Here is a 57,671-nt window from a genome sequence, read left to right as displayed (position 1 = left end):
TGGTGCTCATCTCCGCCCAGCCACGGGTGAGGAATTCGGCGCCCGGGCGCAGGATGGCGAGCGGATTCTGGATGCGCCAGAAGCTTCGGAAGATCTCCTCGTCCAGCTGCGCGTGCGAATCCGGGCCGTAGGCAACCGCCCTCAGCCCGGCCGACTCAACGAACCCGATCAGGTTGGGCGGCACGGCCATTCGGACGTCGTGCCCCCGCCGCTGCAGCTCCGCGGCAACCGCGGCGCAGGGCTCGACGTCGCCGCGGGTGCCGTGGACCGCCAGGACAGCTTTCATGGCCGGCATTCAGCTGGTCACTTTCCGTGCGTTCGATACGTCAGTCCGGCGAAGTTCACCGCGCTACGCGAACCGGAACCCCCGCCATGCTGCCCGCGACCACCCGCGCGAACACCGACTTCATCTGTGCGGTGAAGCGCATCACCGACTCCCGCGCGATCGGGTTGTTCGGGTAGGACACCATGATCGAAACCTCGTCGAACAGACGGAAAACCGTCGAGTACATGTACGCCGGGCTGCGGCCGTCGGTGAAGGCGGTGGCGTTCACGCCGTCGATCGCGGTCGCGACGATGGCCGACAGGGGAGGAAGCCCCGCGTCCATGTAGCTCATCATGGTGAACTGCGGGCCGTGCTGCTTCAGCCACGGGGCCAGCTCGAGCACGCGGTCGTAGGGCACGTTCGCGCAGTGCATGTTGGCGTCGAAGGATGCCTGCGCGGCGCGGGCGGTCTCCTCGAACGAATTCGGGTCGACGGGAACCGTGAAGGGCACGACGCCGGTGAACCAGCCGACCGTCATGAAGTCCGCCGGGCTCTTGCGCTTGTCGGTGGGGGTCAGCCCGTAATAGGTTTCCGCGCCGCACAATTCGTAGTTGGCCAGTGCGGCGCAGGCGAACAGCCCACCGCTGAACCGGGCGCCGGCCCGCTGGCACAGGGCTTCGAACTGTGCCGTCTGGTCGGGGCCGAGCAACTGCTCCACATGGACGTCGCCGCCGCACGGGATGGACTGGTCACCGAGCGGCAACGGGAAGTCCGGCAGCGTCCCGCCGTTGGCCTCGGCGAACTCCACCCACGTGCGCACCTCCGGTGAATCCAGCGTCATGGACGACACCGTTTCGTGCTCGCGCAAGCAGAAGTCGTCGTAGCTGGCGGCCGGCGGCAGCGCCACGGGCGCCTTGCCCTCGAGGATCGCGGTGTAGTTCATCACGATCTCGACGTAGAGGCCGGCGATCAGGACCGGGTCGCAGTGCAGGTGGTCGACGACCGCGTACAGCGCGAAGCGGTCCTCGTATTGGATGATGCCGAAGCGGAAGCAGTCCCACTGCAACGGATCTGGCGTCGCAGAGACGTGGTCGTGCCATTCCTGCTGGGTCATCTCGCCGTACGGCTTTGCGACGAACTGGATGTCGCGCGGGTTCTTCATCGTGTGCCGGATGATGTTGTTCTCATCCTTGTACTCGAACCAGCTGTGGTAGGTCGCGTGACGGCGAAGGTGAGCGTTGATCACGTACGTCATCGCCCGGACGTCGCACTTACCCGGGACATCCCAGGAGCCCATGACGGCCCGGGAGTAGTCGAGACCCTTCTCGCGGAACTCGACGAAACCGCGGAGGTGGCCGGCCTGCATGGAGCTGGGCGGGACGGGGCTGACCGGCGCCTGCCGCGCCTTGGCGACACATCCGGGGGTCGGTTGCCACGTCACGACGGTGCCCGATCCCGGGTCCCAGTCGTAAGAGTTCCCAACTCGCAGGCTGTCGTGCTCAGAGCCTCCTCCGATGAACACGTTTCCCTCCTCTGTTCCAACCCCTGCCGTACAGGTCATTTCGCCCTCTTCGCCCTCGTCGTTACGCCGGCGCGCCCTCTTTGGGCGCCAGCTTGTCGAAGAGGTGATCGGCCAGCCCCCGAACAGTCGTGATGTCGGCGGAGGTGATGCGCACCCCTGTTTGCGATTCGATGTGCGTCCGCAGTTCCAGGTTACCTAGAGAGTCGAGTCCGTACTCCGATAATGGATGATCTGGATCGATATTCCGTCGAAGAATCAGTCCGATCTGCTCGGCGAGCAGCCGCCGCAGCCGGCTGGGCCATTCGTCGAGGGGCAGTTCGGCCAGTTCGGCGCGCAACTTGCTTGACCCCGAACGCTTTTCTCCCGCGGACTTGAACATCTCCAGGAACTTGCTGCGTTCCGCGAAGGACGCGATCCACGGGGTCCCGATCAGCGGGGTGTAGCCCGTGTACGCGCGGTCGTGGCGCAGCAGCGACTCGAAGGCGTAGGCCCCCTCGTCGGGAGTGATCGCCGCGCCGCTGCCCTCGGCAAAGCCTGCGCCGCGGCCGATCTCACCCCAGGCGCCCCAGGCGATCGAGGTGGCCGGCAGGCCCTGCGCGCGGCGCCAGTAGGTGAAGGCGTCCAGCCAGCTGTTGGCCGCGGCGTAGGCCCCCTGCCCCGGCGAGCCCAGCAGGGCGGCCGCCGAGGAGAAGGAGCAGAACCAGTCCAGATCCGCAGATGCGGTGGCCTGGTGCAGGTTCCACGCGCCGTACACCTTGGGTGCCCAGTCGCGGTCGACCAACTCGTCGGTGATGTTGGTCAGCGTCGCGTCCTCGACCACCGCGGCGGCGTGCAGCACACCGCGCAGCGGCAGCCCCGTCGCGGTCGCCGTCGCGACCAGTCGCTCCGCGGTGTCGCCGTGGGCGATGTCGCCGCACTCAACCACCACGTCGGAGCCGATCGAACGGACGAGTTCGATTGTCTCCAAAGCCTTCAGCGTCGGCTGGGAACGGGAGCTGAGCACGATCCGGCCGGCGCCGGCCGCGGCCATCTTCTCGGCCAGGAACAGGCCCAGACCGCCGAGACCGCCGGTGATGATGTACGAGCCGTCGCGGCGGAACACCGGTGCCTGCTCGGGCGGCAACACCACGCTGCTGCGGCCGGCCTGCGGGATGTCGAGGATGAGCTTGCCGGTGTGCTCGGCCGCGCTCATCACCCGGATCGCCGTGGCCGCCTCGGCCAGCGGGTAGTGCGTGCTCTCCGGCATCGGCAGCTTGCCCTCAGCGGTCAGCCGGTAGACCGTGCCGAGGATTTCGCTGACCTCCTGGGGGTGGCTGACCGACATCAGGCCCAGGTCGACACCCCAGAACGCGAGGTTGCGACGGAACGGGAAGAGGCCAAGCTTGGTGTCCCCGTAGATGTCCCGCTTGCCGATCTCGACGAACCGGCCACCGAGCGCCAGCAGCTTGAGCCCGGCCAGTTGCGCGGCCCCGGTCACCGAGTTGAGCACGATGTCGACGCCGTAGCCGTCGGTGTCGTGGCGGATCTGGTCGGCGAAGTCAACGCTGCGCGAGTCGTACACATGTGTAATGCCCATGTCGCGCAACATCTGTCGGCGCTTCTCGCTGCCCGCGGTGGCGAAGATCTCGGCACCCGCAGCGCGAGCGATGGCGATCGCGGCCTGGCCGACGCCCCCGGTTCCGGAGTGGATCAGCACCTTGTCGCCGGCCTTGATGCGGGCCAGGTCATTCAGCCCGTACCAGGCGGTGGCGTGCGCGGTGGTCACCGCGGCGGCCTGGGCGTCGGTCAGCCCCTCCGGCAGCTTGGTGGCCAGGCGCGCGTCGCAGGTGACGAACGTCGCCCAGCAGCCCGCCGGTGACATGCCGCCGACGTGGTCGCCGACCTTGTGGTTGGTGACGTCGGGCCCGACGGCCGACACCACGCCGGCGAAGTCGGTCCCCAGCTTCGGCAGGATCCCGTCGAGGCTCTGGTAGCGGCCGAACGCGTTGAGGACGTCGGCGAAGTTGATGCTCGACGCCGTCACCGCGACCTCGATCTGCCCGGGTCCCGGCGGAACCCGGTCGAACGCCGCGAACTCCATCGTCTGCAGGTCACCCGGCGTGCGGATCTGCATACGGATTCCGTCGCTCTCGTGGGCCGCGACGGTGGTCAACCGCTCCTCGGGCCGCAGGGGAGAGGGGCACAGGCGCGCGGTGTACCACTCGTCGTTGCGCCAGGCCGTCTCGTCCTCGTCCGTGCCGGCCAGCAGCAGCTGGCGAACCACCTGCTCGGGGCCGGTCTGCTCGTCGACGTCGATGTGCGTGGTGTGCAGGTGCGGGTGCTCCGCACCGATCACCCGCAGCAGGCCGCGCAGGCCGCCCTGCTCGAGGTTGGGAACGTCCTCGGGCAGCACCGTCTGCGCGCTCCGGGTGACGACGTAGAGGCGGGGCGCCTCGCCCTGGATCTCGGGCAGCTCGCGCGCGATGCGCACCAGGTGCCGCACATAGTCGCCGCCCCGGCTCGGCGACTCCTCGTCGGGAGTGCCGTTCTTCGCGGAGGTGAGGATCACCACCCCGGTGAATCCGCCGCGCGCGATCTGGTCGTGCAGCCGCGTGGCGATGACCGAGTGCTCGGCGTGCTGCGGCCAGGACAGTGTCACGCAGTCGGCGTCATGCAGCTTGAGCGCGTCGGTGTAGGCCGCCGCGACCAGGTCCGCGGCGTCCGACGTGCTGACCAGCAGCCACGAACCGGCCTCGGTGGTCGCCACCTCGGGCAGTTGCCGCTGCTGCCATTCGACCGTGAGCAGCCGCTCGTTCATGACGCGGGCCCGCTCACCACTGGGTGAGATGCCGGTGCCCATCTGCAGCCCGCGCACGGCCAGCAGCACCGCGCCGTGCTTGTCCAGGACGTCGAGGTCGGCCTCGACGGAGCCGCCGCTCGCCGCGGTCACCCGCGAGTAGCAGTAGCGGGCGCCGTGGACCGGGCCGTAGGTCCGCAGCTCGCGGACGCCCAGTGGCAGGAGCAGCCCGCCCAGGCTCGCGTTCGCGACGCTCGGGTGGGCGGCCACCGACTGGAAGCACGCGTCCAGCAGCGCGGGGTGCACGCCGTAGTTGGTCTGCTGCGTGCGGATCACGCTGGGCAGGCCGATTTCGGCGAGCACCGACGTGCCGGTTTCCTCGGCGGTGTGCGCCGCGCCCAGGCCCGTGAAGGCCGGGCCGTACTGAATCCCGCACATGTCCATGGCGTCGCGCAGGTCGGAGCCTTCGATCCGGCTCGGGTGCGCGGCCAGCAGGGCCTCGATGTCGAGAGCGGCCGGGACCGCTTCGGTTTCCGCGTCCTCCACGCCCTCCGAGCCCTCCGAGCCCTCCACGCCCTCGAGCACCGCCGACGCGCGGCGTGCCTGGACGCCGTCCTCATTGGTCTCCACGACGAACGTGAGGGTGCCGGGCACCTCGGCGGTGGCGGTGAGGCTGATCTGGGTCTCGTCGTCCAGCAGGAGCATCTGCTCGAACCGGACGTCGCGGACGGTGGAGGCGTCACCGAAGACGGTGCGGGCCGCGGCCAGCGCCATCTCGCAGTAGGCCGCTCCCGGCAGCGTCGCGGTGCCGTGCACCTGGTGGTCGCCCAGCCAGGGCAGCGTCGCGGTGCCGATATCGGCCTGCCACACGTGGCGTTCGGGCTCCTCGGGCAGGCGCACGTGCTGACCCATCAGCGGGTGCACGGCAACGCTGGAGCGCAGCGCGCCCGAGCTGTGGCCCTCGCGGCTCAGCAGCAAGGTCCGGTGCGTCCACGCCGGCAGAGGAGCGTCGACAAGGTGCCCGTGCGGGTAGAGCACGGAGAAGTCGACCGTGGCACCGGTGGAGAACAGGTCGCCGAGCAGGCCGCGCATCCCGTTGGGCAGCGGCTGCTCGCGCCGCATGGCGGCCAGCGCAGCCACCGTCATGTCCAGGCTCCGGGCCGTCTGGTCGACGGCGTGGGTCAGCAGCGGGTGGGGTGCCAGCTCGCCGAACACCCGGTACCCGTCCTCCAGGGCCGCCTGCACGGCCGCCGAGAAGCGAACCGTGTGGCGCAGGTTGTCGACCCAGTAGTTGGCGTCGCAGTACGGCTCTTCGCGCGGGTCGAAGGAGGTGGCCGAGTAGTACGGGATCTCCGGGGTCAGCGGCTCGATCTCGGCAAGGACGTCATACAGCTCGTCGAGGATCGGGTCGACCTGGGGCGAGTGCGACGCCACGTCGACGGCCACCTCCCGGGCCATGATCTCGCGCTGCTCCCACGCCGCGACCAGCTCGCGGACCGTCTCGGTGGCGCCGCCGATCACGGTGGACTGCGGGGAGGCCACCACCGCCACCACCGCGTCATCGACGCCGCGCGCCATCAGCTCCGAAAGCACCTGCTGGGCAGGCAGTTCCACCGAGGCCATCGCCCCGGACCCGGAGATCTTGGTCATCAGCTTCGAGCGCCGGCAGATGACACGCACCCCGTCTTCGAGCGAAAGCGCCCCCGCGACCACCGCGGCCGCGGACTCGCCCATCGAGTGGCCGATCACGGCGCCGGGCTCGACGCCGTAGGACTTCATCGTGGCGGCGAGCGCCACCTGCATGGCGAAGATGGTCGGCTGCACCCGGTCGATGCCGCTCACCTTCTCGGGAGCGGTCAGCGCCTCGGTCACCGAGAAACCGGATTCGCTTGCGATCAGCGGCTCCAACTCGGCGATGGTCGCCGCGAACGCCGGCTCGTTGGCCAGCAGGTCCGCGCCCATACCGGCCCACTGCGATCCCTGGCCGGAGAACACCCAGACCGGGCCCCGTTCCTCCTGACCGACGACTTCGGAGTAGATGGCGTCGCCGTTGGCGACCTCCCGCAGCGCCGCTATCAGTTCGGCGTTGTTGCCGGCCAGTACGGCCGTCCGCACTGAGCGGTGTCCGCGCCGGCGCGCCAGCGTGTAGGCCAGGTCCGGCGCAGCCAGCTTCGATCCCCGGGCCTCGACCCAGTCGGCAAGCCGCTCGGCGGTCGCCTGCAGGCCTTCGGCCGACGACGACGACAGCGGGAACAGCATGGTGTCGCCGTGGCTGGACAGGATGGCGGCGCCGTTGCGGGACAGGGGTTCTGGGGCCTGCTCCACGATGGCGTGCACGTTGGTTCCGGAGATGCCGTAGGCCGACACGGCCGCGCGGCGGGGCTGTCCGCCGGCCAGCGGCCAACGCGTGGTCTCCTCCGGAACGAAGAGCCCGCTCTCGATGCGGGCCATTTCCTCGGGCAGGGCCTCGAAGTGCAGGTTCTTGGGCACGACACCGTGCTGGACCGACAGCACCGCTTTCATCATCCCCAGCGCACCCGCGGCCGCCTGGAGGTGTCCGAAGTTCGTCTTCGAAGCCCCGAGCACGCACGGGTTACCGATGCCGTATACCTCGGCGAGGCTTGAGAATTCGATCGGGTCACCGACCGGGGTTCCCGTGCCGTGCGCCTCGACCATGCCGACCGTCGCGGCGTCGACGCCGGCCTCGGCCAGCGCCGCACGGTAGACCGCCGCCTGCGCCTCGCCCGAGGGCATCGCGATGTTCATGGTGTGGCCGTCCTGGTTGGCGGCCGTGGCACGGATCACACCCAGGATCCGGTCGCCGTCGCGCTGCGCGTCCGGCAGGCGCTTGAGCAGCAGCACCACGCAACCCTCGCCGGAGACGAAGCCGTCGGCCTTGATGTCGAACGCGTGGCAGTGCCCCGTGCCCGACAGCATGCCGCCCGCCGACGCGGACGCCGACCTGCGCGGCTCCATCATCACGTTCACGCCGCCGGCGAACGCGAGCTCGCTCTCGCCGTCGTTGAGGCTGAGGCAGGCCTGGTGGATGGCGTACAGGCCCGAAGAGCAGGCGGTGTCGACGGTGGAGGCGGGGCCGTGCAGCCCGAGCGCGTAGGCGATCCGTCCGGACGCCATGCAGGAGATCGTGCCGGGGTTGCCGTAGGGCCCGTCGAAGGCGTCGGTGGCAATGTGCACGAATTGGTAGTCGCCGTAATTCAATCCGACGAAGACGCCGGTCTGCTTGGCGATGGTGTCCTTGGTGAGACCGGCGTGTTCCATGGCCTCCCAGGCGGTTTCCATCAGCAGCCGGTGCTGGGGGTCCATCGCGGTGGCTTCTTTTTCGGTGATACCGAAGAACTCTGGATCGAAGTCGCCGACGTCGTTCAGGAACGAGCCCCACTTGCACACGGACCGCCCGGGCACGCCAGGCTCGGGGTCGTAGTAGTAGTCGACGTCCCAGCGGTCGCCGGGGATCTCCTTGACAAAGTCGTCCCCCCGCAGCAACGCTTCCCAAAAGAGGTCAGGGGAGTTGATGCCCCCCGGCAGCCGGCATGCCATCCCGATGACAGCAACCGGAGTCTTGCCTGCCCTATCCACGTTCCTTCACCTCTCCTTGCCTATCCCCAAGTTCCTATCACTGCTGCACGCTCTTATCAGGGCTTCGAGAAATATCGCTGAGTTTTTCTGTGCGAACTGCGAAGTGCGTCACCCCGCGCGAAAAACCCACCGACCCCCATGTCGAACGAACTGTAAGAAGCTGACGCGATCTGGAGCGTAGCGGCTTAGCTCGGCGTCCGTGGAAAAATCGGGCGTTCGTACAAAAAATTAACACGGCCCAAAGGCGCCCCCTGCGTGATCGAGGTCACACTCGGGTGCCCACCCTGCGGGTGTTGCCGATCCGTCAATCAAGAGAGTTCGGACCGTGATTGGCCCGTTACGCTGCCGTTATGGCCACAGCCGGAGGTGTTGTGCGCCAAAGGTGTCCGCGACTTTCGAATCCCGCGGAGCTTTTCGTCACCGGGGTGCCGGTAAAGAGGGACCCCATCCAGCGGCCGTCGGCACGCGCCGCGGTGACGCATGTAACAGGAGCCCCCGCCGCCGCAGCACACCGTTGCTCGCGAACGTCGGGAAGCTTGGCGCAACAAAGGCGCAACAAATAACCCTAAGCCCGTAAAGGCCAGGCTATGTCCAATTACCCGCGCCAAATCGTTGCATCGTCGATGCCCGATCGCGCCTATGTTAGAGGCCATTACCTGACCGCGTGTGAAAACGAATAATTTCTTACGATCGGGATCTGCCGACCCCGCCCGATCGGCCCCGGAGGCTCATGGGTGCGCGGCGCCGGCACCGCGGAGCGGGCGGGGAACCGCGCCGGCCAGGGTGGCGACCGCGTCGAACTGGGACGTCTGGGATCGAACGCCGCCGAAGCGTCGCTGGCTACCATTACCGGTGCACGCGCAGGTGTCCCGCCAGCAGACGGAGTGTTCGCGATGTCCCGGCCGAAGTCCACGCCCCGCATACCGCTCCTGCCGGTCGACGAGGCCAAGGCTGCCGCCGACGAGGCCGCGGTTCCCGACTACATGGCCGAACTCAGCATCTTCCAGGTCCTCTTGCACCATCCGGCGCTCGCGCGGGCCATCAACGATCTGCTCGCCACCATGCTCTGGCACGGCGCGCTGGACCCGAGGCTGCGGGAACTGGTGATCATGCGGATCGGGTGGCTGACCGCCAGCGAGTACGAGTGGACCCAGCACTGGCGGGTGGCATCGGGGCTGGGCGTAACGCCCGACGATCTGCTCGGCGTGCGGGACTGGCAGTCGCACGAGGGGTTCGGGCCCGCCGAGCGCGCCGTCCTGGCGGCCACCGACGACGTGGTGCGTGACGGCGCGATCAGCCGGGCGAGCTGGGTCGCCTGCGAACGCGAATTGCGCGGCGACGCAACGGTTCTGGTTGAACTGGTCGCAGCCATCGGCGCGTGGCGGATGGTCGCCTCGATGCTGCGGAGCCTCGAGGTCCCCCTGGAGGAAGGGGTGTCGAGCTGGCCGCCGGACGGTAGCGCGCCGGAGGCTCCGCCCACCTTGTAGCCGTCCAGTTGATTGACTTATCAATCAGTAACTCCTAGCGTCGTCGCAATGCGTACCCGTATCGCCGAGATGCTTGGTGTCGAGTTCCCCATCTGCGCGTTCAGCCACTGCCGCGACGTGGTCGCGGCGGTGACCAACGCGGGTGGATTCGGAGTCCTGGGCGCCGTCGCGCACAGCCCGAAGCGGCTGGAGAGTGAACTGACCTGGATCGAGGAGCAGACCGGCGGCAAGCCGTTCGGGGTCGACCTGCTGTTGCCGCCCAAGTACGTCGGCGCCGAGCAGGGCGGGATCGACAACAAGCAGGCCCGCGAGCTGCTGCCCGAGGAGCACCGCGCGTTCGTCGAGGACCTGCTGGCCCGCTATGGCATCACCGCGCCCGCGGAGCCGCCGCGCGGGTCGTCGGGCGGGCTCAACATCTCGCCCAAGGGCTACGAACCATTGCTGGAAGTGGCCTTCGCGCACGACATTCGGTTGATAGCGAGCGCCCTGGGCCCGCCACCGGCCGACCTTGTCGATCGCGCGCACGACCACGGCGTACTGGTGGCCGCCCTGGCCGGCAGCACGCGCCACGCGCAGCGCCATGCGGCCGCCGGCGTCGACCTGATCGTCGCGCAGGGCACCGAGGCCGGCGGCCACACCGGCGATGTGGCGACCATGGTGCTGGTCCCCGAGGTGGTCGACGCCGTCGCGCCGGTCCCGGTGCTGGCCGCCGGTGGGATCGCCCGCGGTCGCCAGATCGCCGCCGCCCTGGCCCTGGGCGCCGAGGGCGTGTGGTGCGGGTCGGTGTGGCTGACCACCGAAGAAGCCGAAACGGTGCCCGCGGTAAAGGAAAAGTTCCTGGCCGCCAGCTCGTCGGACACCGTACGGTCGCGATCGATGACCGGTAAGCCGGCCCGGATGCTGCGCACCGCCTGGACCGACGAATGGGAGCGGCCGGACAGCCCCGATCCCCTGGGTATGCCGCTGCAGAGCGCTCTGGTCGGCGAGCCGCAGGTGCGGATCAACCAGGCCGCCGCGCAGCAGGGAGGCAAGGCGCGCGAGCTGGCCACCTACTTCGTCGGGCAGGTCGTCGGCTCGCTCAACCGGGTGCGTCCCACGCGCGCCGTGGTCCTCGACATGGTCGAGGAGTTCATCGACACGATCGCGAAGCTCGACGGCCTGGTCGAGAGGTGAGCACCGGCACGCGCAGACGCCGCGCGGTCAGTGCGCAGGACAAGACGCAGCGGCGCGACCAGATCATGGCCGCGGCGAAAAGAGTGTTTGCGCGCAAGGGTTTTCACGACACGACGATCGCCGACATCGCCAAGCAGGCCGGCCTGTCCTATGGCTCGGTCTATTGGTACTTCGAGTCCAAGGACGAGCTCTTCGACGCGTTGATGGCGGTCGAGGAGGCCGCCCTGCGAAGCCACATCGGCGCCGCGGTGTCGGGGCCGGACGGGGCCGGACCCCACCGGGCGCTTCGCGGCCTGCTGCGCGCAGCGGTGCGGGCGACGCTGGAGTTCTTCGAGGCCGACAAGGCCACCGTCAAGCTGCTGCTGCGCGACCCGTCTGCGCTGGGCGAGCGATTCGAAAGGCACCTGGGCGGCATCTACGAGCGGTTCGTCGACGACATCGAAACCTTCGTCGTCGCAGCCCAAGAGCGCGGCGAGGTGGTGGCCGCCCCGCCCCGGATGGTGGGGTACACGCTGGCCGCGCTGGTGGGTCAGCTGGCGCATCGGCGGCTGGACACCGACGACGACGTCACCGCCGCCCAGGTTGCCGACTTCGTGGTCGCCTTGGTCCTCGACGGGCTGCGCCCCAGAGTCGCCGACTGATTTCCTGAACGAATTCGTAAAGATTGCCAAACACCGGCCCGGGAATTTGACCGTCCCAGGTGCGTCCTGCATGATCGGTCCGGTAGCACCTCGTTAGGTGAGGCGTCCACACGAATACAGGCCACTGACCCCGAACGTCGAAAGACGCCCCGGGTCAGGACAGCTCCTCCCGGCTTAAGGGTTGAGCCCAGGTGGCTTCCGGAACAGCGGACACGTCGTGTGGTGTCAAAGCTCTGACGAGAGGGGTGCGGATGTCCGGCATTCGTCGGGTTTCTGCTTCTCCGCTGCGCGTAGACGCGTGCACACCGCATGCGTCGTGGCCGTGAGGAGGTGAGGGACACGTGAGTTCCAGCGATAGTCCGGATCGAAGTCCGAACTACGTTTCGTCCCGATCCGTTCCCCGGCGCGACGCACTGTAAGTCGTCCAAACGGCAAGAATCGTCGAAACGCCTCGTCGCCCGGCGGCGAAGCGTTCCGGAGGATCGGAACCTCCCCGGGACGGGACACGTCAGTTGCTGATAGTCCTCGTTCGAAACCCGCCCAGGAGGCGATCATGACCGCAGCTTTCTACGACGACGTAACACCCGTCGCGCCCGTCCGCCCGCTGAGGGTGGTCCGCGACACCGACCGGGTTCAGGCACCCGAGAAGGCCGGCCGCCCGGCCATCAAGCAGCCCATTTTCGCCGGTGACCCGCTGGTGGAGGGCGCCACCCGCCTGCTGAGCGTCCCGCTGCGCCACGTGTACGCGGCGCTGTGGCGGGTCGGCGTGCTCGAAGTGCAGGCCTGAAACCGTTCGGTCGATGAACGGCGAGCGAGCGCTGCTCCAAGGGGCTACCCGGCCACAGGCGTGACCTGAGGCCAGGTGGCCCCTTGGAGCGGCCTGTCCTGGGCCCCGAGCGGGTGACGCCGGATTTGCGGCATTCCGTAGAATCGACCCATCGGCGTCGATCCGGCCATCACCGGGGAGCTTTCGGAAGAACGGCCGCAACGGCCCAGTAGAACCGAACGGGTAGGCCCGTCACAGCCGCAATCGAGCGGCCACGCGTGAGCGCGGCAAGCGGGGTGGTACCGCGGCGCTCGCGCAGCCAGCGCGTCGTCGTCCCTGGCAATGGCATTTCGGGCAGTTGGGGACATTTTGGCCGCTAGGAGACGACGCACACCGTGACCGACTCGATCACCGGTTACCCGAAGCTGGCCGGCGGCGCGCCGAACTTCCCGAGCCTCGAGCTCGAGGTGCTCGACTACTGGGCCCGCGACGACACGTTCCGGGCCAGCGTGGCGCGCCGCGACGGCGCCGAAGAATACGTCTTCTATGACGGACCGCCGTTCGCCAACGGGCTGCCGCACTACGGGCACCTGCTCACCGGCTACGTCAAGGACATCGTCCCGCGGTACCGGACCATGCGCGGTTACCAGGTGGAGCGCCGTTTCGGCTGGGACACCCACGGTCTGCCCGCGGAACTGGAAGTCGAACGGCAACTGGGCATCACGGACAAATCCCAGATCGACGACATGGGGATCGCCGCGTTCAACGACGCCTGTCGCGCCTCGGTGCTGCGCTATACCGACGAATGGCAGGCGTATGTGACCCGCCAGGCGCGCTGGGTCGATTTCGACAACGACTACAAGACCCTGGATCTGCCGTACATGGAGTCGGTGATCTGGGCGTTCAGCCAACTGTGGGAGAAGGGTCTGGCGTACGAGGGCTACCGGGTGCTGCCCTACTGCTGGCGCGACGAAACCCCCCTGTCCAACCACGAATTGCGGATGGACGACGACGTCTACCAGAGCCGCCAGGACCCGGCGCTGACGGTGGGCTTCAAGGTCACCGGCGGCGACCTCGACGGGGCCTACCTGCTGGTGTGGACGACAACGCCGTGGACCCTGCCGTCGAACCTCGCCGTCGCGGTCAACCCGGACGTGACCTATGTGCAGGTACGGGCCGGTGAGCACCGGTTTCTGATTGCCGAGGCCCGCGTGCCCGGCTACGCGCGCGAATTGGGTGAGAACCCCGAGATCCTGGCCACCCATCGCGGGGCGGACCTGCTGGGCATCCGATACCTGCCGCCGTTCCCGTATTTCATGGATACCGCCAACGCATTTCAGGTGTTGCCGGGCGACTTCGTGACCACCGACGACGGCACCGGGATCGTGCACATGGCGCCGGCCTACGGCGAGGACGACATGGCGACGACCGACAAGGTCGGCATCGTCCCGGTCACACCCGTCGACGCCAAGGGCCGGTTCGACGCGACCGTCCCGGATTACCAGGGCCAGCGCGTGTTCGACGCCAACCCGCACATCATCCGCGACCTGAAGAACGGCACCGGCCCGGCAGCGGCCAACGGCGCGGTGTTGCTGCGTCAAGAGACCTACGACCACCCGTACCCGCACTGCTGGCGGTGCCGCAACCCGCTGATCTACCGGGCGGTGTCATCGTGGTTTGTGCGGGTCACCGAATTCCGCGACCGCATGGTCGAACTCAACCAGCAGATCACCTGGTATCCCGAACACGTCAAAGACGGCCAGTTCGGCAAGTGGCTGCAGGGCGCCCGCGACTGGTCGATATCCCGAAACCGCTACTGGGGCACGCCGATTCCGGTATGGAAGTCCGACGATCCGGCCTACCCGCGCATCGACGTCTACGGCAGCCTCGACGAGCTGGAGCGCGACTTCGGGGTGCGGCCGACCAACCTGCACCGGCCCTACATCGACGAGCTCACCCGGCCCAACCCCGATGACCCGACCGGGCGCGCCACGATGCGCCGCATCCCCGACGTGCTCGACGTGTGGTTCGACTCCGGTTCGATGCCATATGCCCAGGTGCACTATCCGTTCGAGAACGCGGAGTGGTTCGCGGGCGGGCCCGGAGGGGAGGATGCGCACTACCCGGGCGACTTCATCGTCGAGTACATCGGCCAGACCCGCGGCTGGTTCTACACCCTGCACGTGCTGGCGACCGCGCTGTTCGATCGCCCCGCCTTCAAAACCTGTGTGGCACACGGGATCGTGCTGGGCTCCGACGGGCAGAAGATGAGCAAGTCGCTGCGCAACTACCCCGACGTGTCGGAGGTGTTCGACCGCGACGGTTCCGATGCCATGCGCTGGTTCCTGATGGCGTCGCCGATCCTGCGCGGCGGCAACCTCATCGTGACCGAGCAGGGCATCCGCGAGGGCGTTCGGCAGGTCCAGCTGCCGCTGTGGAACGCCTACAGCTTCCTCGCGCTCTACGCGCCGAAAGTCGGCACCTGGCGCACCGATTCGGCGCACGTGCTGGATCGCTACATCCTGGCCAAGCTCGCCGTGCTGCGCGACGACCTGACCGCCGAGATGGAGGCCTGCGACATCTCCCGGGCCTGCGAGCACCTGCGCCAGTTCACCGAGGCCCTGACGAATTGGTATGTGCGGCGGTCCCGCTCGCGGTTCTGGGAAGAGGATGCCGACGCGATCGACACCCTGCACACCGTGTTGGAGGTGACCGCGCGGCTCGCCGCTCCGCTGCTGCCCTCGGTCACCGAGATCATCTGGCGCGGGCTCACGGCCGGGCGCTCGGTGCACCTGACCGACTGGCCGGAGGAGAGCGTCGTGCCCGCGGACCCCGAGCTGGTCGCGGCGATGGATCAGGTTCGCGAGGTGTGCTCGGCAGCGTCGTCGCTGCGCAAGGCCAAGAAACTGCGAGTGCGCCTGCCGCTGCCGAAACTGACCGTGGCGGTGAGCAATCCACGCATGCTGGAACCGTTCGTCGATCTGATCGCCGATGAGCTCAACGTCAAGAGCGTCGAGCTGACCGACGCGATCGACGCCTACGGCCGGTTCGAGCTCACCGTCAACGCCCGCGTGGCCGGTCCGCGGCTCGGCAAGGACGTGCAGGCCGCCATCAAGGCGGTCAAGGCCGGCGAGGGCGTCGTCAACCCCGACGGCACCCTGACCGCGGGCCCCGCGGTCCTGCAGCCCGACGAGTACAGCTCCCGGCTCGTCGCCGCCGACCCGGAATACACGGCCGCGCTGGCCGACGGCGCCGGTCTGGTGGTGCTGGACGGCACCGTCACGCCGGAGCTGGAGGCCGAGGGGTGGGCCAAGGACCGCATCCGCGAACTGCAGGAGCTACGCAAGTCGACCGGTCTGGAGGTCTCCGACCGCATCCACGTGGTGATGGCCGTGCCCGAGGAGCGGGCCCAGTGGGCGCACACCCACCGCGACCTGATCGCCCGTGAAATCCTCGCGACCAGGTTCGAATTCGGCGAGCCCGCCGATGCGGCGGAGATCGGCGACGACGTGCGGGTGAGCATCGCCAAGGCCTGATGAAAGCGGTCGACCGCTGACCCACGGGCTGCGGCCTCGCTTCGTTCAGCGATGCGACCGCAGGGCGCGGTGGGCGTGTGCCCAGAACGGCATCCCGGCCACGACCGTTGCCCCGGTCGCGATGAGCCCCACCGCGACGTCGACGCTTTCGCGACCGTCCCGTGCCCAGTAGACGTCCTTGAGGTCCAGCAGCAGGGCCAGTTCGTCGACGATCATCGCGTTCGCCGCACCATAGGCGACCGCCGCCGCGGGGTGCCGCCGTTGCCGCTCGGTACCGCGCAGACCCACCCCCGCCACCGTCGCCAGCATCCCGATGCCGATGTTGTAGTGGTGAAAGTGCTTGCCGCCCAGGGATACACCCCCGCCGGAGGGTCCGTGTCCGGCGCGGATCCAGTGCGTCAGCCCGCGCAGCCCCGCGAAGGTCAGGGTGAACGACGCCCAGGCCAGGACCGTGGACTGCTCACCGGGCTCCAACCGCTCGTTCCACTGCCGGCGCAGGCGCGCCAGTCGCTCCGCGGGCGCGGGCTCGGTGCCCATCACGACGCCTTGACCGCGCGCCACCGCTGCCTGCCATCGCGGACTTCCACCTCCACGCCTGCAAATCCCGCTTGCCGCAGGCGATCCGGCAGGGAGTCCGGCGAGACCGTGTTGCAGGTGTCGCGGAAGTGCAGCAGACGGAACTTCAGCGACGTCACGGTGTCGCTGCCGGCGAAGACCCCGCCGGGCCGAAGGACGCGGAACGCCTCGGCGAACAGCCGGTCCTGGAGTTCCGCGGTCGGGACGTGGTGCAGCATCGTGAACGACACCACCGAGCTGAACTCGCCGGCGGGCAGCCCGGTGGCGGTGCCGTCGCCGGTGACGATGAGCGCCCGGTCGCCATAGCGGTCCCGCAGGCGCTCGGCCATCGCGGGGTCGATCTCGACGGCGGTCAGCCGCGCGGTCTTGTCGACCAGCACCCGCAGGAACGCGCCGTACCCGGGCCCGATCTCCAGGGTGTTGTCGCCGAGGTCCACGCCGTCGAGCACCCAGGGCAGGTGATGACGTTCGACCGCCTCGGCCCAGCGGTCGGAGCTGCAGCACCACCTGTGACAAAGGTTCATCGCCATACCCCCCGACGCTAGACCAATAGCATTTCCGGTTGTGGAGTCCCGCTGGGTGCTGCACCTGGACATGGACGCGTTCTTCGCGTCCGTCGAGCAACTCACCCGACCGACCCTGCGGGGGCGGCCGGTGCTGGTCGGCGGCCTGGGTGGCCGAGGTGTGGTGGCCGGCGCCAGCTACGAGGCGCGGGTGTTCGGTGCCCGCTCGGCGATGCCGATGCACCAGGCGCGGCGGATGATCGGCGTCACCGCCGTGGTTCTGCCGCCGCGCGGGGTCGTCTACGGGGTGGCCAGCCGGCGCGTCTTCGAGACCGTGCGCGCCGTGGTGCCCGTCGTCGAGCAGCTGTCCTTCGACGAGGGATTCGCCGAACCGCCGGTGCTCGCCGGGGCGTCGGCGCGCGAGGTCGAGGAGTTCTGTGAGGGCCTGCGCCGCCGGGTCAAAGAGGAGACGGGGCTGACCGCGTCAGTCGGCGCGGGCTCGGGCAAACAGGTCGCCAAGATCGCGTCCGGCCTGGCCAAGCCCGACGGCATTCGCGTCGTCCGCCGCGCCGAGGAGGCGGCGCTGCTGGGCGGGTTGCCGGTGCGGCGGCTGTGGGGCATCGGCCCGGTCGCCGAGGAGAAGCTGAACCGGCTCGGCATCGAGACGATCGGGCAGCTGGCGGCGCTGACCGACGCCGAGGCCGCCAACATCCTCGGGGCCACCGTCGGGCCGGCCCTGCACCGGCTGGCGCGCGGCATCGACGACCGGCCCGTCGCCGAGCGCGCCGAGGCCAAGCAGATCAGCGCCGAGTCGACCTTCGCCGTGGACATGACCAGCCTCGAGCAGCTGCACGAGGCGATCGGCCCCATCGCCGAACACGCCCACCAACGCCTGCTGCGCGACGGGCGCGGCGCGCGCACCGTCACGGTCAAGCTGAAGAAATCCGACATGAGCACGCTGACCCGCTCGGCGACGTTGCCCTACGCGACCACCGAGCCCGGCGCCCTCACCGCGATGGCCCGCCGCCTGCTGCTCGACCCGCGCGACATCGGTCCCATTCGCCTTCTCGGCGTGGGCTTTTCGGGTCTCAGCGACGTCCGCCAGGAGTCGCTGTTCCCGGACCTGATGCTGCCGGACCCCGACGCCGATCATTCGGTCGAAACCGCGGCCGAGGCCATGTTCGCCCCCGCATCCGGCGACAGCCGGTGGCGGGTGGGGGACGATGTCGCGCACCACCACCTGGGTCACGGGTGGGTGCAGGGCGCGGGCCACGGGGTGGTCACCGTGCGGTTCGAGACCCGCGGTACGGGGCCGGGGCAGGCCCGCACGTTTCCCGCCGATACCGCCGAGCTGGCCGGCGCGAACCCGGTCGACTCCCTGGACTGGCCGGATTACATTGGCCTGCTGCAGGCCAACGCGGCGTCAGCCCCAGCGGCTGAGGATCCCGGCCACCGGTAGCCCCGCGGCCAGCGCGGCCATCAGCAGCACCCGGGCCTGGGGCGGCCGCAGGCTCGGCACCACCAGCGCGCCGGCGGCGGCCATGTCGTGCCCGGGGCCGTAGGCGGCCGAAACCCGGCCGCCGGGAACCCGGGTCGAGACCGCGACCACCACGCCGTCGCGGCAGAGGCGGCGCACGGCGTCGACCACCGCGGCACCCGCGTTGCCCGACCCCAGCGCTTCGAGCACCACCGCCCGCGCACCGGCGGTCGCGCACGCGTCGAGGGCCACCCCGTCACCGCCCAGGTACGTCGCGACGACGTCGACCCGCGGCGCCGCGGCGGCACACAGCTCTCCGGCGTACGGCCGGGTCTTGGCCCGGTTCAGCGTGACACCGCCGTTCACCGTGCCGAGCAGCTCGCCGGTGAAGCCGCTGAGGTCTGCGGTGGCCACCTTGGTCATGCCCAGCGGCTGCAGCACGCGGCGGGCGAAACACACCAGCACCCCGAGGCCCCGGGCGGACGGGCTGGCCGCCACCGCCAGCGCGTCGCGCAGGTTGGCCGGGCCGTCGGCGTCGGGAGCGTCGGCGCTGCGCATGGCGCCCGTCAGCACGACGGGCGCGTCGGCGGCGTAGGTGAGCTCGAGCCACAGCGCGGTCTCCTCGAGGGTGTCGGTGCCGTGGGTGACGACGACCCCGTCGGCGCCGCCGTCGACCGCGGTCCGCACCGCGGCCCCGATGCGGTCCCAGTCGGGGAGGGTGAGTTCGGAGCTGTCCACGGCCAGCAGGTCGACGACGTCCACGTCGAGGTCCACGCCGAGGCCCTCGCCGACGGATCGGGTCAGTTCCACCCCGCTACGGCTGGGCCGGCGCACCCCGTCGGCGCCGGATGTGGTCGATATCGTCCCTCCGGTGGCGATTACGGTCAGGCGGGCCATAGTGGAATGATCCCGCACGCCGCTGGCGAACATCGGCAAGCCCTTGTCCGCGTTAGGGGATGATGAGTGAGTGTCTGAGGAACGATCGACCGAGCCGGTCACCTCAGCCGAGACGGCTGGGGACGCGGCAGACACCGCGCAACCGACGGCCGAGCGCCCGCCGAGGCGGCTTCGGCTGCTGCTGTCGGTGGCTGCGGTCGTGTTGACCCTCGACGTCGTCACCAAGGTCCTCGCCGTCAAGTTGCTACCGCCCGGCCAGCCGGTCTCCATCATCGGTGACACCGTGACCTGGACTTTGGTGCGCAATTCCGGCGCCGCGTTCTCCATGGCCACCGGTTACACCTGGGCGCTGACGCTGATCGCGACCGGAGTGGTGGTCGGCATCTTCTGGATGGGCCGCCGGCTGGTGTCGCCCTGGTGGGCCGTGGGCCTGGGGATGATCCTCGGTGGCGCCATGGGCAACCTGGTCGACCGTTTCTTCCGGTCGCCCGGCCCGCTGCGCGGCCACGTCGTGGACTTCCTGTCGGTCGGGTGGTGGCCGGTGTTCAACGTCGCCGATCCGTCGGTGGTCGGCGGCGCGATCCTGCTCGTGACACTGTCGATGTTCGGCTACGACTTCGACACGATGGGTCGGCGCAGGCCCGACGAGCGCCGATGACCGAACGCTCGATGCCGGTTCCGGAGGGACTGGCGGGCATGCGTGTCGACGCCGGCCTGGCGCGCCTGCTGGGGCTGTCCCGCAGCGCGGCCGCGGCGATCGCCGAGGAGGGCGGTGTCGAGCTCGACGGAATCCAGGCGGGGAAGTCCGACCGGTTGTCGCCGGGCGCCTGGTTGCAGGTGCGCCTGCCGGAGGCGCCGGCGCCGCTGGAGAATACGCCCGTCGACATCGAGGGCATGACGATCCTGTACTCCGACGACGACATCGTCGTCGTCGACAAGCCGGCGGCGGTGGCCGCGCACGCGTCGGTGGGCTGGACCGGGCCGACGGTGCTCGGCGGCCTGGCCGCCGCCGGTTACCGGATCACCACCTCCGGCGTGCCCGAGCGCCAAGGCATCGTGCACCGCCTCGACGTCGGCACCTCCGGTGTCATGGTGGTGGCGCTGTCCGAGCGCGCCTACACGCTGCTCAAGCGGGCGTTCAAGTACCGCAAGGTCGACAAGCGCTACCACGCCCTGGTGCAGGGGCACCCGGACCCGTCCAGCGGGACCATCGACGCGCCGATCGGACGCCACCGCGGCGGCGAGTGGAAGTTCGCGGTCACCACCGACGGGCGGCACAGCCTCACCCACTACGACACGCTGGAGGCCTTCATCGCCGCCAGCCTGCTCGACGTGCACCTGGAAACCGGCCGCACCCACCAGATCCGGGTGCATTTCGCCGCGCTGCACCACCCGTGCTGCGGCGACCTGGTGTACGGGGCCGACCCGAAGCTCGCGAAAAAGCTTGGGCTGCAACGACAATGGCTGCACGCGCGTTCGTTGGCGTTCGACCACCCGGCCGACGGCAGGCGGGTGGAGTTCGTCAGCCCGTACCCGGACGACCTGCGGCACGCGCTGGACGTCCTGCGCGCCGAGGGCTGATCAGCCGGGCTTGCGGGCCACGACGAGCACGCGGGTGGAATGCGCGACGAACGACCCGTCGGCCCGGATGCGATCGTGCAGTTCGCGCAGCCGCTCGCGGTAGCGCTGCACGGTGAAGTCCGGCACCGTCCACACCACCTTGCGCAGGAAATAGATCACGGCGCCGATGTCGAGGAACTCCGCCCGCATCCGCTCCATGCGCATGTCGAGGACCTCCATGCCGGCGGCCTCGGCCTGCGCCCGCTGGGTGTCGGGGTGCAGTTCCGCCCATTTCTGCGGCTGCGGCCCGATGAAGTGCTCGACCAGTTCCGCCATCGTCGCGGGCCCGATCTGCTGCGCGAGATAGGTGCCGCCCGGCCGCAGCACACGCGCGATCTCGGCCCACCGCACGTCGATGGGATGGCGGCTGGTCACCAGGTCGAACGCCTCGCCCGCGAACGGCAGCCGCGGCTCGTCCCCGGTCGTGGCGACCACCACGACGCCGCGCGGATGCAGGAGCTTGGTGGCCAGCGCGGCGTTGGGCGGCCACGATTCCGTGGCCGCCATCGCGGGCGGGAATCGCGGCGCGCCCGAGAGCACCTCCCCGCCGCCGGTATCGAGGTCGCAGGCGGCCGAAACCGTCGCCAACCGCTCGCTCATCAACCGCTGGTAGCCCCACGAGGGTCGTTCCTCGGTGGCCCGGCCGTCCAGCCAGGAGAAATCCCAGCCGTCGACGGGTACGGCGTCGGCTTCCGCCACCAGATCCTCGAATGTGCGAACCATGGCTTGCATTGTGCGCCCGACCGGAGCGGGCGGCCGCGATCAGAGTGTCTCGGCGTCGCCGGAGGCGATCTCGGCGGCCGGCAGCGGCCGGGTGGTCGGCGAGGTTTTCGTCGTGGCCCGTCGGTTAGTCCGCAATCTCATACGGATTGCACTGCATAACAACGGGATTGCCGAGTGGCGCGGGGCGGGTCGGCCGCCGTGTGAGACGCTATGCGCCGTCACCTGACGGCAATTTGCATCCAGCGGGGTACAGATGTCCTAGGTTGGCTGTATGACCGACGTCACATCACTCACGCTACGGGGGGCCGACTTGAGGAGCGAAACGCGATGAACCTTGGTGACTTGACGAATTTCGTGGAGAAACCCCTGGCGGCGGTGTCCAGCACGTTCGTCGAGAAGCCGCTCGCGGCGGTCTCCCACATCATCAACACGCCGAACTCGACCGGCCGGTATCGGCCGTTCTATTTGCGGAACCTGCTCGACGTCGTGCAGGGCCGCACGCTCGGCGACGCCGTCAAGGGCCGAACCGTCCTGATCACCGGGGGATCGTCGGGCATCGGGGAGGCGGCCGCCAAGAAGATCGCCGAAGCCGGGGGGGCGGTGGTGCTCGTCGCCCGGACCCGGGAGAACCTCGAGAAGGTCGCCGACGAGATCCGCGGCGACGGCGGCACCGCCCACGTCTACCCGTGCGACCTCACCGACACCGACGCCATCGCCGAGATGGCCGACCGGGTGCTCGAGGACCTCGGCGGCGTCGACATCCTGATCAACAATGCGGGGCGCTCGATCCGGCGGTCGCTCGAGCTGTCCTACGACCGGATCCACGACTACCAGCGGACCATGCAGCTGAACTACCTCGGCGCAGTCCAGCTGATCCTGAAGTTCGTGCCGGGGATGCGCGAACGCGGGTACGGGCACATCATCAACGTCTCGTCGGTCGGCGTGCAGACCCGCGCCCCCCGTTTCGGCGCCTACATCGCCAGCAAGGCCGCGCTGGACAGCCTGTGCGACGCGCTGCAGGCCGAGACGATCAGTGACAACGTGCGGTTCACCACCGTGCACATGGCGCTGGTGCGCACTCCGATGATCAGCCCCACCACCATGTACGACCACTTCCCGGCGCTGACGCCCGACCAGGCGGCCGGCGTGATCGCCGACGCGATCGTGCACCGGCCGCGGCGGGCCAGCTCGCCGTTCGGGCAGCTCGCCGCGGTGGCCGACGCGGTGAACCCGGCCGTGATGGACCGGGTGCGCAACCGCGCGTTTACCATGTTCGAGGATTCGGACGCCGCCAAGGGTGGCGAATCCACAACCGGCACAACACAATTGGACAAACGGAGCGAGGCGTTCGTGCGAGCGACCCGCGGAATTCACTGGTGATGCCATGAGCCTGCCCAAGCCCGACCACCAGACCACCGTCGTCATCACCGGCGCCTCGTCCGGCATCGGTGCCGAACTGGCGCGCGGACTCAGCCGCCGGGGCTTCCCGCTGCTGCTGGTGGCGCGCCGTCGTGACCGTCTCGACGAACTCGCCAACGAGGTGGGCAAGGAGAACTCGGTCGCGGTGGAGGTCTTCCCGCTCGACCTCAGCGACGCCAAGGCCCGCGGGAAGCTCGCGGACCGGCTGCGCGGGGAGCCGATCGCCGGCCTGTGCAACAGCGCCGGTTTCGGCACCAGCGGGCTCTTCCACGAGCTGCCGCTCGAGCGCGAGAGCGAGCAGGTCACGCTCAACGCGCTGGCGTTGATGGAACTCACTCACGCCGCCCTGCCCGGCATGGTCGAGCGCGGCGCCGGAGCGGTGATGAACATCGCCTCGATCGCGGGTTTCCAGCCGATCCCGTACATGGCGGTGTACTCGGCGACCAAGGCCTTCGTGCAGACCTTCTCCGAAGCCGTCCACGAGGAGCTGCACGGCACCGGGGTGTCGGTGACGGCGTTGTGTCCCGGCCCGGTGCCCACCGAGTGGGCCGAGATCGCCAATGCCGAGCGGTTCAGCATCCCGGCCGCGCAGGTGTCGCCGCGCGACGTTGCCGAGGCGGCGATCGGCGGCATGCTCGCCGGCAGGCGCAGCGTGGTGCCGGGCGTGGTGCCCAAGGCGGTCAGCGCCAGCGGCCGGTACGCGCCACGCACCCTGCTGCTGCCCGCCCTTCGGATCGGGCAGCGGCTCCGCGGCGGGCCGGGACGCTGACCCCGACCACAACGGTGCCGCGACACAGCACCGGTTGCGACGACACGCCGGAGAACGTCGCAGTGATTTATGTCTGGAGGGCGACAGCGCGCGGACGCGCGCCGGCGGCCACCATGCCGGCGTTAGGCTCGGGCCGTGGCTGCCGTTGACGTGAGCGCCGATGTCCCGATGACGCCGCAGGACATGTGGGACCGCGTGTCGGACCTGTCGGATCTGGGCGACTGGCTGGTCCTGCACGAGGCCTGGCGCAGCGAGCTGCCCGACGAGCTGACCGAAGGCGTCCAGGTGGTGGGGGTCGCGCGGGCCAAGGGATTTCGCAACCGGGTGACGTGGACCATCACCACCTGGGACCCGCCGCATCAGGTCGCCCTGTCCGGATCGGGCAAGGGCGGGGCGAAATACGCCGTCACGCTGACGGTGCGGACGGCCGAGGACGGGTCGGCGCTCGGCCTGCGGCTCGAACTCGGCGGTCGCCCGTTGTTCGGCCCGGTCGGGGCGGCGGCCGCGCGGGCCGTCAAGGGGGACGTGCAGAAGTCGCTGAAGCTGTTCGTCGAGCGTTACGGCTGAGCGCGCGGCCCGTCAGCCGACGGACCGGGTGAGGCCGGGCAGGATCACGTCGTCGACGAGGGCCTGGACGGTGTCGCGGGTGGGCGGCCGGGTGGGCATGATGGACCGGAAGATGAGGTAGCCGGGCAGGAGGTCCCAGAGCTCGTCGGTGATGGCGGCGGAGTCGATCTCACCGCGGTCGACGGCCTGGCGCAGCACTCCCTCGATGAGGGCCTTGCGTTGATCGAGGAACTGATGTTGCAGCGCCTCCCGCAGGGCCGGGTGGCGTGACGTCTCGACGAGCACCGCCCGGATGGTGCCGGCGTGCTGGCGGCCGTGCTGACAGATCTTGTCCCCGATCTGCAGCAGGTCACCCCGCAGCGTGCCGGTTTCCGGCGCGACGGCAACCTGGCGGATCCCCTCGATGAACGCGGCCAGGACCAGCTCGGCCTTCGACGGCCAGCGTCGATACACCGTCGCCTTGCTGGCGTGGGCGGCGCCGGCCACGGCGTCGACCGTCAGCCGCTCGTACCCGTTTTCCTGCAGCAGCCGCAGCGTCACCGCCAGCAACTCCGACTCGCGGGGCGACCAGGGTGACGGTGCCGCGGACCGGTCGACGGTCTGGGTCATACCGCCCACCATAGAACGCGGGGACGCGTCGGAGACACACTCCGCGACATGCCCGGAACGCGTCGGTCGGCAGTCATAGACTGGCGTCCCTATGAGCGGTTCACTTTCGGGGTCCTTCGTACACCTGCACAACCACACCGAGTACTCGATGCTGGACGGTGCCGCGAAGATCACGCCGATGCTGGCCGAGGCCGAGCGGCTGGGAATGCCCGCGATCGGGATGACCGACCACGGAAACATGTTCGGTGCCAGCGAGTTCTACAACGCGGCGACCAAGGCCGGGATCAAGCCGATCATCGGCGTCGAGGCCTACATCGCGCCCGGCTCGCGCTTCGACACCCGCCGGATCACGTGGGGTGACCCGGGTCAGAAATCCGACGACGTGTCGGGCAGCGGCTCCTACACGCACCTGACGATGGTGGCCGAGAACGCCACCGGGCTGCGCAACCTGTTCAAGCTGTCCTCGCTGGCCTCCTTCGAGGGCCAGCTGGGCAAGTGGTCGCGCATGGACGCCGAGCTGGTCGCCGAGCACGCCGAGGGCATCATCGCCACCACCGGGTGCCCGTCGGGTGAGGTGCAGACGCGCCTTCGGCTCGGGCACGACCGCGAGGCGCTGGAGTCGGCCGCCAGGTGGCGGGAGATCTTCGGCGCCGACAACTACTTCCTGGAGCTCATGGACCACGGCCTGTCCATCGAGCGGCGCGTGCGGGAGGGGCTGCTCGACATCGGCCGCAAGCTCGGCATCCCGCCGCTGGCCACCAATGACTGCCACTACGTCACCCGCGACGCCGCGCACAACCACGAGGCGCTGCTGTGCGTGCAGACCGGCAAGACGCTGTCGGACCCCAACCGGTTCAAGTTCGACGGCGACGGCTACTACCTCAAGTCGGCCGCCGAGATGCGCCAGATCTGGGACGACACGGTGTCCGGCGCCTGCGACTCCACCCTGCTGATCGCCGAGCGGGTGCAGTCCTACGCCGACGTGTGGGAGCCGCGGGACCGGATGCCGGTCTTCCCGGTGCCCGACGGGCACGACCAGGCCTCCTGGCTCCGGCACGAGGTGGACGCCGGGCTGCGCCGGCGGTTCCCGGCCGGCGCGCCGGACGGTTACGCGGCGCGGGCCGAATACGAGATCGACGTGATCTGCGGCAAGGGCTTCCCGTCGTATTTCCTGATCGTCGCGGACCTGATCAACCACGCGCGGTCGGTGGGCATCCGGGTCGGTCCCGGCCGAGGGTCGGCCGCCGGATCGCTGGTTGCCTACGCGCTGGGCATCACCGACATCGACCCCATTCCGCACGGGCTGCTGTTCGAGCGGTTCCTCAACCCCGAGCGCACGTCGATGCCCGACATCGACATCGACTTCGACGACCGCCGCCGCGGCGAGATGGTGCGCTACGCCGCCGACAAGTGGGGCCACGACCGAGTCGCCCAGGTCATCACCTTCGGCACCATCAAAACCAAAGCCGCGCTGAAGGATTCGGCGCGCATCCACTACGGCCAGCCCGGGTTCGCGATCGCCGACCGGATCACCAAGGCGTTGCCGCCGCCGATCATGGCCAAGGACATCTCGCTGTCGGGCATCACCGACCCCAGCCATGAGCGCTACAAGGAGGCCGCCGAAGTCCGCGGCCTGATCGAGACCGACCCCGACGTCCGCACCATCTACCAGACCGCGCGCGGCCTGGAGGGGCTGATCCGCAACGCCGGTGTGCACGCCTGCGCGGTGATCATGAGCAGCGAGCCGCTCACCGACGCCATCCCGTTGTGGAAGCGGCCGCAGGACGGCGCCATCATCACCGGCTGGGACTACCCGTCGTGCGAGGCCATCGGCCTGCTGAAGATGGACTTCCTGGGCCTGCGCAACCTGACGATCATCGGCGATGCGATCGAGAACATCAAGGCCAACAGGGGAATCGACCTCGACCTCGAGTCCGTTCCGCTCGACGACAAGGCCACCTACGAGCTGCTGGGCCGCGGCGAGACCCTGGGCGTCTTCCAGCTCGACGGCGGCCCGATGCGCGACCTGCTGCGCCGCATGCAACCGACCGGGTTCGAGGACGTCGTCGCCGTCATCGCCCTCTACCGGCCCGGACCCATGGGCATGAACGCCCACAACGACTACGCCGACCGCAAGAACGGCCGGCAGGCGATCAAGCCCATCCACCCCGAACTCGAGGAGCCGCTGCGCGAGATCCTCGCGGAGACCTACGGCCTGATCGTCTACCAAGAGCAGATCATGCGGATCGCGCAGAAGGTGGCCAGCTACTCGCTCGCCCGAGCCGACATCCTGCGCAAGGCGATGGGCAAGAAGAAGCGCGAGGTGCTGGAGAAGGAGTTCGAGGGCTTCTCCGAAGGCATGAAGGCCAACGGCTTTTCGGCCGGGGCGATCAAGGCGCTGTGGGACACGATCCTGCCGTTCGCCGACTACGCGTTCAACAAATCGCACGCCGCCGGCTATGGCCTGGTCTCCTACTGGACCGCGTACCTGAAGGCCAACTATCCCGCCGAGTACATGGCCGGCCTGCTGACCTCGGTCGGCGACGACAAGGACAAGGCCGCGGTCTATCTGGCCGACTGCCGCAAGCTGGGCATCACGGTGTTGCCCCCGGACGTCAACGAGTCCGGCCTCAACTTCGCGTCGGTGGGCAGCGACATCCGCTACGGGCTGGGCGCGGTGCGCAACGTCGGCGCCAACGTGGTCGGCTCGCTGATCCAAACCCGAAGCGGCAAGGGCAAGTTCACCGACTTCTCGGACTACCTGAACAAGATCGACATCTCGGCGTGCAACAAGAAGGTCACCGAGTCGCTGATCAAGGCGGGCGCGTTCGATTCCCTGGGCCACGCCCGCAAGGGCCTGTTCCTGGTGCACAGCGACGCCGTCGACTCGGTGCTGGGCACCAAGAAGGCCGAGGCGATGGGGCAGTTCGACCTGTTCGGCGGGGGCGGTGACGATGGCGGCGCCGGGGACCCGGTGTTCACCATCAAGGTGCCCGACGACGAGTGGGAGGACAAGCACAAGCTGGCCCTCGAGCGGGAGATGCTGGGCCTGTATGTGTCCGGGCACCCGCTGAACAAGGTGGCGCACCTGCTGGCCGCCCAGGTCGACACGAACATCCCGGCCATTCTCGACGGCGACGTCCCCAACGAGACCCAGGTACGGGTGGGCGGCATCCTGGCGTCGGTCAACCGGCGGGTGAACAAGAACGGAATGCCCTGGGCGTCAGCGCAATTGGAGGACCTCACCGGTGGGATCGAGGTGATGTTCTTCCCGCACGCCTATTCCGCCTACGGCGCCGACATCGCCGACGACGCGGTGGTGCTGGTCAACGCCAAGGTCGCGATCCGCGACGACCGCATCGCCCTGATCGCCAACGAGCTTGTGGTGCCGGACTTCTCGACCGCTCAGGCCAATCGCCCGATCGCGGTCAGCCTGCCGACCCGGCAGTGCACCATCGACAAGGTGAGCGCGCTCAAGCAGGTGCTGGCCCGCCATCCCGGGACGGCGCAGGTGCACCTGCGCCTGATCAGCGGCGACCGGATCACCACCCTGGAGCTGGACGCCTCGCTGCGGGTCACGCCGTCGCCGGCGCTGATGGGTGACCTCAAGGCGCTGCTCGGCCCCGGCTGCCTGGGCGGCTGAGCGGGGGGATCAGGCTTCGAGCCGCGACCGGACGGCCCGCATCCGATCGGCCAGCGCGGTCTCGTCGATGACGTTGCGGGCGACCAGGGAATGCGCGAGGGCGACAAGCTGGTTTTCCGGGTACGGCAGGCCGCGGTAGACCGCCTCGGAAAGGCGGTCTTCGTCGCCGCGGCGCGCCAGCAGCTCCAGCGTTTCCCCTTCCCGATCGAGTGCCTCGCACATTCCGTCCAGGCTCGACTTCCACGGCGGAACCGGATTGGCGACGCCGTAGCGCTGCGCCATCCGTGTCCAGACCTGCTGGCTTTCGGTGATTCGCTCCAGCGTCGGGACCCGGACGGCGGTGACGTCGATCTCGGCGGACATCGCTTGGCCTTCAGTAGTTCTCGGCCGGCCGGACCGCGCGGTGCACGGGGCGGTCGATGTCGGAGGTCACCCCGGGCTTCGGCAGGGCGACGCCGATCATGCAGTCGCGCGTGACGATCTCGGCGAGTTGCTCCTCGCTCCAGCCCTCCGTGCCTTCCGGGCGCACCGGGAGCACCAGGAACCGGTGCTTGGAGTTGGAGTCCTCGACCCGGATCTCCACGCTCTCGGGCAGGAACAGGCCGAACTCGGCGAGCACCTGGCGGGGCCAGCGCACGATGCGGCGCCGGTAGTTCGGGGTCCGGTACCACTCGGGCGAATTGCCCAGCAGCGGGCGCGGATAGCACGAACACAGCGTGCACACGATCACGTGGTGCAGCGTGGGAGTGTCCTCGAGCACGTGCAGCGCGGTGAAGTCGCTGGGCGTGCCGAAGCCGGTCGGGTGGAGCCAGTCGATGCCCACCTCGCGGCTGGCGGCGATCCCGTCCTGCAGGGCCAGTCGCTTGAATTCCGGGTCCACCCAGGCCTTCGCCACGAACCGGGCGCCCGGCACCGGTCCCAGCTGCTCGACGAATTCGGTATAGCGCCGGTGGTCCTCGGCGGTGAACAGTCCCTTCTCGATTGCCAACTCGCGCAACGCGATTTCGAGCACCTCGAAGTCGGTGACCTCGTCCACCATCGGCGCCGCGTGGCGTTCGCCGTTCGGGTCGTCGGCGTGTTCTGTCATGTGTCGGTCCTGTTCGGTTCCAGCCAGCGTTGGGGTATCTCCGCCTGCAGCGTGTCGTTCGCTCCGCCCTGGTACGGGTGCCACAGGTCGGTCATCTTGAAGCGGACGATGTAGAACCATTCCGGGGTCTGGTCCTCCCGGTCGAACGCCTCGTCCTCGGGGGCCGGGCTCTCGTAGGACACCTTGGCGACGATGCCCGGCTTGCCGCGCAGGTACTCCTGGGTGCGGGTGTAGAAGAGCGTCGGAAGGTCCCGCACCACGACGGCGTCGCCGACCGCGAAGCGCGGGTCGCCGGCCGTGCCGGCGAAACACTGCGGATCCCCCTTGCCGATCGCCTCGAGGTGGTGGCGGTTGCGGGCAACGGCCTCGGGGTCCCCGGTCGTGCGGGGCCGGGGCTCCAGTGGGATGGCGCCGCCGCTGGAGCGCCGCCGCACCTCGTCGGCCCGATCGATCAGCTCACCGAGGGTGATGTGGCGCTTGTCGACGAGGAGCCGCGCCACAGCCAGGACCCACCGGCCGTAGTACGGCAGGCCGAGGTATTGCATCCTGCCGACGTCGACGTTGCCGAGCCGTCGGCGCTCCTCGGACGTCCAGATGCCCCGCCAGCCCAGGACCTCACAGGTGACGAACGTGTTGAGTTCCCACTGCTCTTCCTCCTTCTCCTCGAACACCGACGGTGCGTCGGGCTCACCGCCGACGTCGTGCGGCGTCTTCATGAAGGCGCGGAAGCGGTTGTGGTCGAGTTCGTCGGGATAGGCCCAGTCCTGAAGCTGATGAAACGCGACGCGGAGCTGGCTCGCGAGGTCGCCCATCACGGAATTCGCCATGCGTTCACCCAACGTAGGAGCGAGAGAGCTTGTCTGGCAACACCGTAACACCGGTCGGGGCAAGGTCACCAGCCGTGCGGTGCGATCGGCGCCGCCGGGAGGGGTCGGCGCCGGTGCGGGGTCCGCGTGGGCGCCCCGGCCCCCGGGGAAGCCGGAGGGTATTCCCTGCTCCCGGGCGCGGACGTACGCTCACGGACATGACCACAACCGACCGTCCGACCACCCCCGGCGAGGCGGCCCGACACGGCATTCCCGAGGCGCCCGCGGCGGTGCGGCCGGCATGAGCGGGGGAGCGATGGGCACCGCGCGCGAGGTCGGCCGCGTCGGCGTGCGAAAGGTGTTGCAGCGCACGGGACTCCTCGGCGAATCCGCAGCCCCGCTATCGACCGACCCGCCCGAGGTGGGCCAGCTGCTGACGGCGCAGTGGTACGACGAACGACTCTGCAAGCTGGCGGCCGAGCTGGGCCGCGACCCGGACAGCGTCCGCGCCGAGGCCGCGGGTTACCTGCGGGAGATGGCGGCCTCCCTGGACGAGACGGCGGTGGACGCCTGGCGCGGCTTCAGCCGGTGGTTGATGCGCGCCTACGACGTGCTGGTCGACGAGGACCAGATCGCTCAGCTGCGCAGGCTGGATCGCAGAGCCACGCTGGCGTTCGCGTTCTCGCATCGTTCCTACCTGGACGGGATGCTGCTGCCCGAGGTCGTGGTGGCCAATCGCCTCTCGCCGGCGCTGACGTTCGGCGGTGCCAACCTGAACTTCTTCCCGTTCGGGGCGTGGGCCAAGCGCACCGGAACGATCTTCATCCGGCGCCAGACGAAGGACATCCCGGTGTACCGGTTCGTGTTGCGCGCCTACGCCGCGCAACTGGTGCAGAGCCACGCCAACTTGACGTGGTCGATCGAGGGCGGCCGCACCCGGACCGGCAAGCTGCGGCCGCCGGTGTTCGGCATCTTGCGCTACATCAGCGACGCCGTCGACGAAATCGACGGTCCCGAAGTCTATTTGGTGCCGACCTCGATCGTGTACGACCAGCTGCACGAGGTCGAGGCGATGACGACCGAGGCGTACGGCGCCGTCAAGCGGCCGGAGGACCTGCGCTTCCTCGTCCGGCTCGCGCGCCAGCAGGGCCAGCGGCTCGGCCGCGCCTACCTGGACTTCGGCGAACCGCTGCCGCTGCGGAAGCGGCTGGAGGAGCTGCGGGCCGAGGAAGCGGGCGCCGGGACCGAGATCGAGCGCATCGCGCTCGACGTCGAGCACCGCATCAATCGGGCCACCCCCGTCACGCCCACCGCGGTGGTCAGCCTCGCGTTGCTGGGCGCGGACCGGTCGCTCTCGATCAGCGAGGTGCTGGCCACCGTTCGGCCGCTGGCGAGCTACATCGCGGCGCGGAACTGGGCGGTCGCCGGCGCGGCCGACCTGACCAATCGCTCGACGATCCGCTGGACGTTGCATCAACTCGTCGCGTCGGGTGTGGTGACCGTCTACGACGCGGGCACCGAGGCGGTGTGGGGCATGTGCCAGGACCAGCACCTGGTGGCCGCGTTCTACCGCAACACCGCGATTCACATCCTGGTCGATCGCGCGATCGCGGAAACGGCGTTGCTGGCCGCGGCGGAAAACGCCGAAACCTCCTCGGACGGTGCGGTTTTGCCGACGATGGTGCGCGACGAGGCGCTCAGCCTCCGGGAACTGCTGAAATTCGAGTTCCTGTTCTCCGCGCGGGCGCAGTTCGAGAAGGAGCTCGCCGACGAGGTGCGCCTGATCGGCCCGGCGGAAGACCCCGTGGACACCACCAAGGCGGCGAGCGCGGCCGAGGTCCGACGGCTGCTGGAAGGGGCGGACCTGCTGCTCGCGCACCTGGTGCTGCGGCCCTTCCTGGACGCCTATCACATCGTCGCCGACCGGCTGGCCGCCTCCGACGACGAATCCTTCGATGAGGACGCTTTTCTCGCCGAATGCCTGCAGGTGGGCAAGCAATGGGAGCTGCAGCGCAGGATCGCCAGCGCGGAATCCCGATCGATGGAGCTGTTCAAGACGGCGTTGCGGCTGGCCCGTCACCGCGAATTGATGGACGGGATCGACCGATCGGACATCGCCGCGAGGCGCCGCGAGTTCGCCGACCAGATCGCCACGGCCGTCCGGCGGGTCAACTCCATCGCCGAGATGGCCCGCGCGCGCTAGCGAGATCGACGAAGGGGATACGACCATGCGCCAGTTCCGTCAAGCCATCGAAGCGGGCGACCTCGACGCGGCGATCTCATTGCTGTCCGACGACGTCGTGTTCCGCAGCCCCGTCGTATACAAGCCCTACGTCGGCAAGGACGCGCTGGCCGTCATCTTGACCACCGTGGCAACCGTATTCGAGAACTTTCGCTACACCCGCGAGATCGGCGGAGGCTCCGATCACGCCCTGATGTTCGCCGCGACCGTCGACGGGCTGCAGCTCGAGGGCTGCGATTTCCTGCACACCAACGCCGAAGGTCTCATCGACGAGTTCACGGTGATGCTGCGTCCGCTCAAAGCGGTCCAGGCGTTCGCCGCGAAGATGGGCGCCGCACTGGAGGCCGCCCAACAGGGGTCTTGAGCCCACGGCCTACTCAGCACACGGCGTCGGCCGGGCGGCCACCATACACTCGACACTATGTGTAGCGTCACTCGCGATGTCGACGTGCCGCAGCACCGGGCCGGCTGATGAATGGCGGCGAACACGGGCCAAACGACCTCCCGCCGAGTGTGCCCCCAGCCGTGCACTGGTCGTCGAGTGTCCGGCCATCCCCGCACTCGACGCGCTCGGCGACCGTTGCGCTGGGCGGGTAGCCATTGCGGCCCCAACGGCCATCCAGCTAGATTTGATGTGTATGGTCTCGGCTGTCGACTAGCCGCCGGGCGCTCGCGGCGCCGGCGGCCTGACGCGAGAGGTAAGTCATGACGTCCACTCAGGGTTCTCAGACGCTGCTGTTGAATCACGACCTGACGCGGCGAGCCTTGCGGTTGGCCCTGGACAAGACGACCGACATGGCCGACGACGTGCTGCGGGTGCCGCTGGAGTACTACAGCGACCCGAAACTCGCCGAGATGGAGGAGGCCCTCATCCTTCGGCGCACGCCGCTGGCGATCCTGCCGAGCGCCCAGCTCGGTCGGCCCAACGACTACGTCGTGCGGTCGGTGCTGGGCGATTCGCTGCTGATAACCAGGGATAGCGCCGGTAAGAGCCACGTGTTCTTGAACTACTGCCGTCACCGGGGCGCCATGCCGGCGTGCGGCACGGGTAACTCCCGTCGATTCACCTGTCCCTATCACGCCTGGACCTACAAGAACACCGGCGAATTGCTTACGGTCCCAGGAAAATCCGGCTTCGCGGGGATGGATGTCACCCGGTACGGCCTGGTCGAGCTTCCGCACGAGGAGCGCTACGGATTCATCTGGGCGGTTCTGGACGCCGACGGGGCCATCGACGTCGATCGTCATCTCGGGGCCCTGGCGCCACAGCTCGCCGAAATCGACTACAGCACTTTCGGTTACCACGACGTGCGTGAGTTCGAATCGGAGGTGTCGTGGAAGGGGGCCCTGGAGGCCTTCGCCGAGGGCTACCATTTCCCGTTCGTGCACGGCGAGAGCCTCATCGGTTTGAACGCGCTGGCCAACACGGCGATCTACGACGAGTACGGAAAGCACCACCGCCTGGGGTTCCCCTTCCATTGGATCGCCAAGCTCGCCGATGACCCGGCCGGCTCCTGGGATGTTCGGGACAACATGGGCATCATCTACTGGATCTACCCGAATCTCATTCTGGCCAACAGCATTGTGGGAGTGGAGATCATCGACATCCTGCCGGCCGGCGCGCCCACGAGATGCACGGTGCGCCACTCGTGGATGGCCCGTTATCCCGCGACCGATGACGCGACACGTTCGGGCTACGACGCCATTTTCGCGGCGGTGCATGCGGCGGTCCGCGACGAGGATTTCGCCATGCTCCCGCAATGCGGCGAGGCCGTCCGTCACGGGCAACACGACCACATGATCATCGGCCGCAACGAAATCGGTGTCCAGCACATGATCAAGGTCTTCGCCGAAACGTTGGGTATCGCGCTGCGCTGATGCGCCGGCACCGGCGAGACGCGGCGGAGCCGTTTTGGGGGCTCAAACCCGTCAGATGGCTCGCAGCGCACCGCGCCTAAAGTGGTCGGTATGCCACTTACAGGTGAATACGCGCCGAGCCCGTGGGACTGGTCCCGAGAACAAGCCGAGAAATACGCCGAGTCCGGTGGCACCGACGCCGCCGACATGAAGGGCAAGCCCATCATCCTGCTGACCACGGTCGGCGCCAAGACCGGCAAGCTGCGCAAGACGCCGTTGATGCGCGTCGAGCACGACGGGGAGTACGCCGTCGTCGCCTCGCTCGGCGGGGCGCCCAAGAACCCGGTCTGGTACTACAACATCAAGAAGAACCCTCGCGTGGAGCTGCAGGACGGCGGCGTCACCCGCGACTACGACGCCCGCGAGGTGTTCGGCGAGGAGAAGGCCGCCTGGTGGGAGCGCGCTGTCGAGGCGTGGCCGGACTACGCCGAGTATCAGACCAAGACCGACCGCCAGATCCCGGTGTTCGTGTTGACCCCGGTGAGCTAAATCCCCAGCAGGGTCGGCATGGCACCATTGATCGGTGTCCGCCGAACTGAGCCAGCGCCCGAGCGCGGCACCGCTGTGCGCCGCGGACATCGAGCGCGCCGCCGTGCGGATCGCGCCGGTGGTCGCTCCGACCCCGCTGCAGTTCAGCGATCGGTTGTCCGCGATCACCGGCGCGCAGGTCTACCTCAAGCGCGAGGACCTGCAGATCGTGCGCTCCTACAAGCTGCGCGGCGCCTACAACCTGCTGGTACAGCTCTCCGACGAGGAGCGGGCCGCCGGCGTGGTGTGCTCGTCGGCGGGTAACCACGCCCAGGGGTTCGCCTACGCGTGCCGGACGCTCGGCGTGCACGGCCGCGTCTACGTGCCGGCCAAGACGCCCAAGCAGAAGCGGGACCGGATCCGCTACCACGGGGGGGAGTTCATCGAGCTGATCGTGGGCGGGTCAACCTACGACCTGGCCGCCGAGGCCGCACTGGCCGACGTCGCGCGGACCGGGGCGACGCTGGTGCCGCCGTACGACGACCCGCGGACCATCGCCGGGCAGGGCACCATCGCGGTGGAATTGCTGGCGCAGCTGGACACCGAACCCGACCTGGTGGTGGTCCCGGTGGGCGGCGGGGGCTGCATCGCCGGCATCTCCACCTATCTCGCCGAGCGGACGACTAGCACGGCGGTGCTGGGCATCGAGCCGGCCGGCGCCGCAGCGATGATGGCCGCGCTGGCCGCCGGCGAGCCGGTGGATCTCGACCACGTGGACCAGTTCGTCGACGGGGCCGCGGTGCGACGGGCGGGCACGTTGACGTATGCCGCGCTGGCGGCCGCCGGTGACATGGTGTCGATCACGATGGTCGACGAGGGCGCCGTCTGCACGGCGATGCTGGACCTGTATCAGAACGAGGGCATCATCGCCGAACCGGCGGGCGCCCTTTCGGTGGCGGGTCTGCTGGAGGCCTCGGAGAGCCCCGTCGAACCGGGGTCGACGGTGGTGTGCCTGATCTCGGGCGGCAACAACGACGTGTCGCGCTACGGCGAGGTGCTGGAGCGCTCGCTGGTCCACCTCGGGCTCAAGCACTACTTCCTGGTCGATTTCCCGCAGGAGCCGGGAGCGCTGCGCCGGTTCCTGGACGGCGTGCTGGGCCCCAACGACGACATCACCCTGTTCGAGTACGTCAAGCGCAACAACCGGGAGACCGGTGAGGCGCTGGTGGGCATCCAGCTCGGGTCGTCGGCCGACCTCGACGGCCTGCTGACCCGCATGCGGGCCACCGACCTGCACATCGAGGCCCTCGAGCCGGGGTCCGCGGCCTACCGCTACCTGCTGTAGGCGCCCTCGGCGAACGTCGGGTTGGTGCGCGGAAATCGCCGAAATCGCCGCAACAACCCGACGCTCGCGGTCAGAGGTAGGCCGGCAGAGGGACCCCCGGATCGAGATCGGCCGAGGGCACCGGCGCGCCGGGCGTCAGGCGCAGCGGCACGACGCCCGCCCAGTGCGGCAGCGCGCAATCCTCCGGATCGTCCACCGGGCCGCCCGCGCGGACCTTGGCCGAGACCTCGCGCAGGTCGAGCGCCAGCACCCCGGTCGCGGCGAGTTCCCGCGCGTTCGGCGCCCGGCAGTCCGCGGCGCGCCCCGGCGCGATGTGGTCGAGCAGGCAGCCGAGCGCACGCCGCTTCTCGGCCTCCTCGTCGACCGGGCGCGCCGCGCCCAGCACGACCACCGAGCGGAAGTTCACCGAATGGTGCATCGCCGCGCGCGCGAGCACCAGCCCGTCGAGCAGCGTGACCGTCACGCACACGGGCAGGCCCGCCGGCGCGGCCCTGGCGGCCAGCATCGGACCGCTGCCGGTCGAGCCGTGCAGGTACAGGGTCTCGGCGAGGCGCGCGTGTGTCGTCGGCAGGACCACCGGCCGGCCGCCGCTGACGTACCCCAGGTGACAGACCAGCGCCTGGTCCAGAATCTCGTGGACGGTGTCGCGGTCGTAGCGGGCGCGCTCGCGGTAGCGCGTCGGGGTGGTGCGGGGCGTGGGTTGGTATGCGGTGTCCACTCGGGCTTGCCCTTACAATTGTCCTAGTACATAATTTAGCTCGTGCCAGTACAATATCGCATCACCGGCGACGGCGCGAAATCGATCGCCGCCGACGTCGAGCGGGCCGTCTCGGCGGGATCCCTGGCGCCCGGCGAGGAGTTGCCGCCGGTCCGGGAGCTGGCCGCCCGGCTCGGGGTGAACCCCAACACCGCCGCGGCGGCCTACCGCCTGCTGCGAGAGCGGGGGGTCGTCGAGACCGCCGGTCGGCGCGGCACCAGGGTGCGCCACCGCCCGGCGACCACCCCCCGTTCCCTGCGCGGGCTCGACGTCCCGGCCGGCGTGCGTGACCTGTCGACCGGCAACCCCGACCCCGCGCTGCTGCCCATCGGGTCCGTCGACATCCCGCGGGCCGCCCCCGTGCTCTACGGCGAGCCGGCGATGTCGGCGCGCCTGGTGGATCACGCCCGCGCCGCGCTGGCCGCGGACGGCGTGCCCGCGGAGCACTTGGCGGTGACGAGCGGGGCGCTGGACGGCATCGAGAGGGCGCTCAGCGCGCACCTGCGTCCGGGCGACCGGGTGGCCGTGGAGGATCCTGGTTGGGCGAACCTCTTGGATCTGCTTGCCGCCCTTGGGCTTTCGGCCGAACCGGTGCGAGTCGACGACGACGGGCCGCTGCCGGGCGACGTGCGGCGGGCGCTGGGCCGCGGCGTGGCCGCGCTGGTACTCACCAACCGGGCCCAAAACCCAACGGGCGCAGCATTGTCCGCTGTGCGCGCCGACGAGCTGCGCGGCCTCATCACCGGCCACGACGTGCTGCTGGTCGAGGACGACCACTGCGCGGGCATCGCCGGCGCGCCGCTGCACACGCTGGCCGGCTCGACCGAGCGGTGGGTGTTCGTGCGTTCCGCGTCGAAGGCGTACGGGCCCGACGTGCGGGTCGCGACGATGGCCGGCGACCGTCACACCGTCGACAGGGTGCACGGGCGGCTGCGGCTGGGGCCGGGCTGGGTGAGCCACCTCCTGCAGGACCTGGCGGTCCGCCTGTGGTCCGACGAGGCGGCCACGGGGCTCGTGCGCCGGGCGGAGGGCCGATACACCGACAACCGCGTGCGGTTGTGCGCCGCACTGGCCGAACGCGGGGTGCGGGCGCACGGCCGATCCGGCCTCAACGTGTGGCTCCCGGTGCCGGACGAGACCGTCGTGATCACCCGGCTGCTCGCCGCCGGATGGGCCGCGGCGCCGGGGGCCAGGTTCCGCATCGGCACCCCACCGGGCATCCGCGTCACGATCGCCGACCTGCGCGCCGACGAGGTGGATCCGCTGGCCGATGCCCTCGCCGAGGCGGCGCTGGCTACCGGCCGTCGCAGCGTGTAGGGATGCCGGCGGCCCTCGCGACCTCGCCGTAGGCGGCCGCGAGGCCCTCCAGTGAGGCGTGGGCGTTGCGGCCGCTCGGGTTGGGAACCACCCACAGCTCGGTCGCCGGGTAGGGCGAGGCCTGCTTGCCCGGCTTTGCCCCGCTGTCGTGGAAGGCGTCGCGGTAGGCGGTGATCCCCAGGACGGCGACCACCCGAGGGGACAGTCGCCGAATGATCCGGTCGAGTTTCCTTGCGCCCTCGGCGAGTTCGGCGGCCGTGAGCTCGTCCGCTCCCGCCGTCGCCCTGGCGACGAGGTTCGTGATGCCGATCCCGCGCCGCAAGAGATATTCCCGGTCGGCCGGTGCGAACCCCGACGAGGCGTCGATCAGGCGGTCGGTGATGCCGGCGCGGTGGAGCGCCGGCCAGAAGCGATTGCCCCGGGGAGCGAAATGGGCTTGCACCGCAGCGGTTCTCAGGCCGGGGTTGATCCCGACGAACAGCAGCCGGACCCGATCGGAGATCAGGTCCGGCACCGTCTTCCCGCTGAATCGCTTCAGCTCGTCACGGGTGAACCGGACCCTGTCCCGCGCGGCGTCGCCCACAGCGCAGTATTGCAAACGAGCGCCCGGCACCGCAGCCACGGGCGCCGATCTGAGCGTGCCCGAGATCGATTCCGCTCAGGTCGGCGATCCGCGACGGCCGATGCCGATCAGTACCAGTGCCGGCGGCCGCCGACGGCGCGACCGGTGCTGCCGACGATCGCCAGGACCGCGCCGATGACGAGCAGGATGATGCCAAGGGTCCACAGGATCGAGATTTTGAGCAGGAATCCCGCAACCAGTAGGACGATGCCGAGAATGATCATGACGAGCCCTCCCTCTCAGTGCTGACTGACACCATCAGTCGACCACCCCTTAGGGGGGTAGCAGTACACCCCTAGGTAGGTAATGTTCCGGGTATGCCTACGCCGCCGTCCCGCGCGCCCATCACCGTCGCGCTGGTCGACGACTACGACGTCGTCGTGAAGGGCGTGGCCAACATGCTCGACCCCTACCGTGACCGCGTCGTGATCGCGGAACTCGATTCGACGATGCCCGTCGCGGACACCGTCGACATCGTCCTGTACGACTCGTTCGCCCAGCCCGAATCCGATCACGAAGAGATCGCCGTGCTGGTCGCCAATCCACGGGCGCAGCGAGTTGTGGTGTACACGTGGAACTTTCACCCCGACCTCGTCGAAAGCGCGCGACGCCAGGGCGCGCACGGCTACCTGTCCAAGACCCTGCCCGCGCGCGACCTCGTCGCGGCGTTGGAGGCCGTCCACAGCGGCGCCGAAATCGTCAGCGACGCACCGCCGCGCGCCCGCAGCGCGCCGGGGTTGGACTGGCCCGGCCGCGGCGAAGGCCTCACCGACCGCGAGGCGGAGATCCTGGCCCTGATCACCCAGGGCAAGAGCAACGCCGACATCGCGCGGCTGGCGTACCTGAGCCCGAACACCGTGAAGTCCTACATCCGCACGATCTACCGCAAGCTGGCCGTGGAGAGCCGCACGCAGGCCGTGCTGTGGGGGGTGAAGCACGGGTTCACGCCCGACCATCACCGCATCGAGCACTGGCGCGGGGGCCCCTAGTCCAGATACGCCGCCAGGTAGCCGCCGACGTTCCCCAGCGAGGCCAGTTCGTCGTCGGGCAGCTCGAAGCCATGAGCGGCATACGCCTGCTCGGTGGTTCGGATGTCCGTCCGCCACCCGTGCGCCGCAAGGTATTCCGCGGCGGTGTTGCGTTCGCCGGTATAGAACAGCTCGGCCAGGTTGATGTTGGAGCCGATGCGCCGCGACCGCTCGGTCAGCCGCTCCGCCCAGTCCGGCGGCACGTTGCGCATGTCCAGGTGTTCCGTGGCGATCCGGCTGCCCGGGGCGGACAGGGCAAAGACGTGGTCGAACAGGCGGTCCTGGGCTTCGGGCGGCAGGTAGACCAGCAGGCCTTCGGCGCTCCAGGCGGTCGGCTGCCCCGCGTCGAAACCGGCTTCCGTCAACGCCGCCGGCCAGTCGTTGCGCAGGTCGATGGCGACCGTGCGGCGCCCCGCGGTGGGTTCGGCGCCGAGGCCGGCGAGGGTGCGGGTTTTGAACTCGATCACCTCGGGCTGGTCGATCTCGTAGACCACGGTGCCGGCCGGCCACGGCAGCCGGTAGGCGCGGGTGTCCAGGCCGGACGCCAGGATCACGGCCTGCCGGATGCCCGAACCGGTTGCCCGCAGGAAGAAGTCGTCGAAGAAGCGGGTGCGCACGGTGATCTGCTCGTTCATTGCCCGGCGGTTCAGCCCGGCATCGCCCTCGCGGGGCCCGATCTCGCCGTCGATCAGCTTGATGAAAGTGTCGATGCCCACCGCGCGCACGAGCGGGTCGGCCCAGGGGTCGTCGAGCAGCGGGTCCGGGCCCTGCGACGCCATCGCGCGCGACGCGGCCACGGCCGTTGCGGTCGCGCCGACGCTGGACGCCAGGTCCCAGGTGTCGTTCTCGGTCCGGGCCATCGAGAAACCCCTTTCCGCGCGGCGGCGCGTTAGTTAGGCAATATAAGCGATATCCGCCACTGTACGCGAGCCGCCGCGGGCCGTGATCGCGCCGCGGGTGAACCCCGGGCGGCGACACGCCGAAAAGTCCCTAGCCGGCGGCGCGGATGACGGCGAACGAATGCCCTTCCAGCACAGCGCTGTCGCCATCGACCTCGGGCTCGCCCCAGGCGAGCACCACGTCACCGGTCACCGGGACCTTGACGGGTTCGGCGCCCAGGTTGCACACGATGCGCAACCGGCCGCGGGACAGGGCGATCCAACGCTGGTCTTCGTCGTAGTCGACCGCGAGGTCGTCCAGCCACGGGTCGGCCATGTCCGGATCGTTGTGCCGCAGCGCGATCAGGTCGCGGTACAGGCGGAGCAGGCGGGCGTGTTCGCCGGAGTCGACCTCGTCCCAGTTCAGCTTGGACCGCAGGAAGGTCTGCGGGTCCTGCGGATCGGGGATCTCGTCGGCGTCCCAGCCGTGCTCGGCGAACTCGGCCTTGCGTCCCTCCGCGGTGGCCTTGGCCAACTCCGGCTCGGGGTGCGAGCTGAAGAACTGAAACGGCGTCGACGCCGCGTACTCCTCGCCCATGAACAGCATTGCCGTGTAGGGCGATCCGAGCGCGAGCGCGGCCTTGACCGCCAGCTGGCCGCCGGTCAGGTTCTGCGACGGGCGGTCGCCCAGCGCTCGGTTGCCCACCTGGTCGTGCGTGCAGGTGTAGGCGACCAGCCGGGTCGCCGGGATGCCTGTCTTTTCAGTCGTGTCCAGCGGCCGCCCGTGGCGGCGGCGGCGGAAGGACGAATAGGTGCCCGCGTGAAAGTAGCCGTGGCGCAGCGTCTGCGCCAGCGTCGCCAGCGAACCGAAGTCGGCATAGTAGCCCTGGCGCTCGCCGGAGACGGCGGTGTGGATGGCGTGATGGATGTCGTCGGCCCACTGCGCCGTCAGCCCGTAGCCGCCGCGATCGCGGGGGGTGATCAGCCGGGGATCGTTGAGGTCGCTCTCGGCGACCAGCGACAAGGGGCGGCCCAACTGCTCGGACAGCCAATCGGTTTCGGTCGCCATCTCCTCGAGGATGTGGATGGCGGTGGTGTCCACCAGCGCGTGCACGGCGTCCAGGCGCAGGCCGTCGGCGTGGAAGTCGCGCATCCAGCGCAGCGCGCACCCGATGATGTAGCGGCGCACCTCGTCGGCATCGGCGTCGGCGATGTTGATGCCTTCCCCCCAGGGGTTGCTGCCGGACGACAGGTAGGGCCCGTACTTCGGCAGGTAGTTGCCGGACGGGCCGAGGTGGTTGAACACCGCATCGATCAAGACCCCCAGCCCGTGGGCGTGGCAGGCGTCGACGAACGCGACCAGGCCGTCGGGACCGCCGTACGGCTCGTGCACGCTGTACCAGAGCACGCCGTCGTATCCCCAGCCGTGGGTGCCGGCGAAGGAGTTCACCGGCATCACCTCGACGAAGTCGACGCCCAGATCGACCAGATAGTCCAGCTTTTCGATCGCCGATCCGAACGTGCCCGCCGGGGTGAAGGTGCCCACATGGAGTTCGTAGATCACCGCGCCCTCGACCGGTCGCCCGGCCCAGTCGCCGTCGGTCCAGGCCGCCCGGTTCGCGTCCCACAGCTGAGAGCGCTCGTGCACCCCGTCGGGCTGACGGGGGGAGCGCGGGTCGGGCAACACCTTCGGGTCGTCGTCGAGCAGGAAACCGTAGCGGGCGTCCGGCGCGGCGTCGACCTGCGCGTGCCACCACCCGTCGTCCGAGCGGGTCATCGGGTGGACCCGCCCGTCGACGTCGAGCCGCACAAGTTCGGGTTTGGGGGCCCAGACGCGGAACTCAGTCATGGTGGCGCTCCAGCAGTACGACCGGCAGGTCCGCGAACAGTTGGGCTGCCGACGTCGGTCCGTCCGCGACGGCACCGGTCAGCGCGTCTTTCCAGGTGCCCTCGGGCAACGGCAACACCGTGTTGCCCCAGCCCTTTTCGGCCAGCCGCACGGTCCAGCGGGTCACCGCCACGAGGATGTCGTCGCCCCGCTGGAAGGCCACCACGTGGTCGGCGGCCTCGCCGCCGGCCAGCACGGGAAGGTATGCGCCGCGCAGGAAGGTGTCCGGGTGGGAGCGGCGCAGCCGCAGCGCCGCGGTGACGACCCGGATCTTGGGGTGCTCCAATGCCTCGAGCGCCGTGCGGCGGGCGGCGTAGTCGACCGGACGCCGGTTGTCGGGGTCGACGAGGCTGTCGTCCCACAGTTCGGTGCCCTGATAGACGTCGGGGATCCCCGGCACGGTCAGGGCGAGCAGCTTTTGTCCCAGGGCGTCGCTGGCCGCGTGCGGGTTGAGTTGGACGACGAGTTCGGTCATCTGTCCGGCCACCGGGCCGTCGAGCACCGTGTCCAGCCAGCCGTGCACGGCACCCTCGAACGCCTCGTCGGGTTCGTTCCACGTGGTGTGCAGCGCGGCCTCGCGAATCGCCTTCTCGGTGTAGGCATGCAGCCGGTCGCGTAGTTCCTCGGTCACCTGGCCGTTCACCGGCCACACGCCGAAGATGTTCTGCCACAAAAACTGTCCGGTCGCGGGATCGGGGGAGGGGGCCGCGGCTTCCCAGCGTGCGAGGAACTCCGTCCACAGCGACGGAACCTGCGACAGCACGCCGATGCGCGCGCGCACGTCCTCCCCGCGTTTGGTGTCGTGGGTGGTCAGCGTCGTCATGGTGTGCGGCCACATGCGGGCGCGGGTGGCCGCGCTCTCATGGAACTCCGCCGCGCCGACGCCGAACCGGTGCGGTTCACCGCCGACCTCGTTGAGCGACACCAGCCGGGCGTCGCGGTAGAAGTAGCAATCCTCGACCGATTTGGCGGTCACCGCTCCGCACAACTGCTGCAGCCGGGTGACGGGCTCGCCGCCGCGGGCCAGCGCGGCGGCGATCACCTGTAGTGCGGGCGCCAATTCCGGTGCGGTGAATTGGGTTTCGGCCAGTGCGGTGGGCAGGACCGCGGACAGGCCCGGATAGTCGCAGCGGTAGACCCCGATGTGGGTGAGCAGCGCGGCCACCGCTTCGGGGATTTGCGGGTGGTCGGCCCCCGCCGCCGCCACGATGCTGCGGCGCAGCCGGCGCAGTTCGCTGGCCAGCGTGTCGGTGGCCGAGCGGATCTTGAGCTCGGTCAACATCCGCGGCATCGCGCCGTAGTCGCTGAATTCCGAGCCCGCCGACTCGACCAGCTCGGTGAGCGCCGGGGCGCCGCTCGGGTCGACGAACACCCCGCCCACTTCGCGAAGCACGTCGTAGCCGGTGGTCCCGCCCACCGGGAGGGTGGGTTCCAGCGCCTCGTCGACGGCCAGGATCTTCTCGATGACGATCCAGCCGTTCGGGCCCACCAGCTCGCGCAGCCACGCCAGATAGCCGCAGGGATCGGACAGTCCGTCGGGATGGTCGATGCGGATGCCGTCGACCAGCCCCTCGGCGAACCACCGGGCGACCTCGGCGTGGGTGGCGTCGAACACCGCGCGGTCTTCCTGACGCAGCCCGGCCAGCGAGGTGATCGAAAAGAACCGCCGGTAGCCGCAGACGCCGTTGCGCCAGCCCACCATCCGGTAGTGCTGGCGGTCGTGCACCTCCGGGCCGGTTCCCTCCGCCGTCCCCGGGGCGATGGGAAGCGCCAGATCGCCGAGCCGCAGCAGGTCGCCGTCGACCTTCAGGTCGGCCACGTCGTCGTCGGAGCCCAGGATCGGCAACACGATCCGGCCGTCGTCGTCGAGATCCCAGTCGATGTCGAAGTAGGTCGCGTAGTCCGAGGAACGCCCGTGCCGCAACACATCCCACCACCACGCGTTGTGCTGGGGCTGGTCGATCCCGACGTGGTTGGGAACGATGTCCACGATCAAGCCGATGCCGCGCTCGCGGGCCGCGGCCGACAGCCGCGCCAGCCCGTCGCGCCCGCCGAGCTCCGGTGACACCGTCGTCGGGTCGGTGACGTCGTAGCCGTGATTGGATCCGGGCGCGGCGGTCATGATCGGCGACAGGTACAGATGCGATACGCCGAGGCCCTCAAAATAGCCAAGCAGGTTCTCGGCGTCGGCGAACGTGAACGCGAACCCGCTCGATTCGCCGCGCAGCTGCAACCGGTAGGTCGACAGAATGGGTAACGCCATGCGTCACATCGTCTTACGCAGCACGAGCAGCGAACGCGACGGCAACGTGACCGTCTCCTCGGTCTTCACCACGCGGTCGGCGTGCACCGGTTCGGCGGTGTCGAGTTCCACCGTCCACTCGTAGGCATAGTCGGCGTCAGGCATCACAAACTCCACTGGTTGGTCATGTGCGTTGAAGCACAAGAGGAATGAGTCGTCGACCACCCGCTCGCCGCGGGCGTTCGGCGCCGTGATCGCCTCGCCGTTGAGGAACACAGCCACGCATTTGTGCAAGCTCTTGCCCCAGTCCTCGTGTGTCATCTCCTGGCCACCGGGTGTCAGCCAGGCGATATCGCGGACCTCGTCACCGGTGCGGATCGGCTCGCCGTCGAAGAACCGGCGCCGCCGGAATACCGGATGGCTCTTGCGCAGCGCGGTCGCCCGGCGGGCGAAGGACAGCAGGTCGGCGTTCTTGTCCACCAATGACCAGTCCATCCAGGACAATTCGGAGTCCTGGCAGTACACGTTGTTGTTGCCGTTCTGGGTGCGTCCGAACTCGTCGCCGTGCGCGATCATCGGCGTGCCCTGGCTGACCATCAGGGTGGCCCAGAAGTTGCGCATCTGCCGACCGCGCAGCGCCAGGATGTCGGGGTCGTCGGTCGGGCCTTCGACGCCGCAGTTCCACGACCGGTTGTGGCTTTCCCCGTCCCGGTTGTCCTCGCCGTTGGCTTCGTTGTGTTTCTCGTTGTAGGAGACCAGGTCGTTCAGCGTGAAGCCGTCGTGTGCGGTGACGAAGTTGATGCTGGCGCTGGGCCGGCGGCCGGTCGCCTCATACAGGTCCGACGACCCGGTCAGCCGGGACGCGAACTCGCCGAGGGTTGCGGGCTCGCCCCGCCAGTAGTCACGCACAGTATCGCGATACTTCCCGTTCCACTCGGTCCACAAACCCGGGAAATTGCCGACCTGGTATCCGCCCTCGCCGACGTCCCACGGCTCGGCGATCAATTTGACCTGACTGACGATCGGATCCTGCTGCACCAGGTCGAAGAACGCGCTCAGCCGGTCGACGTCGTGCAGCTCGCGGGCCAGCGTCGCGGCCAGGTCGAAGCGGAACCCGTCGACGTGCATCTCGGTCACCCAATACCGCAGCGAGTCCATGATGAGCTGCAGCACGTGGGGGTGGCGGGCGTTGAGGCTGTTGCCGGTGCCGGTGTAGTCCTTGTACAGCCGCAGGTCGGTGTCGACGAGCCGGTAGTACGCGGCGTTGTCGATGCCGCGGAAGTTGATCGTCGGCCCGAGGTGGTTGCCCTCGGCAGTGTGGTTGTACACCACGTCGAGGATGACCTCGATGCCGGCCTCGTGCAGCGTGCGCACCATTGACTTGAATTCCGCGACGCTGGCCTTGCGGTTGGCCGCGTACTGGTTGTGTGGGGCGAAGAAGCCAAAGGTGTTGTAGCCCCAGTAGTTTCGCAGGCCCAGGTCCAGCAGTCGGGAGTCGTGCAAGAACTGGTGCACCGGCATCAGTTCCAGCGCGGTGACGTGCAGCGACTTGAGGTGGTCGACGACCGCGGGGTGGGCCAGCCCGGCGTACGTGCCGCGCAGCTCCTCGGGGATGCCGGGATGGTTCTGCGTCATGCCCTTGACGTGCGCCTCGTAGATGACGGTCTCGTTATAGGGGGTGAGCGGCGCGCGGTCGGAGCCCCAGTCGAAGAACGGGTTGCTCACCACGCTGGTCATGGTGTGGCCCAGCGAGTCGACCATCGGGGGCGTGCCCGGGTCGGCGCTAGTGGGGTCGTTGACATCGACGGTCTCGAGGTCGTAGGAGTACAGGGCCTGGCCGAATTGGAAGTCGCCGTGGAAGGCCTTCCCGTACGGGTCGAGCAGCAACTTGCTCGGGTCGCAGCGGTGGCCAGCCGTCGGCTCCCAGGGCCCGTAGATCCGAAACCCGTAGCGCTGCCCGGGCGTGATGTTCGGCAGGTAGGCGTGCCAGACGTATCCGTCGACCTCGTCCAGGGGGATCCGCGTCTCGTTGGCCTGGGAGTCGATCAGGCACAGCTCGACCCGCTCGGCGATCTCGGAGAACACCGAAAAGTTGGTGCCCGCCCCGTCATACGAGGCGCCGAGGGGATACGGGGTCCCCGGCCAGACGGTGGCCAGCTTGGGCCGTTGGTTACCCGCTGATCCTGTTTTCGAGCCTGTTTCTGAGGCGCGATCGTTGGTCGGCATCACTCGACCCTATCCGCGCGACGGGCGGGCCGAGTGCCGTTACCACCAGCCCGTGGCGGCGGCGATCTGACGGCCCAACTCACCGGTCATCGTCCGTACGTAGGTGGGGGACAGGTGGTGGGCGCCGTGGTATATCAGCACGTTTCCCTCCACCGGGCGACAGATGTCCGGGCGGCAGATCGCATCGGACATGTCAAGCACCTTGAGCAGCGGGAACTGCCCGACGAAGTCGAGGGTCTGATTGCGGTCGGACAGGACGTCGGAGCGCTTGATCGAGCACGACTGCGCGCTGCGGCCCTTGGCCAGGCAGTCCGCCGGGTCGAACGGCTTGCCGTCCTTGACCAGCCAGGGGGTGTCCCGCATGCCGAGGATCGGAATGTTGTTGTCGGCCAGCGCCTGCCAGATGCCGACGTAGGTCGCCGGCATCACGTCACCGGACTTGATGTTCCAGGGCCGCGTCGTCGTCGTGAACACGTAGTCCGGTCGGTCGGCGACGAGCTTGGCCATCGTGCGCTGCACCCACTCGCGGCACTGCGGGTAGGGCGCGTTGTTGCCCATGATGAGCGGCACTTCTTCGGTGGACAACGGGCAGCCCATCTTCAGGTACGTGACGACCTTGAAGTGGTGCTGGTTGCCGAGCAGGTCCAGCGCCGGCAACCAGTGCTCGGCGTGCGACCCGCCGGCCAGCGCGATGGTCCGGGCGGCCGTCGTATCCCCGTAGGTGCAGTTGACCACCGCCGGGTTGACGAAGTCGCTGATGCAGCCGTCCCGCGTGGAGCGGGGCAGGTCGTCCTTCACCTCCAGGACCGTCGGCCGCATCGGCAGCGTCGGCACCCGCGCGTGCTCAGTGAGGGCGCGGGCGCCGGGATAGTCCTGGGCGTTGAGAACGCTGAGCTCCTTGCCCGCCGCCCGCAGGACCGTGACGTGCTGGCGCCAGGTGAAGGACGTCGCCGTCAGCGTCACGCCCAGCAGGATCACCACGGAGCCCAGCGCCATGGTGGGGCGGCGCAGCCGCGCCAGCCAGGGGCTCACCGGTGCCTGATCCGTTCCGCGGATCCGCAGGGGGTCTTCGACGAGCCGCGTGGTCAGGTACGCCAGCACACCGGACACCAGGAGGACCGCGACGCCGTCGAGGAGGCCAGCGTGCCGGTGGCCGCTGTAGGAGAGCCAGAAGATGAGCAGCGGCCAGTGCCACAGGTACAGCGAGTACGCCATCGCGCCCAGCGCCGCCAGCGGCGCGGTCGCGAGCAGCCGGCTGGGCAGCGGCAGCCGCTCGCCGCCCCGCATGTTGGCGCCGGCGAGGATCATCAGCATGGTGGCCCCGACCGGCACCAGGGCCCACGGGCCGGGGAACTCACGGACGCCGTCGATCAACGCGCCGCACGTCAGGATCGCGCCCAGCGCCGCGGTGGCCACCGCCGCGCGCAGCCACCCCGGCCAGCGGACGTAGGGCACCAGCGCGCCCACCAGGGCGCCGAGCAGCAACTCCCACGCCCGGGCGAAGCTGTTGTAGTAGGCGGTCGTCTGGTCGTCCAGGTGGGCGAAGACGGCATGGACGAACGACGCCACCGTGAGCGCGGTCAGCAGCGCCAGGAAGAAGGTCCGCAGGTGAGCGCCCATTTTGCCCCGGAACAGGTAGGCGCAGCCGGCGATCAGCAGCAGGAAGGCGACGTAGAACTGGCCCTGCACGGACATCGACCAGATGTGCTGCAGCGGGCTGACGGCCTCGCCGGCCCGAAGGTAGTCCGACGCCGTGTTGGCCAGCTCCCAGTTCTGGTAGTAGCCGAGGCTGGCCAGGCTCTGGTCGGCGAACGTCTCCCAGCGGGTCTGCGGTTGCACGAATATGGTCAGCACCGCGCAGGCGGCGAGCACCACGACCAGCGCGGGCACCAGCCGTCGGATGAGGCGGACCACGTCGGCGGCCGGCGTCATCGAGACGCCGGGGTTCAGCGCCGCGCGAATGACCTTGCCGCCGAAGAAGAATCCGGACAGCGCCAGGAACACGTCCACGCCGCCGGACACCCGGCCGAACCAGATGTGGAAAACGGCCACCAACGCGATGGCCACACCGCGCAGGCCGTCGAGATCATGACGATAGAAGCCGGTCGACGGCGTCCCCGTGGTGACCGGCCGCGCGGCGGCGATCGGCGGGGGAGGCGGCGAGAGGGTAAGCATGGTCGACCGCCAATTTACCCAAAACCGCCACCCGTTCCCTGTTGAGGAGCGAGTGGCGGTTCGGGGCCGAGCGAGTTAGCGCGCGGTGGCGGCGGGCGCCTGTTGGACGGGCGCCTGCTGCGCGGGCAGCTGCAGGGGCTGCTGTTGCAGGGGTGCCGTCTGGACCGGCGCCTGCTGGACGGGCGCCTGTTGGACCGGTGCCTGCTGCAGCGGTGCCTGTTGCGTGGGGACCTGCTGCAGCGGTGCCTGCTGCTGTTGCAGCGGGGCCTGCTGCGCCGGCACCTGCTGGCCGGGCAGCTGTTGGGCCGGCTGTTGTTGCAAGGGCGCCTGCTGCGTCGGCGCGGTCTGCGGCATCGGCTGGACCCCCAGGACCCGGACCAGGTAGGGCGTCATGCCGTTGCTGCGCACCGGCGACACCTGGACGACGTCACCCACCTCGAGCATCTGGTTGTTGCCCAGGTACATCGCGACGCTCTGCGTGCCCTCGGGGCCGTAGAAGATCAGGTCGCCCCTGCGGGCCTGTTGGGGCAGGATCTTCTGGCCGAGCCGGTACATCTCGCCGGAGGAGCGCGGCAGCCTGATGCCCGCGCCGGCGTAGGCGTACTGCATGAGCCCCGAGGCGTCGAAGCCGACGGTCATGGCGCCCGAACCCTTGCCGAGGGTCGGCCCGGTGGGGCCACCGCCGGCCCACGAGAAGGGCACCCCGCGCTGGGAGAGACCCCGCATGATGACGACGTCGGTGGCCTGTTGATAGTCCATCGGCCGGGTGCCGGGGTCGGCCGCGGCGACACCGAGGCCGAGCAGGGGGGCCACCAGCAGTGCGAGACCGATCCCGAATGCGTAGATCCGTTTCATGTCTATTCCTTCCTCCGGCCTCGGCGCGGTGACCGCGCGCCTCGGCCGCTCCTGCAGCGGGCCTGGGCCTCTCCGACGGGGTCCGGCGGCGCTGCATGACACGTGGTGCTCGAATCGGACGGTCCCGCCGCCGTTTTCACACCAGTCACTACAGACACTTCTACAACAGAAAGGTCCGCCTGAAAATGGCGGATGACATGCGCGAATGATTATTTGTCGGAACGTGACCCGTTGGTGACTGCGCCGCCGAATTGCGCCCCCGCGGCTGTGACGCGGGTCTCAGCGCGGCGGGGCCTCAGACCCAGTAACGCTGGCTGAAAGTGGTCAACAAAGTGCCGGCGACGGAGCTCACCATGAGGATGGCCAGCGACAAAACCGGCCAGAAGGACATGTACCAGCCCTTCAGCAGGGAGACCAGCGGGCCCACCACCGCGGCGGCGATCGCCGCGCCGACGCCACCCCACGCCAGCGGACGGATGTAGTAGTCGATGCCGAAGGGCACCGCGCCACAGGTGTCCCCCTCGCACGCGTGCTCCAGGAAGCCGAAGAGCTTGGCGGGCCAGGACGTCGCGGTGGCCAGCACCACCAGCAGAACCAACAGGATGACGGTGCACACGACGTCCCACGCGGCGATTCGCAGACGAAGAACCTTGGGTGCCGCAGGTTCAGCAGGGGCGGCGGCCTTCTGCACCGACGGCGGATCGCTCTCGTCGGCGGGGTAGGGGACTTCGGGCTGTTGCGGCCGGGCCATGCCGTCCCATGCTTCCCGATGGCCGGGATTTGCGCGACCCGGCTGCTTTACCCTCGATCACTATGCCTGCGCCGAGAATCGGGTTGACGCCCGGGGAGATCAGCGCCATCGACGCCGCCCACCTGTGGCATCCCTACAGCACCATCGGGAGCGAATCCCTGCCACCCGTGGTCGCCGTCGCCGCCCGCGGAGCGTGGCTGACGCTGGTCCGGGACGGCGCGCGGGTGGAGGCGCTCGACGCCATGAGCTCCTGGTGGACCGCGATCCACGGCCACGGCCACCCGGTCCTGGACGCCGCGCTGACCACCCAACTCGGCGTGATGAACCACGTGATGTTCGGTGGCCTGACCCACGAGCCGGCGGCCCGGCTCGCCCAGTTGCTGGTCGACATCACGCCGCCGGGCCTGGACACCGTTTTCTTCAGCGACTCCGGCTCGGTGTCGGTGGAGGTCGCGGTGAAGATGGCGCTGCAGTACTGGCGCGCCCGCGGGCGGCCCGCGAAGAGCCGGCTGATGACCTGGCGGGGCGGCTACCACGGGGACACCTTCACCCCGATGAGCATCTGCGACCCCGACGGGGGGATGCACGCGCTCTGGACGGACATCCTCGCCCGCCAGATCTTCGCCCCTCAGGTTCCCCGCGACTACGACCCCGGCTACAGCGAGGCCTTCGAGGGGCGACTGGCTCAGCACGCCGCCGAGCTGGCGGCCGTGGTGGTCGAGCCCGTCGTGCAGGGGGCCGGCGGCATGCGCTTCCACGACCCTCGCTACCTGCGGGACCTGCGCGACATCTGCCGTCGCCACGAGGTGCTGCTCGTGTTCGACGAGATCGCCACGGGATTCGGCCGCACCGGCGAGCTCTTCGCCGCCGACCACGCCGGGATCAGCCCGGACGTCATGTGCGTGGGCAAAGCGATGACTGGCGGGTACCTGAGCATGGCCGCGACCCTGTGCACCACCGAGATCGCGCACACCGTCAGCGCCGGGGAGGCCGGCGCCCTGATGCACGGGCCCACCTTCATGGCGAATCCGCTGGCCTGCGCGGTGTCGGTGGCGAGCATCGAGGTGTTGTTGGGGCAGGACTGGCGGTCCCGGGTCGCCGAGATCTCCGCCGGGCTGGCCGACGGGCTGCGACCGGCCCGGACGCTGCCCGGGGTCACCGACGTCCGCGTGTGCGGCGCCATCGGCGTCATCGAGTGCGACCGGCCGGTCGACCTCGCCGTCGCCACCCCGGCGGCGCTGGACCGCGGTGTTTGGCTTCGCCCCTTCCGTAACCTGGTGTACGCGATGCCGCCGTATATCTGCACGCCGGCCGAGATCGCGCAGGTCACCGCCGCGATGGTCGAGGTAGCCCGCTTGGCGGCCTAGCCGGGCCCCGGTTTCTCAGCAGATTCTCAAGAGATTCTTCGGCCGCTGTTGGCTCCGCTCAAAGGATCCGCAAAGACGCGGGCCCCACCATGGACGCATGAGCAACCAGTCGGCGTGCGCAAACCTGATCGAGCGTTACCTGTTCACCTGTGGGCTGCGCTTCTTGCGGGGCGACCACGAGGGCGAGTACTTCTGTGTCGTCAACGCTCGCCCACATCGGCTGCATGTCCACCTCGAGATCTCCTCGTCGTTCGACGACATGGTGACCATCACCGTCACCCCCGCGCGTAGTTTCCCGCTGACCGACCGCCTCTGGCTCACCCGCCTCGCCGACACGTGGAACCAGCAGAACCGCGGACTCACGGCGATCGTGCAGGGCCCCTGCGGTTCGAAGCGCATGGGTGTTTCGGCCCGCAAGTCTCAGTGGATCCCGGAGGGCAGCTCCTTCGAGGACTTCGCTTCCCTGGTTGACCGCACCATTGCGGCCGCGATGGGTCTGTTCGCTGAGTTGGCCCCGGCCGTGGAGTCGCCCTCGACGCCGCAGCCGTTGCTGCGCAACGCCGGCTGAGCTCCCTCCGCCCAGTGCCGGGCGTGTGATGCCACGCGATCCGCGTCGCCCAGAAAGCGGCGCTTGACGTCGCGCACGTCGCCCACCGCGGCAGACTACGACCGCAGGTAGCGGCCCAGGAAGCCGGTCGCTCCGGTCAGCGGCACGATCCGCGCCCGCTGCGCATACCCGGCCGCACTAGACGGACAGCGTGGGCAGTTCTACCGTGGCCGCGTCGTCGCCGTGGGGCTGCTCCCTCAGCAGCAAGGACCGCACCACGGCACGCGGGGGCTCGGACCTCAGCATGAAGCTCGCAGGGCGCGGACGGACTGTCTGTGGCCACCAGAACCAACGCCCGAGCAGCGCGGCGATTGACGGTGTCATAAACGAACGCACGACCAAGGTGTCGAACAACAGGCCCAGGCCGATCGTGGTGCCGAGTTGGCCGATGACCAGCAAATCGCTGAATATCATCGAGGCCATCGTGAAGGCGAACACCAAACCTGCGTTCGTCACGACCTTCCCGGTCCCACCCATGGCGCGGATGATGCCGGTATTCAACCCGGCAGCTATTTCCTCTTTCATCCGGGATACCAACAGCAAGTTGTAGTCAGATCCGACGGCCAAAAGGACGATCACCGACATCGGCAGCACCATCCAGTGCAATTTGATGCCGAGAAGGTATTGCCAGACCAGCACCGACAACCCAAAGGATGCACCCAACGAAAGCAGTACAGTCCCGACGATAACCAGGGCGGCCACGAAACTTCGGGTGAGGGCCAGCATGATGACGAAAATGAGGCAAAGCGCACCGACGAGCGCGATCCACAGGTCGTATTTAGAGCCATCGTGGAAGTCTTTGTAGGTCGATGCGGTGCCGGCCAGCTCGATCTTGGCGTTCTCCAGGGGGGTCGCCTTGAGCGCCTCCTCGGCAGCCGACCTGATCCGATCGATTCGCGCGATCCCCTCCGGCGTCGCGGGATCGCCGCGATGCGAAATGATGAATCGTGCCGCCTTTCCGTCGGGAGAGATGAATGAAGTCATCGCGCGCTGGAAGTCCGCGTTCTGGAATACCTGAGGAGGCAGATAGAAGGAGTCATCGTTGTGTGCGGCGTCGAATGCCTGTCCCATCGCGGAAGCGCTCTGACTGGACTCGTCCATCTGGCCCAAGAAACCTGACGTGGTGCTGTGGTTCGTCAGCAGGAGGCCACGCGTGGCTTCCAAGATTGCGATCATCGGCGGGAACTGCGCGAGTATTTGCGGCAGCAGCGCATCGATTTTCTCCGAATCTTTCAGAATATCGTGGGTCTTATCAGCAAGCTCATCGAGGCCGTCGAGCGCATCAAAAATGCTTCTCAGCGCATAACAAACGGGAATGTCATAGCAGTGCTTTTCCCAGTAAAAGTAACTCCGAAGTGGCCTGAAGAAATCTTCAAAATCTGAGAAGTGGTCTTCGGTCTCATCGATGATGCCGATCATTTCCTTTGTCAGCCCGATCGTGTGGTGGGTAATTCCGGTGAGTCGTGCCTGCAATAGGTAGAGGCGCTTCATCAGAGCAATTTGTTTCGTCATCATGTCGGCCTGCTTGAGCAGGTCATCCATGGTCTTTCTGATAAAGGTCATGTTTTGTGCCATGGCCGCGTTCTGCATGCTTATCAGAAAGGGTATCGAAGTGTGTTCTATCGGTGTGCCCTCGGGCCGGGTTATGCCCTGAACGCGCGAAATTCCTGGAACCCGGAAAATCGCCTTGGCGAGTTTATGCAGGACGAGAAAATCGGCAGGATTCCGCATATCGTGATCCGCCTGGACCATCAGAATGTCGGGCATCAGTCGCGATTGGGAGAAATGACGATCGGCTGCCGCGAACCCCAGATTAGCCGGAAGATTTTGCGGTAGATATGCCCGGTCGTCATAGCTCGTTTTGTAGCCCGGAAGCGTCACCAGCCCAACCAGTGCGACCGCCAATGTGGTGGCCAAAATCGGCGCGGGCCAGCGGACAATCGCTGTGCCGACGCCCCGCCATCGACGTTGCCCGATCCTGCGCTTGGGGTCGCACAGCCCGAAGCGGCTTCCGGTGGCCAGAACCGCCGGGACCAGCGTGAGCGCGACCAGGACGGCGATCAGCATACCCACGGCGCACGGCACGCCTATGGTCTGGAAGATGGGCATCCGGGTGACGCTCAGGCACAACATGGCTCCGGCGATGGTCAACCCCGAACCCAGGACGACGTGAGCGACCCCGCGGTAGGTGGTGTAGTAAGCGGTCTCGGGGTCCTCACCAGCCTGGCGGGCCTCTTGATAACGACCGAAGAAGAATATCCCGTAGTCGGTCCCAGCGGCCATCGAAAGCGCCACCAACAGATTGATGGCAAATGTCGACAGCACAACAACGTTATGGTCCGCGAGAAAGGCAATGAACCCCCGGGCCAAACCTACTTCGACACCCACTCCGATTACCAACAGCAACACCGTGGGGACCGAACGGTAAACGAACAGCAAGACCACGAATATGATCACGCCGGCTATCAGGGTCATCTTCAGCAACGAGTCATTGCCACTGCGGACCATGTCCGGGATGAGCGCTGCCGGCCCCGTGAGATGAACCGCGACACCGGGGGGAGGCGGTGTCTGCTTGATGATGTGCCGCACCGCCGTCACCGATTCTTGTGCCAGGGTGGTGCCTTGGTTGCCGGCCAGATTCAGCTGCACATATGCGGCCTTGCCGTCGGCACTTTGCACGCCGGGTGCGGTGAGTGGATCGCCCCACAAATCCTGCACGTGTTCGACGTGTCGCGGGTCGTTTCCCAGCTCATGAATCAATTTTTTGTAGTACGTACGAGCGTCGTCCCCGAGTGGCTGCTGCCCTTCCAGAACGATCATCGCGAAACTGTCCGAATCGGATTCTTTGAACGCTTTACCCATGGTGGTCATGGCGCGCACTGACGGTGCGTCTTGGGGTGCAAGCGGTACGGAGTGCTGTTCGCCCACCTGCTCCAAAGGAGGCACCCCAAAGGTCACAAGCAGGGTCAAAGCCACCCACGTCAGGATGATGACAAGCGAAAGCTTGCGGATCGTCCTCGCAATGAATGGTGGCCGGGGGCGTTCGGTGGTCATGCGGCCTTCAGCCGCCACAGGAAATGGGCGCCCGCGCCGTGCATCGTGAAGCGGCAGCCACTGCTTTCGCTATCGCGCTTTGCCACGGTGCTCCCCACGGTCGCCGCCCTTGTGCTGAACTGGAAATGTGCCACTGACAGCCGCTATCTCAGCAGTAAGGCACGTACCAACGGACGGGGCCCCGTCGGGCGAAGCAGGGAACTTGCGGGGCGGGGGCGCACCTGTTGCGGCCACCAGAACCAGCGCCCCAGCAGTGCGGCGATGGAGGGCGTCATGAACGCACGCACGACCAGCGTGTCGAACAGCAGACCCAGACCGATCGTGGTGCCTACCTGGCCGATGACGCGCAGGTCGCTGACCAGCATGGACCCCATCGTGAACGCGAATACCAGCCCCGCATTCGTCACCACTTTGCCGGTGCCACCCATGGCGCGAATGATGCCGGTGTTTATGCCGGCTCCTATTTCCTCTTTCATCCGGGCGACCAGCAGCAAATTGTAGTCAGACCCCACCGCCAAAAGGACGATGACTGACATCACGAGCACTGACCAATGTATTTGGATGCCGAACAGATCCTGCCAGGCGAACACGGAGAGCCCGAAAGATGCGCCCAACGAGAGCAACACCGTGCTGACGATGACCAGGGCGGCGACAAAACTTCGCGTCATGATCAGCATGACGATGAAGATGAGGCAAAGCGCAGCGACCCCCGCAATCATGAGATCGTACGTTGATCCCTGCACGACGTCGCGCACACCCGCTGCGGTGCCCGAGAGGTAGATCTTCGATGCTTCCAGCGGAGTCCCCTTGAGCGCCTCCTCGGCCGCGCTTTTAATCGGATCGACCCGGGAAATGCCTTCCGTCGACGCGGGATCGCCTTTTTGTAAGATCAGCATGCGGACGGTCTTCCCGTCCGGTGACAGGAATATCTTCATGATTCGTTGGAAGTCTTTATTCTTGAAGGCTTCCGGCGGAAGGTAAAACGAATCATCGTTTTGAGCGGTATCGAACGCCCGCCCCATGGCGCTCCCACTGCCGTTATCGTCGTCGCCCATGTTCCCGAGGACGCCGGACATGGTGCTGTGCATGGTCAGCAGCATGGTCCGCGAGCTTTCCATGATCGCGATCATCTCGGGAAACTGGGCGACTATCTGCGGCAGGAGCACGTCGATCTGATTGAGGTCCGCAACCACATCGCCCAGCTTGTCGGTAACCGCGTCAACACCGTCGAGAGAATCGAACACGCTTCGCAGCGCAAAACAAACGGGAATATCGTAGCAATGCTTTTCCCAGTAGAAATAACTGCGGATCGGCCTGAGGAAATCCTCAAAATCGGAAATATGGACTCGGAGGTCGTTGGTGAGGCCTTGTATGTCACGTGTCGTGATGACCATGTCGTGCGTCGTGGCGACCATTTGCTGCGTCAGGTCATAAAGGTGCCGCGTGATGTTGATCGCTTCCGCCAACATGTCG

Annotated in this window: 44 protein-coding genes and 1 riboswitch (2 of these 45 running past the window's edge); of the genes, 21 read left to right on the top strand and 23 right to left on the bottom strand. The window is 68.5% G+C overall.

Going from position 1 to position 57,671, the window contains the following annotated elements:
- The 3 genes from BN971_RS06210 to pks2 all read right to left on the bottom strand — a co-directional run.
- Positions 1-286 carry the start of a glycosyltransferase gene (locus BN971_RS06210; RefSeq protein ID WP_085180271.1) on the bottom strand. It extends 983 nt beyond the left edge of the window, so only the first 286 of its 1,269 coding nucleotides appear in the window; its start codon is at positions 284-286; its stop codon lies off the left edge, out of view.
- A 55-nt stretch (positions 287-341) separates the two neighbouring features.
- Complete coding sequence (locus BN971_RS06205) at positions 342-1,787, bottom strand: condensation domain-containing protein (RefSeq protein ID WP_090349871.1); 1,446 nt, start codon at positions 1,785-1,787, stop codon at positions 342-344.
- A gap of 61 nt (positions 1,788-1,848) precedes the next feature.
- Positions 1,849-8,121 (bottom strand): sulfolipid-1 biosynthesis phthioceranic/hydroxyphthioceranic acid synthase, encoded by a 6,273-nt coding sequence (gene pks2 / locus BN971_RS06200; RefSeq protein ID WP_245836652.1) that lies wholly within the window; start codon positions 8,119-8,121, stop codon positions 1,849-1,851.
- Positions 8,122-9,053: 932 nt separating this feature from the next.
- Here pks2 and BN971_RS06195 point away from each other — a divergent pair.
- From BN971_RS06195 to ileS, 5 genes are all read left to right on the top strand, one after another.
- Complete coding sequence (locus BN971_RS06195; protein WP_085180552.1) at positions 9,054-9,647, top strand: carboxymuconolactone decarboxylase family protein; 594 nt, start codon at positions 9,054-9,056, stop codon at positions 9,645-9,647.
- Between the two features lie 48 nt (positions 9,648-9,695).
- Complete coding sequence (locus BN971_RS06190; RefSeq protein ID WP_085180268.1) at positions 9,696-10,820, top strand: NAD(P)H-dependent flavin oxidoreductase; 1,125 nt, start codon at positions 9,696-9,698, stop codon at positions 10,818-10,820.
- Positions 10,817-11,461, top strand: coding sequence for a TetR/AcrR family transcriptional regulator (locus BN971_RS06185; protein ID WP_245836633.1), 645 nt, complete (start codon positions 10,817-10,819; stop codon positions 11,459-11,461). Before BN971_RS06190 ends, BN971_RS06185 begins: the two co-directional genes overlap by 4 nt.
- 82 nt (positions 11,462-11,543) lie before the next feature.
- Positions 11,544-11,713, top strand: a riboswitch (M-box (ykoK) riboswitch).
- 301 nt (positions 11,714-12,014) lie between these two features.
- On the top strand, positions 12,015-12,248 hold the full coding sequence (locus BN971_RS06180; protein ID WP_085180267.1) for an Rv1535 family protein: 234 nt from the start codon (positions 12,015-12,017) through the stop codon (positions 12,246-12,248).
- A gap of 386 nt (positions 12,249-12,634) precedes the next feature.
- Complete coding sequence (gene ileS, locus BN971_RS06175) at positions 12,635-15,763, top strand: isoleucine--tRNA ligase (RefSeq protein WP_372511890.1); 3,129 nt, start codon at positions 12,635-12,637, stop codon at positions 15,761-15,763.
- Between the two features lie 45 nt (positions 15,764-15,808).
- On the opposite strand, the gene BN971_RS06170 is transcribed toward ileS, so the two are convergent.
- Together BN971_RS06170 and BN971_RS06165 are read right to left on the bottom strand one after the other, a co-directional pair.
- Complete coding sequence (locus tag BN971_RS06170; protein ID WP_085180265.1) at positions 15,809-16,300, bottom strand: hypothetical protein; 492 nt, start codon at positions 16,298-16,300, stop codon at positions 15,809-15,811.
- Positions 16,300-16,869, bottom strand: a complete 570-nt coding sequence (locus BN971_RS06165; RefSeq protein ID WP_085180264.1) for a class I SAM-dependent methyltransferase — start codon at positions 16,867-16,869, stop codon at positions 16,300-16,302. Before BN971_RS06165 ends, BN971_RS06170 begins: the two co-directional genes overlap by 1 nt.
- A 34-nt stretch (positions 16,870-16,903) precedes the next feature.
- Between BN971_RS06165 and BN971_RS06160 the strand changes: the two genes are divergently transcribed.
- Positions 16,904-18,301, top strand: coding sequence for a DNA polymerase IV (locus BN971_RS06160; protein ID WP_085180263.1), 1,398 nt, complete (start codon positions 16,904-16,906; stop codon positions 18,299-18,301).
- Here the strand turns inward: BN971_RS06160 and BN971_RS06155 are convergent.
- Positions 18,266-19,216 (bottom strand): asparaginase, encoded by a 951-nt coding sequence (locus BN971_RS06155; protein WP_085180262.1) that lies wholly within the window; start codon positions 19,214-19,216, stop codon positions 18,266-18,268. The two genes, BN971_RS06160 and BN971_RS06155, sit on opposite strands and share 36 nt — an antisense overlap.
- A 70-nt stretch (positions 19,217-19,286) precedes the next feature.
- Between BN971_RS06155 and lspA the strand changes: the two genes are divergently transcribed.
- Positions 19,287-19,874, top strand: a complete 588-nt coding sequence (lspA, locus tag BN971_RS06150; RefSeq protein WP_085180261.1) for a signal peptidase II — start codon at positions 19,287-19,289, stop codon at positions 19,872-19,874.
- Positions 19,871-20,797: an RluA family pseudouridine synthase gene (locus BN971_RS06145; RefSeq protein ID WP_085180260.1), complete on the top strand. Its 927-nt coding sequence runs from the start codon at positions 19,871-19,873 to the stop codon at positions 20,795-20,797. Before lspA ends, BN971_RS06145 begins: the two co-directional genes overlap by 4 nt.
- Here BN971_RS06145 and BN971_RS06140 read toward each other — a convergent pair whose 3' ends face one another.
- Positions 20,798-21,559, bottom strand: coding sequence for a methyltransferase domain-containing protein (locus tag BN971_RS06140; protein ID WP_085180550.1), 762 nt, complete (start codon positions 21,557-21,559; stop codon positions 20,798-20,800). It abuts the gene before it with no gap.
- A gap of 327 nt (positions 21,560-21,886) precedes the next feature.
- Here BN971_RS06140 and BN971_RS06135 point away from each other — a divergent pair, with 327 nt between their 5' ends.
- The 3 genes from BN971_RS06135 (at position 21,887) to BN971_RS06125 (ending at position 24,314) form a co-directional block, all read left to right on the top strand.
- Positions 21,887-22,939, top strand: coding sequence for an SDR family NAD(P)-dependent oxidoreductase (locus BN971_RS06135; RefSeq protein WP_085180259.1), 1,053 nt, complete (start codon positions 21,887-21,889; stop codon positions 22,937-22,939).
- A gap of 4 nt (positions 22,940-22,943) precedes the next feature.
- Positions 22,944-23,747: an SDR family NAD(P)-dependent oxidoreductase gene (locus BN971_RS06130; protein ID WP_085180258.1), complete on the top strand. Its 804-nt coding sequence runs from the start codon at positions 22,944-22,946 to the stop codon at positions 23,745-23,747.
- Positions 23,748-23,882: 135 nt separating this feature from the next.
- Positions 23,883-24,314, top strand: a complete 432-nt coding sequence (locus BN971_RS06125) for a type II toxin-antitoxin system Rv0910 family toxin (RefSeq protein WP_085180257.1) — start codon at positions 23,883-23,885, stop codon at positions 24,312-24,314.
- Between the two features lie 12 nt (positions 24,315-24,326).
- On the opposite strand, the gene BN971_RS06120 is transcribed toward BN971_RS06125, so the two are convergent.
- Positions 24,327-24,935: a TetR/AcrR family transcriptional regulator gene (locus BN971_RS06120; RefSeq protein ID WP_090349869.1), complete on the bottom strand. Its 609-nt coding sequence runs from the start codon at positions 24,933-24,935 to the stop codon at positions 24,327-24,329.
- Positions 24,936-25,014: 79 nt separating this feature from the next.
- Between BN971_RS06120 and dnaE the strand changes: the two genes are divergently transcribed.
- A complete protein-coding gene (dnaE, locus tag BN971_RS06115) occupies positions 25,015-28,566 on the top strand; it encodes a DNA polymerase III subunit alpha (RefSeq protein WP_085180255.1) in 3,552 nt (1,183 codons plus the stop codon).
- 9 nt (positions 28,567-28,575) lie between these two features.
- On the opposite strand, the gene BN971_RS06110 is transcribed toward dnaE, so the two are convergent.
- Genes BN971_RS06110 through BN971_RS06100 form a run of 3 tightly spaced genes read right to left on the bottom strand, consistent with a single transcriptional unit; the run spans position 28,576 to position 30,480 of the window.
- On the bottom strand, positions 28,576-28,929 hold the full coding sequence (locus BN971_RS06110; RefSeq protein WP_085180254.1) for a thiocyanate hydrolase: 354 nt from the start codon (positions 28,927-28,929) through the stop codon (positions 28,576-28,578).
- 10 nt (positions 28,930-28,939) lie between these two features.
- Positions 28,940-29,653, bottom strand: a complete 714-nt coding sequence (gene scnC / locus BN971_RS06105) for a thiocyanate hydrolase subunit gamma (RefSeq protein ID WP_085180253.1) — start codon at positions 29,651-29,653, stop codon at positions 28,940-28,942.
- Positions 29,650-30,480: an SH3-like domain-containing protein gene (locus tag BN971_RS06100; RefSeq protein WP_085180252.1), complete on the bottom strand. Its 831-nt coding sequence runs from the start codon at positions 30,478-30,480 to the stop codon at positions 29,650-29,652. Before BN971_RS06100 ends, scnC begins: the two co-directional genes overlap by 4 nt.
- A gap of 280 nt (positions 30,481-30,760) precedes the next feature.
- Between BN971_RS06100 and BN971_RS06095 the strand changes: the two genes are divergently transcribed.
- The 5 genes from BN971_RS06095 to ilvA all read left to right on the top strand — a co-directional run bounded on the left by BN971_RS06095 (position 30,761) and on the right by ilvA (position 36,431).
- Positions 30,761-32,662: a lysophospholipid acyltransferase gene (locus BN971_RS06095; protein WP_085180251.1), complete on the top strand. Its 1,902-nt coding sequence runs from the start codon at positions 30,761-30,763 to the stop codon at positions 32,660-32,662.
- A 25-nt stretch (positions 32,663-32,687) separates the two neighbouring features.
- Positions 32,688-33,065, top strand: a complete 378-nt coding sequence (locus BN971_RS06090; protein ID WP_085180250.1) for a nuclear transport factor 2 family protein — start codon at positions 32,688-32,690, stop codon at positions 33,063-33,065.
- Between the two features lie 341 nt (positions 33,066-33,406).
- Positions 33,407-34,579, top strand: a complete 1,173-nt coding sequence (locus tag BN971_RS06085; RefSeq protein ID WP_085180249.1) for an aromatic ring-hydroxylating oxygenase subunit alpha — start codon at positions 33,407-33,409, stop codon at positions 34,577-34,579.
- A gap of 90 nt (positions 34,580-34,669) precedes the next feature.
- Positions 34,670-35,107: a nitroreductase family deazaflavin-dependent oxidoreductase gene (locus tag BN971_RS06080; RefSeq protein ID WP_085180248.1), complete on the top strand. Its 438-nt coding sequence runs from the start codon at positions 34,670-34,672 to the stop codon at positions 35,105-35,107.
- A gap of 34 nt (positions 35,108-35,141) precedes the next feature.
- A complete protein-coding gene (gene ilvA, locus BN971_RS06075; protein ID WP_085180247.1) occupies positions 35,142-36,431 on the top strand; it encodes a threonine ammonia-lyase in 1,290 nt (429 codons plus the stop codon).
- 70 nt (positions 36,432-36,501) lie between these two features.
- Here the strand turns inward: ilvA and BN971_RS06070 are convergent, their stop codons facing one another.
- Positions 36,502-37,149 carry a pyridoxamine 5'-phosphate oxidase family protein gene (locus BN971_RS06070; RefSeq protein ID WP_085180246.1) on the bottom strand — a complete coding sequence of 216 codons (648 nt, stop codon included), beginning with the start codon at positions 37,147-37,149 and terminating at the stop codon, positions 36,502-36,504.
- A gap of 42 nt (positions 37,150-37,191) precedes the next feature.
- Between BN971_RS06070 and BN971_RS06065 the strand changes: the two genes are divergently transcribed.
- Positions 37,192-38,505, top strand: a complete 1,314-nt coding sequence (locus BN971_RS06065; RefSeq protein ID WP_085180245.1) for an aminotransferase class I/II-fold pyridoxal phosphate-dependent enzyme — start codon at positions 37,192-37,194, stop codon at positions 38,503-38,505.
- On the opposite strand, the gene BN971_RS06060 is transcribed toward BN971_RS06065, so the two are convergent.
- Positions 38,483-39,088, bottom strand: a complete 606-nt coding sequence (locus BN971_RS06060; protein ID WP_085180244.1) for a mismatch-specific DNA-glycosylase — start codon at positions 39,086-39,088, stop codon at positions 38,483-38,485. The two genes, BN971_RS06065 and BN971_RS06060, sit on opposite strands and share 23 nt — an antisense overlap.
- A 107-nt stretch (positions 39,089-39,195) precedes the next feature.
- Positions 39,196-39,351: a DUF6131 family protein gene (locus BN971_RS24965; RefSeq protein WP_090349867.1), complete on the bottom strand. Its 156-nt coding sequence runs from the start codon at positions 39,349-39,351 to the stop codon at positions 39,196-39,198.
- Positions 39,352-39,444: 93 nt separating this feature from the next.
- Between BN971_RS24965 and BN971_RS06050 the strand changes: the two genes are divergently transcribed.
- Positions 39,445-40,116 (top strand): LuxR C-terminal-related transcriptional regulator, encoded by a 672-nt coding sequence (locus BN971_RS06050; protein ID WP_085180243.1) that lies wholly within the window; start codon positions 39,445-39,447, stop codon positions 40,114-40,116.
- Here the strand turns inward: BN971_RS06050 and BN971_RS06045 are convergent.
- The 7 genes from BN971_RS06045 to BN971_RS06015 form a co-directional block, all read right to left on the bottom strand.
- Entirely contained in the window at positions 40,113-41,015 is a 903-nt protein-coding gene (locus BN971_RS06045; protein ID WP_085180242.1) for a class I SAM-dependent methyltransferase, read from the bottom strand. The genes BN971_RS06050 and BN971_RS06045 overlap by 4 nt on opposite strands.
- A 130-nt stretch (positions 41,016-41,145) precedes the next feature.
- Positions 41,146-42,882: a malto-oligosyltrehalose trehalohydrolase gene (gene treZ / locus BN971_RS06040; protein WP_085180241.1), complete on the bottom strand. Its 1,737-nt coding sequence runs from the start codon at positions 42,880-42,882 to the stop codon at positions 41,146-41,148.
- Positions 42,875-45,184, bottom strand: coding sequence for a malto-oligosyltrehalose synthase (treY, locus tag BN971_RS06035; RefSeq protein WP_085180240.1), 2,310 nt, complete (start codon positions 45,182-45,184; stop codon positions 42,875-42,877). Before treY ends, treZ begins: the two co-directional genes overlap by 8 nt.
- Positions 45,185-45,187: 3 nt before the next feature.
- Entirely contained in the window at positions 45,188-47,389 is a 2,202-nt protein-coding gene (glgX, locus tag BN971_RS06030; protein ID WP_085180239.1) for a glycogen debranching protein GlgX, read from the bottom strand.
- Positions 47,390-47,428: 39 nt separating this feature from the next.
- Positions 47,429-49,564 carry an acyltransferase family protein gene (locus tag BN971_RS06025; RefSeq protein ID WP_085180238.1) on the bottom strand — a complete coding sequence of 712 codons (2,136 nt, stop codon included), beginning with the start codon at positions 49,562-49,564 and terminating at the stop codon, positions 47,429-47,431.
- A 75-nt stretch (positions 49,565-49,639) separates the two neighbouring features.
- A complete protein-coding gene (ripD, locus tag BN971_RS06020; RefSeq protein WP_085180237.1) occupies positions 49,640-50,419 on the bottom strand; it encodes an NlpC/P60 family peptidoglycan-binding protein RipD in 780 nt (259 codons plus the stop codon).
- A 295-nt stretch (positions 50,420-50,714) separates the two neighbouring features.
- Positions 50,715-51,170 carry a hypothetical protein gene (locus tag BN971_RS06015; protein WP_085180236.1) on the bottom strand — a complete coding sequence of 152 codons (456 nt, stop codon included), beginning with the start codon at positions 51,168-51,170 and terminating at the stop codon, positions 50,715-50,717.
- 62 nt (positions 51,171-51,232) lie between these two features.
- Between BN971_RS06015 and BN971_RS06010 the strand changes: the two genes are divergently transcribed.
- Together BN971_RS06010 and BN971_RS06005 are read left to right on the top strand one after the other, a co-directional pair.
- A complete protein-coding gene (locus BN971_RS06010) occupies positions 51,233-52,537 on the top strand; it encodes an adenosylmethionine--8-amino-7-oxononanoate transaminase (RefSeq protein ID WP_085180235.1) in 1,305 nt (434 codons plus the stop codon).
- 97 nt (positions 52,538-52,634) lie between these two features.
- Positions 52,635-53,105, top strand: coding sequence for a hypothetical protein (locus BN971_RS06005; protein WP_085180234.1), 471 nt, complete (start codon positions 52,635-52,637; stop codon positions 53,103-53,105).
- A gap of 177 nt (positions 53,106-53,282) precedes the next feature.
- Here the strand turns inward: BN971_RS06005 and BN971_RS06000 are convergent, their stop codons facing one another.
- On the bottom strand, positions 53,283-56,198 hold the full coding sequence (locus BN971_RS06000) for an MMPL/RND family transporter (RefSeq protein ID WP_085180233.1): 2,916 nt from the start codon (positions 56,196-56,198) through the stop codon (positions 53,283-53,285).
- A 143-nt stretch (positions 56,199-56,341) separates the two neighbouring features.
- Positions 56,342-57,671, bottom strand: the 3' end of a protein-coding gene (locus BN971_RS05995) for an MMPL/RND family transporter (RefSeq protein ID WP_085180232.1). The gene runs 1,553 nt beyond the window's last position; 1,330 of the gene's 2,883 nt are visible here — the last part of the coding sequence; the start codon falls outside the window, past its right edge; it ends in the stop codon at positions 56,342-56,344.

It is taken from the genome of Mycobacterium bohemicum DSM 44277 (genome assembly GCF_001053185.1).
Classification (GTDB): domain Bacteria; phylum Actinomycetota; class Actinomycetes; order Mycobacteriales; family Mycobacteriaceae; genus Mycobacterium; species Mycobacterium bohemicum.
This window is presented reverse-complemented; position numbering and strand designations above follow the sequence as displayed.

Bases quoted from the DNA above. Each gene is read 5' to 3' on its own strand.
- pks2 (WP_245836652.1), bottom strand. From the start codon at position 8,121: ATGGCATGCCGGCTGCCGGGGGGCATCAACTCCCCTGACCTCTTTTGG.
- BN971_RS06195 (WP_085180552.1), top strand. From the start codon at position 9,054: ATGTCCCGGCCGAAGTCCACGCCCCGCATACCGCTCCTGCCGGTCGAC.
- BN971_RS06190 (WP_085180268.1), top strand. From the start codon at position 9,696: ATGCGTACCCGTATCGCCGAGATGCTTGGTGTCGAGTTCCCCATCTGC.
- BN971_RS06180 (WP_085180267.1), top strand. From the start codon at position 12,015: ATGACCGCAGCTTTCTACGACGACGTAACACCCGTCGCGCCCGTCCGC.
- BN971_RS06170 (WP_085180265.1), bottom strand. From the start codon at position 16,300: ATGGGCACCGAGCCCGCGCCCGCGGAGCGACTGGCGCGCCTGCGCCGG.
- BN971_RS06165 (WP_085180264.1), bottom strand. From the start codon at position 16,869: ATGGCGATGAACCTTTGTCACAGGTGGTGCTGCAGCTCCGACCGCTGG.
- BN971_RS06155 (WP_085180262.1), bottom strand. From the start codon at position 19,216: ATGGCCCGCCTGACCGTAATCGCCACCGGAGGGACGATATCGACCACA.
- BN971_RS06145 (WP_085180260.1), top strand. From the start codon at position 19,871: ATGACCGAACGCTCGATGCCGGTTCCGGAGGGACTGGCGGGCATGCGT.
- BN971_RS06140 (WP_085180550.1), bottom strand. From the start codon at position 21,559: ATGGTTCGCACATTCGAGGATCTGGTGGCGGAAGCCGACGCCGTACCC.
- BN971_RS06135 (WP_085180259.1), top strand. From the start codon at position 21,887: ATGAACCTTGGTGACTTGACGAATTTCGTGGAGAAACCCCTGGCGGCG.
- BN971_RS06130 (WP_085180258.1), top strand. From the start codon at position 22,944: ATGAGCCTGCCCAAGCCCGACCACCAGACCACCGTCGTCATCACCGGC.
- BN971_RS06120 (WP_090349869.1), bottom strand. From the start codon at position 24,935: ATGGTGGGCGGTATGACCCAGACCGTCGACCGGTCCGCGGCACCGTCA.
- dnaE (WP_085180255.1), top strand. From the start codon at position 25,015: ATGAGCGGTTCACTTTCGGGGTCCTTCGTACACCTGCACAACCACACC.
- BN971_RS06110 (WP_085180254.1), bottom strand. From the start codon at position 28,929: ATGTCCGCCGAGATCGACGTCACCGCCGTCCGGGTCCCGACGCTGGAG.
- scnC (WP_085180253.1), bottom strand. From the start codon at position 29,653: ATGACAGAACACGCCGACGACCCGAACGGCGAACGCCACGCGGCGCCG.
- BN971_RS06100 (WP_085180252.1), bottom strand. From the start codon at position 30,480: ATGGCGAATTCCGTGATGGGCGACCTCGCGAGCCAGCTCCGCGTCGCG.
- BN971_RS06095 (WP_085180251.1), top strand. From the start codon at position 30,761: ATGAGCGGGGGAGCGATGGGCACCGCGCGCGAGGTCGGCCGCGTCGGC.
- BN971_RS06090 (WP_085180250.1), top strand. From the start codon at position 32,688: ATGCGCCAGTTCCGTCAAGCCATCGAAGCGGGCGACCTCGACGCGGCG.
- BN971_RS06085 (WP_085180249.1), top strand. From the start codon at position 33,407: ATGACGTCCACTCAGGGTTCTCAGACGCTGCTGTTGAATCACGACCTG.
- BN971_RS06080 (WP_085180248.1), top strand. From the start codon at position 34,670: ATGCCACTTACAGGTGAATACGCGCCGAGCCCGTGGGACTGGTCCCGA.
- BN971_RS24965 (WP_090349867.1), bottom strand. From the start codon at position 39,351: ATGATCATTCTCGGCATCGTCCTACTGGTTGCGGGATTCCTGCTCAAA.
- BN971_RS06050 (WP_085180243.1), top strand. From the start codon at position 39,445: ATGCCTACGCCGCCGTCCCGCGCGCCCATCACCGTCGCGCTGGTCGAC.
- BN971_RS06045 (WP_085180242.1), bottom strand. From the start codon at position 41,015: ATGGCCCGGACCGAGAACGACACCTGGGACCTGGCGTCCAGCGTCGGC.
- treZ (WP_085180241.1), bottom strand. From the start codon at position 42,882: ATGACTGAGTTCCGCGTCTGGGCCCCCAAACCCGAACTTGTGCGGCTC.
- treY (WP_085180240.1), bottom strand. From the start codon at position 45,184: ATGGCGTTACCCATTCTGTCGACCTACCGGTTGCAGCTGCGCGGCGAA.
- glgX (WP_085180239.1), bottom strand. From the start codon at position 47,389: ATGCCGACCAACGATCGCGCCTCAGAAACAGGCTCGAAAACAGGATCA.
- BN971_RS06025 (WP_085180238.1), bottom strand. From the start codon at position 49,564: ATGCTTACCCTCTCGCCGCCTCCCCCGCCGATCGCCGCCGCGCGGCCG.
- ripD (WP_085180237.1), bottom strand. From the start codon at position 50,419: ATGAAACGGATCTACGCATTCGGGATCGGTCTCGCACTGCTGGTGGCC.
- BN971_RS06015 (WP_085180236.1), bottom strand. From the start codon at position 51,170: ATGGCCCGGCCGCAACAGCCCGAAGTCCCCTACCCCGCCGACGAGAGC.
- BN971_RS06010 (WP_085180235.1), top strand. From the start codon at position 51,233: ATGCCTGCGCCGAGAATCGGGTTGACGCCCGGGGAGATCAGCGCCATC.
- BN971_RS06005 (WP_085180234.1), top strand. From the start codon at position 52,635: ATGAGCAACCAGTCGGCGTGCGCAAACCTGATCGAGCGTTACCTGTTC.
- BN971_RS06000 (WP_085180233.1), bottom strand. From the start codon at position 56,198: ATGACCACCGAACGCCCCCGGCCACCATTCATTGCGAGGACGATCCGC.